Annotated in this window: 60 protein-coding genes (1 of these 60 cut by a window edge); 19 read left to right on the top strand and 41 right to left on the bottom strand. The window is 54.5% G+C overall.

The features are described 5' to 3' along the window. The 6 genes in view from nagZ to BH714_RS04580 are tightly spaced (at most 11 nt apart) and all read right to left on the bottom strand, a layout consistent with a single transcriptional unit that may run on beyond the window. On the bottom strand, nucleotides 1-187 hold the beginning of the coding sequence (gene nagZ / locus BH714_RS04605; RefSeq protein WP_040017151.1) for a beta-N-acetylhexosaminidase. It extends 839 nt beyond the left edge of the window; only the first 187 of its 1,026 coding nucleotides appear in the window; it begins with the start codon at nucleotides 185-187; its stop codon lies beyond the left edge, outside the window. An 11-nt stretch (nucleotides 188-198) separates the two neighbouring features. Further along, nucleotides 199-1,023, bottom strand: a complete 825-nt coding sequence (gene thiK / locus BH714_RS04600) for a thiamine kinase (protein ID WP_040017150.1) — start codon at nucleotides 1,021-1,023, stop codon at nucleotides 199-201. Beyond that, nucleotides 1,004-1,651, bottom strand: coding sequence for a penicillin-binding protein activator LpoB (gene lpoB / locus BH714_RS04595; RefSeq protein ID WP_014169586.1), 648 nt, complete (start codon nucleotides 1,649-1,651; stop codon nucleotides 1,004-1,006). The genes thiK and lpoB overlap by 20 nt, the downstream gene beginning before the upstream one ends. A gap of 10 nt (nucleotides 1,652-1,661) precedes the next feature. After that, a complete protein-coding gene (locus BH714_RS04590) occupies nucleotides 1,662-2,036 on the bottom strand; it encodes a YcfL family putative periplasmic lipoprotein (RefSeq protein ID WP_014169585.1) in 375 nt (124 codons plus the stop codon). Nucleotide 2,037: 1 nt separating this feature from the next. Further along, nucleotides 2,038-2,397, bottom strand: coding sequence for a purine nucleoside phosphoramidase (gene hinT, locus BH714_RS04585; RefSeq protein WP_014169584.1), 360 nt, complete (start codon nucleotides 2,395-2,397; stop codon nucleotides 2,038-2,040). Beyond that, a complete protein-coding gene (locus BH714_RS04580; RefSeq protein ID WP_040017149.1) occupies nucleotides 2,390-2,758 on the bottom strand; it encodes a hypothetical protein in 369 nt (122 codons plus the stop codon). The genes hinT and BH714_RS04580 overlap by 8 nt, the downstream gene beginning before the upstream one ends. On the opposite strand from BH714_RS04580, the gene fhuE reads away from it, so the two are divergent. Beyond that, entirely contained in the window at nucleotides 2,748-4,937 is a 2,190-nt protein-coding gene (fhuE, locus tag BH714_RS04575; RefSeq protein WP_040017147.1) for a ferric-rhodotorulic acid/ferric-coprogen receptor FhuE, read from the top strand. The genes BH714_RS04580 and fhuE overlap by 11 nt on opposite strands. Before the next feature lie 57 nt (nucleotides 4,938-4,994). On the opposite strand, the gene ptsG is transcribed toward fhuE, so the two are convergent. From ptsG to yceD, 14 genes are all read right to left on the bottom strand, one after another. After that, nucleotides 4,995-6,428, bottom strand: coding sequence for a PTS glucose transporter subunit IIBC (gene ptsG / locus BH714_RS04570; protein WP_014169582.1), 1,434 nt, complete (start codon nucleotides 6,426-6,428; stop codon nucleotides 4,995-4,997). Nucleotides 6,429-6,724: 296 nt separating this feature from the next. Then, nucleotides 6,725-7,519 carry a metal-dependent hydrolase gene (locus BH714_RS04565; protein ID WP_014169581.1) on the bottom strand — a complete coding sequence of 265 codons (795 nt, stop codon included), beginning with the start codon at nucleotides 7,517-7,519 and terminating at the stop codon, nucleotides 6,725-6,727. A 10-nt stretch (nucleotides 7,520-7,529) separates the two neighbouring features. After that, nucleotides 7,530-8,534, bottom strand: coding sequence for a DNA polymerase III subunit delta' (gene holB, locus BH714_RS04560; protein ID WP_040017145.1), 1,005 nt, complete (start codon nucleotides 8,532-8,534; stop codon nucleotides 7,530-7,532). Further along, complete coding sequence (tmk, locus tag BH714_RS04555; protein ID WP_040017144.1) at nucleotides 8,531-9,172, bottom strand: dTMP kinase; 642 nt, start codon at nucleotides 9,170-9,172, stop codon at nucleotides 8,531-8,533. Before tmk ends, holB begins: the two co-directional genes overlap by 4 nt. Continuing rightward, nucleotides 9,162-10,184, bottom strand: a complete 1,023-nt coding sequence (gene yceG / locus BH714_RS04550) for a cell division protein YceG (RefSeq protein WP_040017143.1) — start codon at nucleotides 10,182-10,184, stop codon at nucleotides 9,162-9,164. Before yceG ends, tmk begins: the two co-directional genes overlap by 11 nt. A 2-nt stretch (nucleotides 10,185-10,186) precedes the next feature. Then, a complete protein-coding gene (gene pabC / locus BH714_RS04545; protein ID WP_040017142.1) occupies nucleotides 10,187-10,996 on the bottom strand; it encodes an aminodeoxychorismate lyase in 810 nt (269 codons plus the stop codon). 121 nt (nucleotides 10,997-11,117) lie between these two features. Beyond that, nucleotides 11,118-12,359 carry a beta-ketoacyl-ACP synthase II gene (gene fabF, locus BH714_RS04540; protein WP_014169576.1) on the bottom strand — a complete coding sequence of 414 codons (1,242 nt, stop codon included), beginning with the start codon at nucleotides 12,357-12,359 and terminating at the stop codon, nucleotides 11,118-11,120. Nucleotides 12,360-12,448: 89 nt separating this feature from the next. Next, nucleotides 12,449-12,685 carry an acyl carrier protein gene (acpP, locus tag BH714_RS04535; RefSeq protein ID WP_003857954.1) on the bottom strand — a complete coding sequence of 79 codons (237 nt, stop codon included), beginning with the start codon at nucleotides 12,683-12,685 and terminating at the stop codon, nucleotides 12,449-12,451. 154 nt (nucleotides 12,686-12,839) lie between these two features. Further along, nucleotides 12,840-13,574 (bottom strand): 3-oxoacyl-ACP reductase FabG, encoded by a 735-nt coding sequence (gene fabG, locus BH714_RS04530; RefSeq protein ID WP_014169575.1) that lies wholly within the window; start codon nucleotides 13,572-13,574, stop codon nucleotides 12,840-12,842. A 12-nt stretch (nucleotides 13,575-13,586) separates the two neighbouring features. Next, nucleotides 13,587-14,516 (bottom strand): ACP S-malonyltransferase, encoded by a 930-nt coding sequence (gene fabD / locus BH714_RS04525; protein WP_014169574.1) that lies wholly within the window; start codon nucleotides 14,514-14,516, stop codon nucleotides 13,587-13,589. 15 nt (nucleotides 14,517-14,531) lie between these two features. Continuing rightward, entirely contained in the window at nucleotides 14,532-15,485 is a 954-nt protein-coding gene (locus tag BH714_RS04520; protein WP_014169572.1) for a beta-ketoacyl-ACP synthase III, read from the bottom strand. A 6-nt stretch (nucleotides 15,486-15,491) separates the two neighbouring features. Then, nucleotides 15,492-16,526, bottom strand: a complete 1,035-nt coding sequence (gene plsX / locus BH714_RS04515; protein ID WP_014169571.1) for a phosphate acyltransferase PlsX — start codon at nucleotides 16,524-16,526, stop codon at nucleotides 15,492-15,494. 80 nt (nucleotides 16,527-16,606) lie between these two features. Next, nucleotides 16,607-16,780, bottom strand: coding sequence for a 50S ribosomal protein L32 (gene rpmF / locus BH714_RS04510; RefSeq protein WP_003857964.1), 174 nt, complete (start codon nucleotides 16,778-16,780; stop codon nucleotides 16,607-16,609). A 16-nt stretch (nucleotides 16,781-16,796) separates the two neighbouring features. After that, entirely contained in the window at nucleotides 16,797-17,318 is a 522-nt protein-coding gene (yceD, locus tag BH714_RS04505; protein ID WP_014169570.1) for a 23S rRNA accumulation protein YceD, read from the bottom strand. 140 nt (nucleotides 17,319-17,458) lie between these two features. Between yceD and BH714_RS04500 the strand changes: the two genes are divergently transcribed. Next, nucleotides 17,459-18,043 (top strand): Maf family protein, encoded by a 585-nt coding sequence (locus BH714_RS04500; protein ID WP_032677877.1) that lies wholly within the window; start codon nucleotides 17,459-17,461, stop codon nucleotides 18,041-18,043. Nucleotides 18,044-18,106: 63 nt separating this feature from the next. Here the strand turns inward: BH714_RS04500 and rluC are convergent, their stop codons facing one another. Then, a complete protein-coding gene (gene rluC / locus BH714_RS04495; RefSeq protein WP_014169568.1) occupies nucleotides 18,107-19,054 on the bottom strand; it encodes a 23S rRNA pseudouridine(955/2504/2580) synthase RluC in 948 nt (315 codons plus the stop codon). Nucleotides 19,055-19,626: 572 nt separating this feature from the next. Here rluC and rne point away from each other — a divergent pair. Then, nucleotides 19,627-22,737 (top strand): ribonuclease E, encoded by a 3,111-nt coding sequence (rne, locus tag BH714_RS04490; RefSeq protein ID WP_040017141.1) that lies wholly within the window; start codon nucleotides 19,627-19,629, stop codon nucleotides 22,735-22,737. A gap of 40 nt (nucleotides 22,738-22,777) precedes the next feature. On the opposite strand, the gene BH714_RS04485 is transcribed toward rne, so the two are convergent. Further along, a complete protein-coding gene (locus tag BH714_RS04485; protein ID WP_080765195.1) occupies nucleotides 22,778-23,803 on the bottom strand; it encodes a LysR family transcriptional regulator in 1,026 nt (341 codons plus the stop codon). Between the two features lie 19 nt (nucleotides 23,804-23,822). Between BH714_RS04485 and BH714_RS04480 the strand changes: the two genes are divergently transcribed. Next, nucleotides 23,823-25,037 (top strand): MFS transporter, encoded by a 1,215-nt coding sequence (locus BH714_RS04480; RefSeq protein ID WP_032681257.1) that lies wholly within the window; start codon nucleotides 23,823-23,825, stop codon nucleotides 25,035-25,037. Nucleotides 25,038-25,111: 74 nt separating this feature from the next. Here the strand turns inward: BH714_RS04480 and flgL are convergent, their stop codons facing one another. The 11 genes from flgL to flgB all read right to left on the bottom strand — a co-directional run bounded on the left by flgL (nucleotide 25,112) and on the right by flgB (nucleotide 34,966). Then, nucleotides 25,112-26,065 (bottom strand): flagellar hook-associated protein FlgL, encoded by a 954-nt coding sequence (flgL, locus tag BH714_RS04475; RefSeq protein WP_014169564.1) that lies wholly within the window; start codon nucleotides 26,063-26,065, stop codon nucleotides 25,112-25,114. A gap of 14 nt (nucleotides 26,066-26,079) precedes the next feature. Beyond that, entirely contained in the window at nucleotides 26,080-27,720 is a 1,641-nt protein-coding gene (gene flgK / locus BH714_RS04470; RefSeq protein ID WP_020884676.1) for a flagellar hook-associated protein FlgK, read from the bottom strand. 75 nt (nucleotides 27,721-27,795) lie between these two features. Continuing rightward, nucleotides 27,796-28,749: a flagellar assembly peptidoglycan hydrolase FlgJ gene (gene flgJ / locus BH714_RS04465; protein WP_040017139.1), complete on the bottom strand. Its 954-nt coding sequence runs from the start codon at nucleotides 28,747-28,749 to the stop codon at nucleotides 27,796-27,798. Further along, nucleotides 28,749-29,846, bottom strand: a complete 1,098-nt coding sequence (locus BH714_RS04460; protein WP_014169561.1) for a flagellar basal body P-ring protein FlgI — start codon at nucleotides 29,844-29,846, stop codon at nucleotides 28,749-28,751. Before BH714_RS04460 ends, flgJ begins: the two co-directional genes overlap by 1 nt. Nucleotides 29,847-29,858: 12 nt before the next feature. Beyond that, the gene (gene flgH / locus BH714_RS04455) at nucleotides 29,859-30,557 is read right to left on the bottom strand and encodes a flagellar basal body L-ring protein FlgH (RefSeq protein WP_023311139.1); all 699 of its coding nucleotides are present in this window, start codon (nucleotides 30,555-30,557) and stop codon (nucleotides 29,859-29,861) included. A 57-nt stretch (nucleotides 30,558-30,614) separates the two neighbouring features. Beyond that, entirely contained in the window at nucleotides 30,615-31,397 is a 783-nt protein-coding gene (flgG, locus tag BH714_RS04450; RefSeq protein WP_008500810.1) for a flagellar basal-body rod protein FlgG, read from the bottom strand. 11 nt (nucleotides 31,398-31,408) lie between these two features. Next, complete coding sequence (locus BH714_RS04445) at nucleotides 31,409-32,164, bottom strand: flagellar basal body rod protein FlgF (RefSeq protein WP_014169559.1); 756 nt, start codon at nucleotides 32,162-32,164, stop codon at nucleotides 31,409-31,411. Between the two features lie 20 nt (nucleotides 32,165-32,184). After that, entirely contained in the window at nucleotides 32,185-33,393 is a 1,209-nt protein-coding gene (gene flgE / locus BH714_RS04440) for a flagellar hook protein FlgE (RefSeq protein ID WP_014169558.1), read from the bottom strand. Between the two features lie 26 nt (nucleotides 33,394-33,419). Further along, nucleotides 33,420-34,130 carry a flagellar hook assembly protein FlgD gene (gene flgD, locus BH714_RS04435; protein ID WP_020884678.1) on the bottom strand — a complete coding sequence of 237 codons (711 nt, stop codon included), beginning with the start codon at nucleotides 34,128-34,130 and terminating at the stop codon, nucleotides 33,420-33,422. Nucleotides 34,131-34,141: 11 nt separating this feature from the next. Further along, nucleotides 34,142-34,546 carry a flagellar basal body rod protein FlgC gene (flgC, locus tag BH714_RS04430; RefSeq protein WP_013097138.1) on the bottom strand — a complete coding sequence of 135 codons (405 nt, stop codon included), beginning with the start codon at nucleotides 34,544-34,546 and terminating at the stop codon, nucleotides 34,142-34,144. Nucleotides 34,547-34,549: 3 nt separating this feature from the next. Beyond that, nucleotides 34,550-34,966 carry a flagellar basal body rod protein FlgB gene (gene flgB, locus BH714_RS04425; protein ID WP_014169556.1) on the bottom strand — a complete coding sequence of 139 codons (417 nt, stop codon included), beginning with the start codon at nucleotides 34,964-34,966 and terminating at the stop codon, nucleotides 34,550-34,552. A 157-nt stretch (nucleotides 34,967-35,123) separates the two neighbouring features. Between flgB and flgA the strand changes: the two genes are divergently transcribed. From flgA to flgN, 3 genes are all read left to right on the top strand, one after another. After that, nucleotides 35,124-35,783 carry a flagellar basal body P-ring formation chaperone FlgA gene (flgA, locus tag BH714_RS04420; RefSeq protein ID WP_040017138.1) on the top strand — a complete coding sequence of 220 codons (660 nt, stop codon included), beginning with the start codon at nucleotides 35,124-35,126 and terminating at the stop codon, nucleotides 35,781-35,783. Between the two features lie 93 nt (nucleotides 35,784-35,876). Continuing rightward, a complete protein-coding gene (gene flgM, locus BH714_RS04415) occupies nucleotides 35,877-36,170 on the top strand; it encodes a flagellar biosynthesis anti-sigma factor FlgM (RefSeq protein WP_014169554.1) in 294 nt (97 codons plus the stop codon). A gap of 4 nt (nucleotides 36,171-36,174) precedes the next feature. After that, on the top strand, nucleotides 36,175-36,600 hold the full coding sequence (gene flgN, locus BH714_RS04410; protein ID WP_025204463.1) for a flagella biosynthesis chaperone FlgN: 426 nt from the start codon (nucleotides 36,175-36,177) through the stop codon (nucleotides 36,598-36,600). Between the two features lie 59 nt (nucleotides 36,601-36,659). Here the strand turns inward: flgN and murJ are convergent, their stop codons facing one another. The 4 genes from murJ to rimJ all read right to left on the bottom strand — a co-directional run bounded on the left by murJ (nucleotide 36,660) and on the right by rimJ (nucleotide 40,557). Next, nucleotides 36,660-38,195, bottom strand: coding sequence for a murein biosynthesis integral membrane protein MurJ (gene murJ, locus BH714_RS04405; protein WP_020884681.1), 1,536 nt, complete (start codon nucleotides 38,193-38,195; stop codon nucleotides 36,660-36,662). A gap of 191 nt (nucleotides 38,196-38,386) precedes the next feature. Then, nucleotides 38,387-39,310, bottom strand: coding sequence for a Gfo/Idh/MocA family protein (locus BH714_RS04400; protein WP_040017137.1), 924 nt, complete (start codon nucleotides 39,308-39,310; stop codon nucleotides 38,387-38,389). A gap of 2 nt (nucleotides 39,311-39,312) precedes the next feature. After that, nucleotides 39,313-39,963 (bottom strand): YceH family protein, encoded by a 651-nt coding sequence (locus BH714_RS04395; RefSeq protein WP_040017136.1) that lies wholly within the window; start codon nucleotides 39,961-39,963, stop codon nucleotides 39,313-39,315. Between the two features lie 9 nt (nucleotides 39,964-39,972). Then, nucleotides 39,973-40,557, bottom strand: coding sequence for a ribosomal protein S5-alanine N-acetyltransferase (rimJ, locus tag BH714_RS04390; RefSeq protein WP_013097146.1), 585 nt, complete (start codon nucleotides 40,555-40,557; stop codon nucleotides 39,973-39,975). A 236-nt stretch (nucleotides 40,558-40,793) separates the two neighbouring features. On the opposite strand from rimJ, the gene mdtH reads away from it, so the two are divergent. From mdtH to BH714_RS04340, 9 genes are all read left to right on the top strand, one after another. Continuing rightward, a complete protein-coding gene (mdtH, locus tag BH714_RS04385; protein ID WP_014169547.1) occupies nucleotides 40,794-42,002 on the top strand; it encodes a multidrug efflux MFS transporter MdtH in 1,209 nt (402 codons plus the stop codon). 124 nt (nucleotides 42,003-42,126) lie between these two features. After that, nucleotides 42,127-42,687, top strand: coding sequence for a lipoprotein (locus BH714_RS04380; RefSeq protein WP_020884685.1), 561 nt, complete (start codon nucleotides 42,127-42,129; stop codon nucleotides 42,685-42,687). Between the two features lie 126 nt (nucleotides 42,688-42,813). Beyond that, a complete protein-coding gene (gene pyrC / locus BH714_RS04375) occupies nucleotides 42,814-43,860 on the top strand; it encodes a dihydroorotase (protein ID WP_032677867.1) in 1,047 nt (348 codons plus the stop codon). Nucleotides 43,861-43,934: 74 nt separating this feature from the next. Continuing rightward, nucleotides 43,935-44,180: a DNA damage-inducible protein I gene (dinI, locus tag BH714_RS04370; RefSeq protein WP_040017132.1), complete on the top strand. Its 246-nt coding sequence runs from the start codon at nucleotides 43,935-43,937 to the stop codon at nucleotides 44,178-44,180. 273 nt (nucleotides 44,181-44,453) lie between these two features. Then, nucleotides 44,454-44,708: a biofilm formation regulator BssS gene (gene bssS, locus BH714_RS04365; protein WP_008500827.1), complete on the top strand. Its 255-nt coding sequence runs from the start codon at nucleotides 44,454-44,456 to the stop codon at nucleotides 44,706-44,708. A gap of 116 nt (nucleotides 44,709-44,824) precedes the next feature. After that, a complete protein-coding gene (gene solA / locus BH714_RS04360) occupies nucleotides 44,825-45,943 on the top strand; it encodes an N-methyl-L-tryptophan oxidase (protein WP_040017131.1) in 1,119 nt (372 codons plus the stop codon). Nucleotides 45,944-46,002: 59 nt separating this feature from the next. Continuing rightward, a complete protein-coding gene (locus BH714_RS04355) occupies nucleotides 46,003-46,116 on the top strand; it encodes a DUF2770 family protein (protein WP_032670549.1) in 114 nt (37 codons plus the stop codon). 228 nt (nucleotides 46,117-46,344) lie between these two features. Further along, entirely contained in the window at nucleotides 46,345-46,911 is a 567-nt protein-coding gene (locus BH714_RS04345; RefSeq protein ID WP_032670551.1) for a cytochrome b, read from the top strand. Between the two features lies 1 nt (nucleotide 46,912). Next, nucleotides 46,913-47,491: a YceI family protein gene (locus BH714_RS04340; protein ID WP_020884691.1), complete on the top strand. Its 579-nt coding sequence runs from the start codon at nucleotides 46,913-46,915 to the stop codon at nucleotides 47,489-47,491. 41 nt (nucleotides 47,492-47,532) lie between these two features. Here BH714_RS04340 and trhO read toward each other — a convergent pair whose 3' ends face one another. Then, a complete protein-coding gene (trhO, locus tag BH714_RS04335; RefSeq protein ID WP_020884692.1) occupies nucleotides 47,533-48,582 on the bottom strand; it encodes an oxygen-dependent tRNA uridine(34) hydroxylase TrhO in 1,050 nt (349 codons plus the stop codon). Between the two features lie 222 nt (nucleotides 48,583-48,804). Between trhO and BH714_RS04330 the strand changes: the two genes are divergently transcribed. From BH714_RS04330 to BH714_RS04320, 3 genes are all read left to right on the top strand, one after another. Then, nucleotides 48,805-49,731, top strand: a complete 927-nt coding sequence (locus BH714_RS04330) for a Kdo(2)-lipid IV(A) acyltransferase (RefSeq protein ID WP_014169534.1) — start codon at nucleotides 48,805-48,807, stop codon at nucleotides 49,729-49,731. A gap of 141 nt (nucleotides 49,732-49,872) precedes the next feature. Next, a complete protein-coding gene (mdtG, locus tag BH714_RS04325; RefSeq protein ID WP_040017130.1) occupies nucleotides 49,873-51,102 on the top strand; it encodes a multidrug efflux MFS transporter MdtG in 1,230 nt (409 codons plus the stop codon). Nucleotides 51,103-51,186: 84 nt separating this feature from the next. Then, on the top strand, nucleotides 51,187-51,561 hold the full coding sequence (locus BH714_RS04320) for a MysB family protein (RefSeq protein ID WP_020884694.1): 375 nt from the start codon (nucleotides 51,187-51,189) through the stop codon (nucleotides 51,559-51,561). A 6-nt stretch (nucleotides 51,562-51,567) separates the two neighbouring features. On the opposite strand, the gene BH714_RS04315 is transcribed toward BH714_RS04320, so the two are convergent. From BH714_RS04315 to mdoG, 3 genes are all read right to left on the bottom strand, one after another. Beyond that, nucleotides 51,568-51,795, bottom strand: coding sequence for a YceK/YidQ family lipoprotein (locus tag BH714_RS04315; RefSeq protein WP_020884695.1), 228 nt, complete (start codon nucleotides 51,793-51,795; stop codon nucleotides 51,568-51,570). Between the two features lie 80 nt (nucleotides 51,796-51,875). Beyond that, nucleotides 51,876-54,404 carry a glucans biosynthesis glucosyltransferase MdoH gene (gene mdoH / locus BH714_RS04310; RefSeq protein WP_020884696.1) on the bottom strand — a complete coding sequence of 843 codons (2,529 nt, stop codon included), beginning with the start codon at nucleotides 54,402-54,404 and terminating at the stop codon, nucleotides 51,876-51,878. Further along, nucleotides 54,397-55,950 (bottom strand): glucans biosynthesis protein MdoG, encoded by a 1,554-nt coding sequence (gene mdoG, locus BH714_RS04305; RefSeq protein ID WP_025204472.1) that lies wholly within the window; start codon nucleotides 55,948-55,950, stop codon nucleotides 54,397-54,399. Before mdoG ends, mdoH begins: the two co-directional genes overlap by 8 nt. Nucleotides 55,951-56,093 lie beyond the last annotated feature (143 nt).

Below are 56,093 nucleotides of genomic sequence, written 5' to 3'. Positions count from 1 at the left end.
GATCGACGGCCACCACCAGATGATTGCGCGATGCAGCACGGATTTGGCGCACCAGTTCTCGCAGCTGCGCCGGATCGTGATAGTTGCGGGTGAACAGGATCAAGCCTCCCACCAGCGGGTGCGCCAGTATTTCACGCTCCTCCGCATCCAGTTCAAACCCTTCTACATCCAACATGACTGGACCCACACCAACCTCTCTTATCCTTTAGTTTGTAACTGACGCCAGGCATCATCTGCCAGCGCAATAAATTGTTTGTCTCGGGATTGCTGAAAGCGCATTTCAAACCAGCCAGCCATCAGCATGACGACCCACGGTCGCCAGCGCCTCACCTGACGCCTCAGGGCGTCGACATTCATGTGCGCTATCCGGGCGTAGTCGGTGATGAGCCGCTGCCGCGCAGTATCATCTTCCGACCAGACGGCCGCCAGCTCCAGCGCCACGTCTCCGTCACCGGCATACTCCCAGTCGATAAGCCTCGCACCGAGGGACGTATGAACAATATTTCCGGCATGAACATCCATATGCAGCGGCGAGAGCCGAAGCGGCTGCGGTTCGCCCGTTTTACGCAGCCGTTTTAGCTGTGCCAGCCAGAATGGGGTTCGCCTGTCGGCCGAAGCCTGCTGCCAGTATTGTTCAAGCAATGGCAGCAGCGTCACCCGCCACCCCAGACGCGATTGCCGGTGCAGATGACAGAGCATAGCCGCAAGCACTGCCGTTTCCGGTAGCGTGTTGCCGATCTCCCCTGCCAGATACTCCACGGCCATCCAGCCCTGGCGGTAAAAACGGGGCTTTGGCACCAGATCCGCCGGAAGGCGTTTCAGTGCCCGAAACTGACGGCGGAAATGGGATGCAGACGCTGAGGGATCGTGATTCTGCCGCAATACCAGACGTTGCTCGCCCTGCTCTATAATGCAACTCGCGCCGCCAAGCCCGGAAGGGGCCTGCGGCGCGATAAGGCGATACTGTGGAAAATAACGCGTCAGGATCTCTTCACGCGTCCTGTCAGAGTTGCGTAACGGCACCTTTACCTGACCAGATAATCTCGCCTGTCTGAACCAGCATCAGCTGCATCTGCAGGGCTGGCGTATTCACGTTACCGGTGGCACTGGAGTAAAGCACATACTGCGCACCGACGTTACGGGCAATCCCAATCGCCTTGCTGCGTGAACCGAGGCTGTCCTGCGGTGACAGGCCCAACTGCTGCTTGGCTACCGCGAGCTGCTGTGCCGAGACCAGCGTAAACTTACCGTTATTGGCCAGGGCATTGCGCAGGGTTTCTGTCGCTTCGCCCGCGTTCAGCGAACCGTTGGTACGGTTATTCACGCTATCAACCAGCAATACGCTGCCCGCGGTCACACCCTGAGCCTGCAGCATTTTGCCGACCATCGGTTGCATCGCACCGTTCCAGTCATAATGACGAACGCGCGGCGCAGGCTGCGATGTCTGATCCGGATGTTCAATTGGACCAGGCTGCGACGGAATAGACGGCACAGTCGGTACGGTTGGCGGCGGCTGCGTTGGCTGTGTCGGCTGCTCGGTACCCGGTTTGGCCTCTTCCACAGGCGCAGGCTCTTCAGTTCGGGTCACACACCCTGCGAGGAACAGAGCGAAAGCAGTCACGAGCGCATAACGGCTCAAATTTTTAATCAAGGTTCACCCCTTACAGATAAAGATAAAGTCTCACCTTATGTGCACCCAGATAGTTGGCGCTGCCATAGAGCGTTACCGACGATCTTGCCGGAATAGTGACGCTGCGTGGCGCTTCCAGCGGATGCATTTCAAGACCTCGTACGTCATACCAGAAAAAACGGTAGTGCACCGTCACTGGTTCTTGTCTTTCATTAAAGAGCGTAGAGGAAGCAGAAGAGTTGATTTCACTGATCGACAACGCAGGTTGTTGCGCCGTGATGCCCGCAGCAAGTACGGAGGATTCCATCACCAGCGTCTGTTCATCGCTGACGGGGATCGCCGGACGCGTGCTGCACCCTACGATCAACATCGTCATTACCAGCGCTGCAATACGCCCTTTAAGCATGTCAAAGACCTTTATGTGCCAGCATCGGCCCCAGAGGACGTCCACCCAGCAGATGCATGTGAATATGATAAACTTCCTGACCACCGTGGCGATTACAGTTCATGATGAGACGGTAACCGTCATCAGCAATCCCTTCCTGCTCAGCAATTTTTGCGGCCACTGTCAGCATACGACCTAACGCTACTTCATGCTCGGTTTTTACGTCGTTTACGGTCGGAATCAGAATATTAGGAATAATAAGGATATGTGTCGGAGCCTGAGGAGAAATGTCCCGGAAAGCCGTCACCAGCTCATCCTGATAAACGATATCCGAAGGGATTTCGCGGCGGATAATTTTACTAAAAATCGTTTCTTCAGCCATGACCTTTTCCTTTTTTGTTTAATCTGGCGTAGTGCGCCGCCATTAACACATTCTCAGTATTACTGTGTGACACAACACAAGAGTATGAGCGAGATTCTCCTGTCCTTTCAACCTTCTCCACCGATTTCTTTCCTGAATGTCCTCCAGCTGCCTGGAGAGTGAGCGCTGACGCGTCGCGATCGCCTGAAACATTATTTCTGTTCCTTTTGACACATCTGTTTACACCGTTAATCTCAATGCGTATATTTCGCATTTGCATTTTCATGCGCATTTTCAACATAGAAAACGACATCAGCCCGTACATGCGGGACTGATGCAGACCACCTTCACCATTCATTAAGGGTTTGATGATGTCTTTCATTACTCATACCAGGGATGGGCAACGCCAGCCTGTCGCAACACCTTCGTTGCTGGCAGCCTGTATTGCTATGGCATTGATGCCAATCGTCAGTTTTGCCGCCTCCACGACCGAAGATACGGTAGTTGTGGAGGGTGGCTTTGATAACGCACAGGATCCCTCCAGCGGACAGGATCAGGACTACAGCGTAAAAACCACCACCACCGGGACCAAACTGTTACTTGTTCCCCGCGATATCCCCCAGTCCGTCAGCGTGATTAGCCAGCAGCGCATGGCAGATCAGAACCTGCAGTCAGTCGGCCAGGTGTTAACCAACACCACCGGCGTAACGGCCCAGGTGCAGGACAGCGACCGCACCGTATTTTACTCGCGCGGATTCTTCGTCAGTAACTATGCGTTCGATGACCTGCCGACCTCCATCAGCGAAGTATGGAACTTTGGCGACACCGCCGCCGACACCGCCATTTATGACCGTATAGAGGTGGTTCGCGGCGCTACCGGGCTGATGTCCGGCACCGGTAACCCATCCGCCTACGTCAATATGGTGCGCAAGCACGCAGACAGTAACGTATTCAAAGGGAACGTCTCCGCCAGCTACGGCAGCTGGGACAAGCAGCGCTATGTGCTGGATTTACAGGCCCCGCTGGTAGAATCCGGCAAGGTGCGCGGTCGTCTGATCACCGGTTACCAGGACAACGACAGCGCTGTGGATAACTACCACTACCGTAAAAAATTCCTCTATGGCGTGGTGGATGCCGACGTCACCGATAGCACGACCCTCTCCGTAGGCTATGAATATCAGGAAAGTCACACCGCCGATCCTACCTGGGGCGGTCTGCCAACCTGGTATAGCGACGGAAGCAAAACCCATTACGACCGCAGCCAGACCGTTGCGCCTGACTGGGCTTACTCGGATAAAGACAACACCCGTATCTTTGCCAACCTGACCCAACGTTTTGACAACGGCTGGGAAGCGCACATCAACGGCATGCATGCGGAAACCCATTTCGACAGCAAACTGATGTATATGTCCGGCTATCCGGATAAAGAAACCGGGGCAGGCATGGTCGGCTACGGCGGCTGGAACCGCGGTGAACGTAAGCAGGATGCCATCGACGCCTTCCTGCGTGGCGATTTCAGCCTTTTTGGTCGTCAGCATGAGATGATGTTTGGCGGGAGCTTCAGCCGCCAGCGTAACCATTACGATAACAGCATGCCGGATGCGTTATACGGTATGGTGGATGTGGGTAATTTTAAAAACTGGAATGGCAATATCGCCGACCCGCAGTGGACACCGTGGAAGCTCTATAGCCAGGACGACATTCGCCAGTCATCGGCGTATACCTCGGCCCGATTCTCGCTGGCCGACCCGCTGCACCTGATCCTTGGCGCGCGTTACACCAACTATAACATTCGTTACAACCCGGCAGGCTCCCCGGATACCCGTCTGGAAAGTTCCAAAGATGACGTAACGCCTTATGCAGGACTGGTTTATGACATCAATGAAGACTGGTCGACCTATGTCAGCTACACCTCTATTTTCCAGCCACAGGACAAGCGTGACGCAAGCGGTCGTTACCTCGACCCTACGACCGGGAAAAGCTACGAAGCGGGGGTGAAAGCGGACTGGTTCAACACCCGCCTGACCACCTCACTGGCCGTTTTCCGTATTGAACAGGATAACGTGGCGAGCAATACCTACACCTATATGCCGAGCGGCGAATCTATTTATAAATCACTGGATGGCGTAGTCAGCAAAGGGATTGAATTTGAGCTAAACGGTGCACTGACCGACAACTGGCAGTTAACCTTCGGGGCGACACGGTTTATTGCAGAAGATAAGCGCGGGAATGCCGTCAGTTCCGATCAGCCACGCACGACCATGAAGCTGTTTACCCGTTATCAATTGCCTATGCTGCCGGAACTGGCGGTGGGCGGCGGGGTGAACTGGCAGAATAAAGTGTGGACGGATGTGGAGGGTGGCCCGGCAGGCCAGTCCCGTGCAGAACAGGGCAGCTATGCGCTGGTGAATCTCTTCAGCCGTTATCAGGTCACCAGGGATCTGGCCTTGCAGGCCAACGTTAACAACCTGTTTGATAAAAAATACTACGACTACGTCGGGTCATACGTTGTCTATGGCGCGCCGCTGAACGTCTCCGTCAGCGCGAATTACTCTTTTTAAGTTTCTACCCATAAAAAAGGCAGCCATTCGGCTGCCTTAGTCTCCCCAGGTCACAGCTTAGCTGTTGCGGATGTACTCATCCATTTCGGTTTTCAGGTTATCGGATTTAGTCCCGAAGATTGCCTGAACGCCCGAACCAGCAACAACAACCCCTGCTGCACCCAGTTTTTTCAGACCCGGCTGGTCTACTTTCGCGACGTCGGCAACGCTAACACGCAGACGAGTGATGCACGCGTCCAGGTTAGTGATGTTCTCTTTCCCGCCGAATGCGGCAACCAGAGCCGGAGCCATTTCGCTTGTCGCGGTGGCTTTGCTGTCTTCTGACGCATCTTCACGACCTGGTGTTTTCAGGTCCAGTGCTTTGATCAGCACGCGGAAGATGGTGTAGTAAACAACGGCATAGCACGCACCAACGATTGGGAACAGCCACAGTTTGCTGCTGTTACCGGACAGAACGATGAAGTCGATCAGGCCGTGAGAGAAGGACGTACCGTCACGCATACCCAGCAGGATACAGATTGGGAACGCCAGACCCGCCAGAACCGCGTGAATGATGTACAGGATCGGCGCAACGAACATGAAGGAGAACTCGATCGGCTCGGTGATACCGGTCAGGAACGAGGTCAACGCTGCGGAGATCATGATACCGCCCACTTTTGCACGGTTCTCTGGTTTAGCAGAGTGCCAGATAGCAATTGCCGCTGCCGGCAGACCGTACATTTTGAACAGGAAGCCACCAGACAGTTTACCTGCAGTTGGGTCACCCGCCATGTAACGTGGGATATCACCGTGGAATACCTGACCTGCTGCGTTGGTGAATTCACCAATCTGCATCTGGAATGGAACGTTCCAGATGTGGTGCAGACCAAATGGTACCAGGCAACGCTCGATGAAGCCGTAGATACCAAACGCCACAACCGGGTTCTGATAAGCAGCCCACTGAGAGAAGGTCTGGATAGCGGAACCGATTGGTGGCCAGATGAAGGACAGGATCACGCCAGTGAAAATCGCTGCCAGACCAGAAATAATCGGAACAAAACGCTTGCCCGCGAAGAAGCCCAGATACTCAGGCAGCTTGATGCGATAGAAGCGGTTGAACATGTACGCTGCAATCGCACCGGAGATGATACCGCCCAGAACACCGGTGTCTGCCAGGTGTTTCGCAGCGATCTCTTCTGCCGGTAAATGCAGAACCAGTGGCGCAACCACTGCCATGGTTTTCACCATGATGCCGTAGGCAACAACTGCAGCCAGCGCAGAAACGCCGTCGTTATTGGTGAAGCCCAGCGCCACACCGATAGCGAAGATCAGAGGCATGTTAGCAAAGACGGAACCGCCTGCTTCGGCCATCACGTGGGAAACTACGGCTGGCAGCCAGCTGAAGTTAGCAGAACCGACACCCAGCAGGATACCTGCGATAGGCAGTACGGATACTGGCAGCATCAGCGATTTACCGACCTTTTGCAGGTTAGCAAATGCATTCTTAAACATAATTGAGAGTGCTCCTGAGTATTTGTGCTTTTTTACGCTTTCACGCATTGGCCCGGGGGGAGTACCGTGCCGTGGACAGGACATCTAAGCGCCCTTTATTTATTACACAGAGTAAAATAATTCCCTCTGAGTTTGTTTGACGGCTATCACGTTTCAGCTTAAGACGGTCGAAAAACTTTCAGTTATTTACAAAAAGCGTTTCTGGATGTGTCTAAATACACCTTCACCGCCCCAAATGAGGCGGTGAACTTTACTCGTTTTATGTATTAATTACGAGCCTAAAAAAAACAGGCGTATCAAACAGATTGCAGGCGGGCGGGGTCGATATGGAACAGCGTAGAGAAGTTGTCCGTCGTGACGCGGGCCAGCTCTTCAATGCTGACGCCTTTAAGCACGGCCATGTACTCGGCTACGTCTCTCGTCATGGCTGGCTGATTTTCTTTACCGCGATGCGGCACCGGTGCCAGATACGGAGAGTCTGTTTCCACGAGGATGCGATCGAGCGGAACATAGCGCGCAGCTTCGCGGAGTTGCTCAGCGTTACGGAACGTCACGATCCCCGAAAACGAGATATAAAACCCTAAATCAAGCAGTTTACCCGCTGTTTCTCTGTCTTCTGTGAAACAGTGTAGTACGCCACCGCAATCCGTCACCTTTTCTTCCTTCAGGATCGCCAGCGTATCGGCGCGCGCATCACGGGTATGGACAATCACCGGCTTGTTGAGCTCGCGACCAATGCGAATATGATGGCGGAAGGATGCTTGCTGGCGCGGTTTCGTTTCCGGCGTGTAGTAGTAATCCAGCCCGGTTTCCCCCATCGCCACGACGCCCTCTTCTGCGGCCAGCCGGCGCAGTTCCTCAACGTCATACTCTTCATCCTGATTGAGCGGATGCACGCCACAGGAGAAAACAACGTTCTCGCGCTCGCCCACCAGCTCACGCATGGCGCGATACCCCGGTAGCGTTGTCGCCACGGCAAGGCAAAACTTCACATCACGGGCAGCGGCTTTGGCAAGCACGTCGTCCACGTTTTTATGCAGGGATTGATAATCCAGGCCATCAAGATGGCAGTGTGAGTCGACTAAAAACATAATGTCTCTCTCAGAGATGGGAAACAGGCGGTGTCACGCCTGGTTGCAGGTAATGTTCGATACGCAGCAACTGGTCGGTCAGTAAAAGCTCGCGATTAAGACCGGTCACTGTTAAAAGTTGTTCACGACTCTGACAGATATCGTGAAGGATAGCGTGTAATGATGCGCCTGACAGGCTGTTCGCCAGCGTGTTAACCAGCGGCCAGACGTCCGGGTTGGTCAGTAGCGTTGCCCCTTGCTGGAGTTTGAGCGCATCCAGAAGTAAGGAAGCCAGCCAGTGCAGACGTTCCGCGGCCTGATCGCCGTTAAGCACAGGCAATAAACTTAGCCAGTCGCGGCTGGTGATGGAAGACTCAACGGCCCGGCAGAGCGCGTCTCGCTGTGACCAGACCTCTGGCTGCAGTAATGCCAGCGCCGCCGCGGGTGCACCGCTGCTCAGGCGCAACGCAGAGAGCGCCCCTTCCTGTGACGTTGTCACCTCTCGCTCAAGCCAGCTCAGCGCCCATGATTCCTGAGGCACCGCGAGGTGATGAAGACGACAACGGCTGCGCAGCGTTGCCAGCAAACGCCCCGGGTCACGACAGGAGAGAAGGAACCACGTTTTCTCCGGCGGTTCTTCCAGCGTTTTAAGCAGCGCATTCGCCGCCGCCTCGGTAAGCTGTGCTGCGTCTTTGAGCCAGACGACTTTTGCGCCGCTGAGCCGCGCATGTTCGTACAATTTTTCACTGACTTCACGCACGGCATCAATACCGAGCGCGCTTTTGCCCTTCTCAGGCTCGAGCGTATAATAGTCAGGGTGCGTGCCCGCCTGCATTAACTGGCAGCCACGGCATTTACCACAGCTTTTATGGCCTTGCGGCTGCTGACACATCAGGAAGCGGGTGATGGCGTAAATCAATGCATCATCCCCCATTCCCGGCAGTGCCTGAATCAGTAACGCATGATGCCCCCGACCAGCCTGATAGCTTTCGATCAGCTTTTCAAAATGCGGGCGCAACCATGGGTACCATTTCATGCCTGTTGCTCCTGTAGCCACTGCGTAACCGTCTTCTGAATAGCGCGGGTGACCTCTTCCAGGGATAGCGTCGCATCAATGGTGCGAATACTGCCATCCTGATCCGCCAGTTCCAGATAGCGCGCGCGGGTACGGTTAAAGAAATCAAAAGACTCCTGCTCAATGCGGTCCAGCTCACCGCGAGCACGGGCGCGCTTGAGACCCACTTCCGGCGTCACATCCAGATAGAGCGTCAGGTCAGGGCGAAAATCACCCAGCACCGCATCGCGCAGCGTGGCCAGCATCGTCTGGTCAATACCACGCCCACCGCCCTGATAAGCCTGGGTCGACAGGTCATGACGATCGCCAATTACCCACTTGCCATTAGCCAGGGCCGGTTTAATGACCGTCTCCACCAGTTGCACGCGCGCCGCGTAGAACATCAATACTTCGGCTTTATCTGTGATGACCTCGTCACCTACGGATTTGATATCCAGCACCAGGCTTCGCAGCTTTTCGGCCAGTTGCGTACCGCCAGGCTCGCGGGTAAATACCATGTCCGCAACGCCAAGCGATTTGAGCGTATCCACCACCACGTTGCGGGCCGTGGTTTTGCCCGCCCCTTCGAGTCCCTCAATGACAATGTATTTACTGCGCATTTTTTTCCTTAAGTGCCTTCAGATAGTCCTGAACGGAGCGATTATGGCTGGCAAGGTTGGTGTTAAAGGTATGCCCCCCTTTTCCATCAGCCACAAAATAGAGATACGGTGTTTTAGCAGGATGCGCAGCCGCACGTAGGGAAGCCTCGCTCGGCGTGGCAATCGGGCCCGGCGGCAGACCGCTAATCACGTAGGTATTATACGCCGTTGGCGTCTCCAGATCTTTTCTTGAAATCTTACCGGTATAACTCTCGCCCATTCCGTAGATGACGGTGGGGTCCGTTTGCAGACGCATGCCGATACGCAGGCGGTTAATGAAGACCGATGCCACCTGATCGCGTTCGGCGGCGACGGCCGTCTCTTTCTCAATAATTGAGGCCATCGTGACAAACTGGTTTTGATCTCTGTATGGCAGACCGTCCATGCGCCCTTCCCAGGCGGAATCGACGGCTGCAACCATCTTTTTATGCGCCCGCTTGAGGATAGCCACATCGGTCGTGCCTGCGGTGTACATCCAGGTGTCTGGCCAGAACCAGCCTTCCACCCACTCAGGGTGTTCAAATTTCAGTACCTCGGCCACCGTCTGATAGCGGTCATCTTTCAGGGTATGCTTAATGTACGGAGCATCGCGCAGCTGCTCGAGATAATCGCTCAGGCGCATCCCCTCAACAAAACGCAGCGGGAACTGCGCTTCTTTACCGCTTTCCAGCAGCTGAAGCATCTCTTTGACGGTCATCCCCGGCGTAAAGCGATAGGTACCGGCTTTGAAATGAGACAGTTCAGGCTCGATACGTAACAGCCACTGAAACACGCGCGGACGGTTAATGATCTTGTCGCCATAAAGCTGTTCGCCAAGCGCCAGGCGGCCCGTCCCCGCTTTCAGGGTAAAAATCGTCTCGTCTTTAATCAGGATCTTACTGTTCGCCAGCTGACGAACTTTCCACACTCCCGCTCCGCCGGCAACACCCAGCGCAACGATAAGGAGGAGGACAAAGCGCAACATTTTCTTCATGACTATCGGGTTTGCTCACATATCGGGGCTAAAAACTGAAACAGCTCGCGCGAGGACAAGCTGTATTGACCATACGCGCGGACGGGTACAACCGGCATCAGCGCATTACAGATGATAATTTCTTCAGCCTGGTGCAGCGCCTCTTCTCTCGCGCTCACTTCGACAACGCGAAAGCCAGAGTGTGCCAGCTGCTGCAAACAAAACTGAAGCATAATCCCGTTGACGCCGGCCTGCTCGAGCGACGGCGTATAAACATCGCTCCCCTGCCGCCAGAGTAAATTAGCCGCACAGCATTCCGTAATAAACCCTTCGCTGTCAAGAACCAGCGCCTCATCAGCGTCCGTCTGTTCAAGATGAGTGCGAATCAGTACCTGTTCAAGGCGGTTGAGGTGTTTTATACCGGCAAGCATAGGGTTTCGCCCCAGACGTACCGGGCTGAGCGTTAGCGTAACGCCCTCTTCACGCCAGCGCAGATAATGAGCAGGACAGGCAGACACCGAAAGGATCCGCGTTGGGTGCTGGCAAGCTGTACCGCTGTATCCCCGGCCACCGCTGCCGCGGCTGATGATCACCTTCAAAACACCGCTTTGCTTCCCGGCCGCCAGCTGGCACATCTCCTGACGCAATGTGTCCCAGTGCGTGAAGGGGATCATCAAGGCTTCACAACCCTGCTGAAGACGACGAAGGTGCGCCTCGAGCAGGCAGACATTGCCGTCGAGAATGCGCGCTGTCGTAAAGCAGCCATCACCAAACTGAGTTGCCCTGTCACCAGCAGGCAGCGTGTTTTGCTCAAGGCCATTGATTAAAAACATGGTGGCTCCTTATGCGTGGGCATTTAGTCTGGCAGGATGCCATGCAGCCGACAAGAAGATTAGGCTTAATAAAAAAGGCCCGACAAGCGGACCTTTTTTAATCGCCATGATGCAGTCAGGCTCAGATCTTTTTGAAGATCAGTGAACCGTTAGTACCACCAAAGCCGAAGGAGTTACACAGGGTGTACTCCATACCACTTACCTGACGCGCTTCGTGAGGAACGAAGTCCAGGTCACAACCTTCATCCGGATTATCCAGGTTGATGGTTGGCGGAACAGCCTGATCGCGCAGCGCAAGGATAGAGTAGATAGACTCTACTGCACCCGCCGCACCCAACAGGTGACCGGTCATGGATTTCGTGGAGCTCACCAGCACGCGGCTGGCGTATTCGCCGAAGATAGACTTAACAGCCTGAGCTTCTGCTTTATCGCCTGCAGGCGTAGAAGTACCGTGCGCGTTAACGTAACCAATGTGCTCCGGGGTAAGACCCGCGTCGCGAATCGCGTTGGCCATTGCCTGCGCGGCGCCCGCACCATTTTCTGGTGGTGACGTCATGTGGTATGCATCGCTGCTCATCCCGAAGCCGACAACTTCAGCATAAATCTTCGCGCCACGTTTTTTAGCATGTTCGTACTCTTCAAGTACGATCATACCCGCACCGTCACCCAGCACGAAACCGTCACGGTCTTTGTCCCACGGACGGCTTGCTGCCTGCGGGTTATCGTTGCGGGTAGACAGCGCACGCGCTGCACCAAAGCCACCCACTCCCAGCGGAGTACTGGCTTTTTCCGCACCGCCCGCAACCATAGCATCTGCATCGCCGTACGCAATCATGCGCGCGGCCTGGCCGATGTTATGCACGCCAGAGGTACATGCGGTAGCGATAGAAATGCTTGGCCCACGCAGGCCGAACATGATGGTCAGATGACCTGCCACCATATTAACAATCGTGGACGGAACGAAGAACGGGCTGATTTTACGCGGGCCGCCATTCATCAGAGATGTATGGTTTTCCTCGATCAGACCCAGACCGCCAATCCCGGAACCGATAGCGGCACCGATACGGGTTGCGTTCTCTTCCGTAATTTCAAGGCCAGAATCCTGCATGGCCTGAACGCCAGCGACAATGCCATATTGAATGAAGGCATCCATCTTGCGCTGTTCTTTGCGCGAGATGATCTCTTCACAGTTAAAATCCTTTACTAAGCCAGCAAATTTCGTTGCATAGGCGCTAGTATCGAAATGGTCGATTAGGCTGATGCCGCTCTGACCGGCAAGGAGAGCTTTCCAGGTGGACTCTACGGTATTGCCGACAGGAGACAACATGCCAAGTCCGGTCACAACTACACGACGCTTAGACACGTTTGTCCTCCAGGGAGGGATAAAAAAGGGATTCGTGGGACAAAAAAGATAAAACTCAGGCGGTCGAATGACCGCCTGGAGATGTTCACTTACGCCTGGTGACCGTTGATGTAATCAATGGCAGCCTGAACGGTGGTGATCTTCTCAGCTTCTTCGTCCGGAATCTCAGTATCAAACTCTTCTTCCAGAGCCATTACCAGCTCAACGGTGTCAAGAGAATCTGCGCCCAGGTCTTCAACGAAGGAAGCGGAGTTCACAACTTCTTCCTGCTTAACGCCCAGCTGTTCGCCGATAATTTTCTTAACGCGTTCTTCGATAGTGCTCATACTCTTAAATTTCCTATCAAAACTCGCTTTCGCGATGGTTTTCGTAGTGTATAAAATGTTGAAAAATTTGCAACTAAATCCCGGCAGTTCTTACCACGATTTTACGTTATTTTGAGGCCATTCGCCCTAATAACGCAAATATTTTTCATCGTGATTAAACCATGTACATCCCGCCGTTGACGTGGAGGGTCTCACCAGTGATGTAACCCGCTTCGTCAGAGGCTAAAAATGCAACCGCGCTGGCAATTTCTTTAGGGTCGCCTAAGCGGCCCGCTGGAACAGCTGCCAGCGTACCCGCACGCTGCTCATCAGTTAGCGCACGCGTCATGTCCGTTTCAATAAAGCCCGGAGCAACAACGTTTACAGTAATACCGCGGGACGCAACTTCACGTGCCAGCGACTTACTGAAACCGATCAGACCTGCTTTCGCCGCAGCGTAGTTAGCCTGACCAGCATTTCCCATGGTACCAACCACAGAACCGACAGTGATAATACGACCATGACGCTTTTTCATCATAGCGCGCATTACCGCTTTTGACAGACGGAATACAGATGACAGGTTGGTTTCGATGATATCGTTCCACTCGTCGTCTTTCATTCGCATTAACAGGTTATCACGAGTGATCCCGGCATTATTTACCAGAATATCCACTTCGCCAAATTCTGCGCGAATATTTTCCAGAACAGATTCGATAGATGCAGGTTCGGTCACATTCAGAACCAGACCTTTACCGTTCGCACCCAGATACTCGCTGATGGCCTTAGCGCCATTCTCGCTGGTTGCTGTACCAATCACTTTCGCGCCGCGCGCAACCAGTGTTTCAGCAATTGCACGCCCGATACCGCGGCTTGCGCCAGTGACCAGGGCAATTTTTCCTTCAAAACTCATGGTATTCCTCTTTTATTGCGAGAGTGCCGCTGACATCGCGTCCGGCTCGTTAATTGCCGAAGCAGTCAGGGTGTCAACAATACGTTTTGTCAGACCGGTGAGGACTTTACCTGGGCCGACTTCATACAGATGCTCAACGCCCTGAGAGGCCATAAACTCAACGGTTTTGGTCCACTGTACCGGGCTGTAGAGCTGGCGAACCAGCGCATCACGGATAGCGTCCGGCGAGGTTTCGCATTTCACATCGACGTTGTTCACAACGGAGATTGTCGGTGTGTTAAAAGTAATTTTTTCAAGCTCAACGGCCAGTTTATCGGCAGCAGGTTTCATCAGTGCGCAGTGGGACGGTACGCTGACGGGCAGCGGCAGAGCGCGTTTCGCACCTGCAGCTTTACAGGCTGCACCAGCACGTTCAACCGCGTCTTTATGACCGGCGATAACCACCTGGCCTGGCGAGTTGAAGTTAACGGGAGACACCACCTGACCTTCAGCGGATTCTTCACACGCTTTTGCAATCGCAGCGTCATCGAGGCCGATGATAGCAGACATGCCACCGGTGCCTTCAGGTACTGCTTCCTGCATGAACTTACCGCGCAGTTCAACCAGACGCACCGCGTCAGCAAACGCGATAACACCGGCACACACCAGCGCAGAGTATTCACCCAGGCTATGGCCCGCGAGCAGCGCTGGCGCTTTACCGCCCTGCTGCTGCCAGACACGCCACAGCGCAACGGACGCCGTCAACAGCGCTGGCTGAGTCTGCCAGGTTTTGTTCAGCTCTTCGGCCGGTCCCTGTTGGGTCAGCGCCCACAAATCATAACCCAGCGCAGCGGAAGCTTCACGGAAAGTCTCTTCGATAACCGGATACTTTGCTGCCATTTCAGACAACATCCCAACGGCCTGAGAACCCTGGCCCGGGAACACAAAAGCAAATTGCGTCATTATTTAATCCTTATACTAGAAACGAACCAGCGCGGAACCCCAGGTGAACCCGCCACCAAAGGCTTCAAGCAAGACCAACTGGCCCCGTTTGATTCGTCCGTCACGTACAGCTTCATCAAATGCGCACGGTACTGACGCCGCAGAGGTATTGCCGTGACGATCCAGCGTCACCACAACGTTATCCATCGACATGCCCAGCTTTTTAGCGGTCGCGCTGATGATGCGCAGGTTCGCCTGATGCGGCACCAGCCAGTCGAGTGCGGAGCGGTCAAGGTTATTCGCTTCCAGCGTTTCATCGACAATGTGCGCAAGCTCAGTCACCGCCACCTTGAACACCTCATTACCGGCCATCGTCAGGTAAATAGCGTTATCCGGATTAACGCGATCGGCGTTAGGCAGGGTCAATAATTCGCCATAGCTGCCATCGGCATGCAGATGCGTAGAGATGATTCCCGGCTCTTCGGACTGACCGAGCAGTACCGCGCCCGCACCATCACCAAAAATAATGATCGTCCCACGATCGGTTGGATCGCAGGTACGTGCCAGCACGTCAGCACCGATGACCAGCGCATATTTCACGGCACCGGATTTAACATACTGATCGGCAACGCTCAGCGCATAGGTGAACCCTGCGCACGCTGCGGCAACGTCAAATGCCGGGCAGCCTTTAATGCCGAGCATGTTTTGCACCTGGCACGCTGCGCTTGGGAAGGCATGCGTGGCAGAGGTCGTGGCAACCACGATCAAGCCAATCTGATCTTTATCAATGCCCGCCATTTCGATAGCACGCTGCGCGGCTTCGTAACCCATGGTCGAAACGGTTTCGTCTGGCGCGGCAATACGACGTTCACGGATACCTGTGCGCGTGACAATCCACTCATCAGACGTATCTACCATTTTTTCAAGATCGGCGTTGGTACGCACGTGTTTTGGCAGGTAGCTGCCGGTACCTAAAATCTTCGTATACATGTACGCTCAGTCACTTTTAGCTAATACAGATTCCAGGCGAGCGGCAATCCGCTGAGGGACTTGTCGCTGCACCGCCTGCACTGCCTGTTCAATGGCGACAGTAAATGCTCGCTGATTGGCGGCACCATGACTCTTAATCACAATGCCGCGCAATCCTAACAGACAGGCGCCATTATACTGGTCGGGGTTGAGGTGACTGAATCGCCGCGTCAGGCTTTTTTGTAACCAACGCTTTAATAAAATCAACCACCAGGCGCTTTTTTTTCCTTCTCCCTGCGATTTAAGCAGTGAGAGAAACATTCGCACGACCCCTTCCATGGTCTTCAACGTTACGTTCCCGGTGAAGCCATCACACACCAGAACATCCGTTTTCCCCGTCAGCAACTCATTGGCTTCGAGATAACCAATATAGTTGATGGAGGGAACCTGTTTGAGCAATTCGGCAGCTTCGCGAATACTGTCCAGGCCTTTGGTCTCTTCTTCACCGATGTTCAATAACGCAACACGGGGATTGTTTATCCCGACCACTTCTTCTGCCAGCACCGACCCCATCACGGCAAACTGAGCCAGCATTGTACTATCACAATCGACGTTAGCACCCAAATCGAGCACCACGGTCTTGCCCTTCTGCTGATGCGGTAATACCGTCACCAGCGCCGGACGCTCAATACCTTCAATAGGTTTGAGCAACAATTTCGATAGCCCCATCAGCGCGCCGGTATTTCCCGCACTGACGCAAGCCTCCGCGCGTCCTTCCTTCACCAGCTCCAGCGCCATTCGCATAGAACTGCCCCGGCTATTGCGAATCGCCTGCGATGGACGTGCATCACTGGCAATAACTGACTGCGCAGGAATAATCTGCAGACGCGAACGTTGTTCGAAGTCAGCTTTTGCAAGTAATGGCGTGATTGTGTCGGGATTGCCGACTAAAAGAAGTGTAAGTTGCGAATTAGAATTCAGTGCCTGCAAAGCTGCAGGCACTGTCACGGAAGGGCCAAAATCCCCTCCCATGACATCTAACGCCAGGGTTAGACGTGTCAAGGTATCGTCACAGCCTGGTTCGGTAAATTCCCCGTTTGCACGGGGAAATCCTCACTAAGCCTAATCACGCTGACGCGTGATTACTTAGTGATAACCTTGCGGCCGCGGTAGAAACCGTCAGCGGTGATGTGGTGACGCAGGTGTTTCTCACCAGAAGTCTTGTCTACAGACAGGCTGGTAACTGCAGTCAGCGCGTCATGGGAACGACGCATGCCACGTTTGGAACGGGTTGGTTTATTCTGTTGTACGGCCATGGACCTTACTCCTCAATTACTTACGCTTTAAGCTGGCTAATACGGCAAATGGGTTTGGTTTTTGCGCTTCATCAGGCAGTTCCCCAAAGACCATGTCCGCCTCGGACACTTCACAGTGTTCAGATTCATGCACCGGAACGACTGGCAAGGAGAGGATGATTTCATCTTCAACCAGAGCCAGAAGATCGATTTCACCGAATTCATTAACTTCAATCGGTTCATACGCTTCCGGGAGTGCTTCAGCCTGTTCGTCAGAACGGACCGGACTGAAACAATACGTTGTGTGAACATGCTGTACAAACGGTTTCCCGCAACGCTGACATTCGAGGGTTACCGTCACCTTTGCATCGCCGGTTAAAACGGCGAGACGCTGGTTATCGATAGCGAACGACATGGAGCATTCTACATCACTGTCCACACTGACTACGGATTCGGCGACACGCTCAGCCTGATCGGAAGTATAAATACCTTCGTAATCGAGGCGTTTTTGAGCCGTGCGAACCGGATCAAGAGTCAGGGGTAATTTTACCTTTTGCATAGGGCGCGCATATTAACTTTGTAACGTCATATAGTCAAAGAAAAAGGCAACCACAGCTGCCTTTTGCCAATTATTCGCACACATTGCGGCCTGTAGTTTAAAATGGCTGGCATCGATACGCTATATCTGGTGATAAAAATATGCCAAATCTCGTTCTTGCCTCCACCTCACCCTACCGCCGAATGTTGCTGGAAAAGCTCGGGATCCCGTTTGAATGCGCGGCGCCGGAAGTTGACGAGACGCCGCAGCCGGGCGAATCACCGCGTCACCTGGTCACCCGTCTTGCGAAGGAGAAAGCGCAATCACTTGCCGCACGCTACCCTTCGCATTTGATTATAGGCTCCGATCAGGTTTGTGTGCTGGACGGTGTTATCACCGGAAAGCCGCACACTGAAGCGAATGCCTGCCAGCAGCTTATGCAAGCGCGGGGCAATATCGTCACCTTTTATACGGGTCTGGCACTCTACAACTCCGCCTCGGGTCACCTGCAAACCGAATGCGAACCTTTCGACGTCCATTTTCGCCATCTTAGCGAGCAGGAAATCGCCGACTATGTGCGTCGGGAGCGACCGCTCAATTGCGCCGGAAGCTTCAAAAGTGAAGGTCTGGGGATTGCCCTGTTCGACAAGCTGGACGGACGTGACCCGAACACGCTGGTCGGGTTGCCGCTGATAGCATTGTGCCAGATGCTCAGACGCGAGGAGTGTAATCCGCTGAAGATGTGAGTGTTACGGGTGATGCATCACTTACCGGTCTGGGAGACCTCAGGCCGGTAAGTGCCAGCCAAATCAGCCGCGCAGCACCTTCAGGCAGCGTTTTAACTGCTCATCAAGGGGGGCTTCAATGCGGATTGTTTCGCCGGTATTCGGGTGAGTGAACGTCAGTGCCGCCGCATGAAGGAACAGGCGTGACAACCCGGTGCCCGCCAGTTGCTTATCAAACTCCCTGTCGCCATAGCGGTCATCAAATGCGATCGGATGACCGGCATACTGCGTATGTACGCGGATCTGGTGGGTACGGCCGGTTACCGGGCTGCAGCGCACCAGCGTGGCGAACGCATAGCGCTCTTCCACTTTGAAACGCGTCTCAGACGGCTTCCCTTCCTGATTCACACGGACAATGCGCTCACCGCTTTGCAAAATATTCTTCAGCAAAGGTGCCTGCACCGCCTTAACGTGGGACTGCCAGTGGCCGCGAACCAGCGCCAGATAATCCTTCTGCATCCCTTTTTCACGCAGCTGCTCATGCAGGGAACGCAGGGCAGAACGTTTTTTTGCGACCAGTAGCACGCCGGAGGTATCGCGATCGAGACGGTGAACCAGTTCAAGGAAACGGGCTTCAGGGCGCAGCGCACGCAGGCCTTCAATCACGCCAAAGCTGAGACCACTCCCGCCATGGACAGCGGTACCTGACGGTTTATTCAGCACCAGGATATGATCATCCTCATAAAGGATAACGTCACTCAGGGCGGCCACTTTCTGCAACCTGGGTGAAACGACCTCTTCTTCGCGTTCCGCAACACGGACCGGCGGGATACGCACTTCATCACCGGCTTCGAGTTTGTACTCAGGCTTCACGCGTTTTTTGTTAACCCGCACTTCACCCTTGCGCAGGATGCGGTAAATCATGCTCTTTGGCACGCCTTTGAGTTGGGTACGCAAAAAGTTATCGATACGTTGCCCCGCGTCGTCTTCCGCGATGGCAACCATTTTTACGGCTGGAGTCTCTGTTTTCATGGTTGGCGATTCTAAATATCGTCAGCCATTAGCGCCACTCATTTTTCTATGCTTATATTTACTTTTATCCGGCCTGTCCCCTGTTTCACGCAATCGATTTGGTGGTTATTAAACCAATCACCACCTTGAAGTGAAGAAACTGTGAGTAACCGGGTGATAATTGGTAAAAGTCATCTTGCTATAACCCGGCGAGCAGTGGAATAATGAACTCGTTTTCCGTGTTAAATCCTGGTTAAGTAAGGATCTCGACGGAATGACCAATTTTGTCTGACCGATCATCCACGCAGCAATGGCGTAAGACGTATTGATCTTTCAGGCAGTTAGCGGGCTGCGGGTTGCAGTACTTCCCGGTATAAGGATTGTTCTCTGGAGAGTTCTACCCAGGCAATTCCCCTGATAATTGCGCTGTGTTTCCGTATGAAATACAGGCAACCGACACTCTGCGCCTCTTAAGCGAGCGACAACCGTGAGGTTGGCGACGTGAATAGACACGAGGCCATCGGTTCATACCCCGGAAAGCGTCACCTTGCCCGCAGCTTTGTCGTCAATGTAAGAATAACGAGTAAGTTACGATGAAAAGAATGTTAATCAACGCAACTCAGCAAGAAGAGTTGCGTGTCGCCCTTGTGGATGGGCAGCGCCTGTACGATCTGGATATCGAAAGTCCTGGACACGAACAGAAAAAAGCGAACATTTACAAAGGTAAAATCACCCGCATTGAACCAAGCCTTGAAGCTGCATTTGTCGATTACGGTGCTGAGCGTCACGGTTTCCTCCCTCTGAAAGAAATCGCCCGCGAATATTTCCCTGCAAACTATAACTCCCATGGCCGCCCAAACATCAAAGATGTGTTGCGTGAAGGTCAGGAAGTCATTGTTCAGATTGATAAAGAAGAGCGTGGCAACAAAGGTGCCGCACTGACCACCTTTATCAGTCTTGCGGGAAGTTACCTGGTTCTGATGCCAAACAACCCGCGCGCCGGTGGTATCTCTCGCCGCATCGAAGGTGATGACCGTACCGAGCTGAAAGAAGCGCTGGCAAGTCTTGAGCTGCCTGACGGTATGGGACTTATCGTGCGTACCGCAGGCGTCGGCAAATCTGCCGAAGCGCTGCAGTGGGACTTAAGCTTCCGTCTGAAGCACTGGGAAGCAATCCAGAAAGCGGCAGAAAGCCGCGCAGCGCCGTTCCTGATTCACCAGGAAAGCAACGTGATTGTGCGTGCCTTCCGTGACTACCTGCGTCAGGACATCGGTGAGATTCTGATCGATAATCCGAAAGTGCTTGAGCTGGCGCGCCAGCACATTGCTGCGCTGGGTCGTCCGGATTTCACCAGCAAAATCAAACTGTACACCGGTGAAATCCCGCTGTTCAGCCATTATCAGATCGAATCGCAGATTGAATCCGCTTTCCAGCGTGAAGTGCGTCTGCCATCCGGTGGTTCTATCGTTATTGATACGACCGAAGCGCTCACCGCCATCGACATCAACTCCGCACGTGCTACGCGCGGCGGTGATATCGAAGAGACCGCCTTCAACACCAACCTTGAAGCCGCTGATGAAATCGCCCGCCAGCTCCGCCTGCGTGACCTGGGTGGTCTGATTGTTATCGACTTTATCGACATGACCCCGGTGCGCCACCAGCGTGCGGTTGAAAACCGTCTGCGCGAAGCGGTACGTCAGGATCGTGCTCGTATCCAGATTAGCCATATCTCACGCTTCGGCTTGCTGGAGATGTCCCGTCAGCGTCTGAGCCCTTCACTCGGTGAATCCAGCCATCACGTCTGTCCGCGCTGCTCCGGTACCGGTACCGTTCGTGATAACGAATCTCTGTCCCTCTCTATTCTGCGTCTGATTGAAGAAGAAGCGCTGAAAGAGAACACCAAAGAGGTTCATGCCATTGTTCCCGTGCCAATTGCGTCCTACCTGCTGAACGAAAAACGTGCAGCCGTCAGCGCAATTGAATCACGCCAGGGCGATGTTCGCTGCATCATCGTACCTAACGATCAGATGGAAACTCCGCACTACCACGTGCTGCGTGTCCGTAAGGGTGAAGAGACCAGCACGCTCAGCTATCTGCTGCCTAAGCTGCATGAAGAAGAGATGGCGCTGCCTTCCGATGAAGAACCTGCCGAGCGCAAACTGCCAGAGCAGCCAGCCTTAGCGACCTTCATCATGCCTGAAGCTCCGCCAGAAACGGCGCTGGAAAAACCTGTGACCAAACCGGTTGCGCAAAAACCAGAAGCCGTTGCGGTCAAAGCCCAGCCAGAACAACCGGGTCTGCTGAGCCGCCTCTTCGGTGCGCTGAAGAAGATGTTTGCAGGCGAAGAAGTCCAGCAGCCTGAGCAACCGAAAGAAGCACCGAAAGAAGCGAAACCTGAACGTCAGCAGGACCGTCGTAAACGTCAGAACAACCGCCGTGACCGTAACGATCGTAATGACCGTAACGAACGCCGTGACAACCGTTCGGACAATAATGAGGGTCGTGAGCAACGCGAAGACAACCGTCGCAACCGTCGCGAGAAGCAACCGCAGAATGTTGAAGATCGTGAAATTCGCCAGCAGGCGGGCGATGAGTCTGAGAAGAGCAAACAGCGCGACGAGCAGCAGCCACGCCGTGAGCGTAGCCGTCGTCGTAACGACGAGAAGCGCCAGGCGCAGCAGGAAGTCAAAAACCTGAACCGCGAAGAGCCTGTTGAACAACAGGAAAGCGAGCAGGAAGAACGTACTCAGGTTATGCCGCGTCGTAAGCAGCGCCAGCTGTCACAGAAAGTGCGTGTAGGCGCCCTGCCGGTGGAAGAGACCGTCATCATCCCTGCAGAAGCAAGTGACACTGCACCAGGCACTCAACTGGCGAAAGTGGATCTGCCGGCCGTCGTCGAAAGCAACGCTGAGCAAGACGATAACGGTGAAGGCCGTGATAACGCGGGTATGCCACGTCGTTCACGCCGCTCTCCGCGTCACCTGCGCGTCAGCGGTCAACGTCGTCGTCGTTATCGCGATGAGCGTTACCCGACACAGTCGCCAATGCCATTAACCGTGGCGTGCGCGTCTCCTGAAATGGCATCCGGTAAAGTCTGGATCCGCTACCCGGTTGCTCGTCAGGAGCAGGTTGTGGAAGAACAGGCTGTCACCGAAGAGGTGATTGCCCCGGTAGCCGCAACTGAAGAAGCGGTAAATGAAGCCGCTATCGTGGTTGAGCCACAGGCCGTTGAGTCAGAAGCGCCTCATGCAGTAGACGTTGAAACCACGCACCCTGAAGTGATTGCCGCGCCGGTTGACGCCGCACCGCAGCTTATTGCTGAGGAAGACACCGTGGTCGCTGAAGACGTTGTTGCTGAGGTTCAGCCAGCAGCAGCGGTAGAAGAGACCCCGGACGTGGTTGTCGAAACCGTGACTGAAGACGTGGTTCAGGACGTTGAAATTGACGTCGAACCGGTGCGTGAAGCCGCGAAAGCAGAAGAGCCAGAAGTGAAAGCCGAGCCGGTAATCACAGCTCCGGCCCCTGCTCACGTTGCGACAGCCCCGATGACTCGCGCACCAGCGCCGGAATATGTGCCGGAAGCGCCGCGTCACAGTGACTGGGTCCGCCCTGCGTTCAACTTTGACGGTAAAGGCTCTGCCGGTGGCCACAGTGCAACGCATCAGGCGACAGCACCGGCTACCCGTCCGCAGTCTGTTGAGTAACGACACATAGCGTAAAAAGCCGACCTTCGGGTCGGCTTTTTTATTGCTCGCGTGCCGGCTTTCTCATACCCGCAATGTCCGGCATCACCCTCTTCATCATCTCCAGAAAACGGCGTAAACGCGCCGGATAATAACGCGACCACGGATAAACCAGATGAACCGGGAGCGCGGCGGGCTGCCACTGTGGAAGCAAATGCACTAAGCGCCCTTCCTGGATATCCTGCTTGACCGTCCAGCTTGAAACCATCGCCACCCCTAACCCTGTCAGGGCGGTATTGCGCGCAACATGCAGGCTATCCGTGCTTAGCCGTGGCGCAATGGAGATGCGTTTTACTTGTGAAAGATCATCCCACAACTCCACATGTCGCTGATAGAACGTGCTGATGGCAATCCAGGGCAGCGCCTGCAGATCCTCCGGTGTGTGAACCGGCGCAAACTGGTCCAGCAGCGCAGGCGAAGCCACCACACAGCGTGGCACTTCCGCCAGCAGCACGGAGACGGTTGCCGGATCCACCTCTGCGCCAACTCGAATAGCACAATCCAGATTGTCGCTCAGAAAATCCACCGACTTATCGTTGAGCACCCACTCCACCGACAGCTGAGGATAACGCTGCAAAAACTCCGTTAACGGTCTCAGGAGCTGATCCTGCCCAAAGGCGTGCGGTGCACGTACCCGTAACACCCCAACCGGCTCGTCCTCCGTCTGGCCGATTTCATCTTCCAGTGCCAGCCAGCTATCAATGACCCGCCGGGCATGTTGATAGCAGCGCTCGCCGTCATCGGTAAGTTTTGTTGCATGGGTGGTTCGCAATAAAAGCCGTACCCCCAGCAGCGTTTCCAGAGACTGAAGGCGGCGGCTCACCGTGGCCTGGCTCGTCGCAAGCAGTCTTGCCGCCCCAGATAGCGATCCGCTTTCCACAATACGAACAAATGTGCGCATGAGTTCCACCCTGTCTATACGCTCAACTCGCTTCATCATTTTCCCTGCTATACGCCAAACGTATAAGCGTTTTACCACCAGGCCCTCTACCGTCGCAAGGCGTAGTGATAAAAAATAGCGGCACATTATGAGTGAGGAACGTCTTATGAACACAACAACTGCTCCCCATGCCGCCAGTCGCTGGGTGATTTTTATGCTGGCTCTGGGGGCTGGCTTTAGCGTCGCATCCATTTACTACGCGCAACCGCTGCTGCCGCTGATAGGCGCCGACCTTCATCTTAGTATTGAAGGGATGGGGCTGGTCCCGACACTAACCCAGGCAGGCTACGCGCTCGGTATTCTTTTTCTGTTGCCGCTTGGCGATCGTCACGACCGCAGGACGTTAATCCTGATAAAAAGCGCCGCCCTGGCACTGTTTCTGCTGGGCTGCAGCCTGACCGGGCAGCAGCACTCACTGCTGCTGGCAAGCCTGCTGATTGGCATGGCCGCGACCATGGCACAGGATATCGTTCCCGCAGCGGCTATCCTCGCCCCCGAAGGGAAACAGGGAAAAACCGTGGGAACCGTGATGACAGGGTTGCTGATGGGTATCTTGCTGTCGCGAACCGTCAGCGGTGTGGTGGGTGAAGCTTTTGGCTGGCGCGTCATGTATCAGTTGGCCGCTGTAAGCATCGCATTTATTGGGGCGGTGATGTGGCGGGTACTCCCGCGTTTTGCCATTCACTCCACGCTGAGTTATCCCGCCCTGATGCGCTCAATGGAACATCTGTGGCGTCGTTATCCGGCTCTGCGTCGTGCAGCACTGGCACAAGGTTTTCTCTCGATTGCCTTTAGCGCCTTTTGGTCAACGCTGGCGGTCATGCTGCTGGAGCGCTATCACCTGGGGAGCGCCGTCGCGGGTGGTTTTGGTATTGCCGGGGCCGCGGGGGCCTTAGCCGCCCCGCTGGCGGGAGGTCTGGCGGACAAGCTGGGCGCCGGAAAAGTCACGCAGCTTGGCGCAGCACTGGTTACCGTCTCGTTTGCCCTGATGTTCCTGATGCCCGCGCTGGGTCTTCATGGACAACTGATTCTGATTGCTGTCTCAGCCATCGGGTTTGATCTGGGCCTGCAGTCCAGTCTGGTGGCGCACCAGAATCTGGTCTATAGCCTTGAGCCTCAGGCCAGGGGGCGTCTTAATGCCCTGCTCTTTACGGTGGTCTTTATCGGCATGGCGCTGGGTTCGGCTGCGGGGAGTAAAATCTACACGCTGGCTGGCTGGACGGGCGTGGTTGCCCTGGCAACGGTATGCGGTGTCATTGCGCTGGCAATACGTCTGATTGAAAGTGCACGCGTCGCCTCCGCACCGGCAGAAATCGCCTAAAAAAATGCCCAATCCACACGGATTGGGCAGTAAAACATGCCCAGTTTCAAGACATGTTCCAAGAGGTCAAGATGTTATCTGTTCAGCTGGAACAGGGACATGCCCTGCATATCGCTAAACGCTTTATAAGATGCCTGCAGCGCGGCCTGCTGCATGGTATAAGAGGAGATCGCTGCGTTCCAGTCCACATCAACCAGGTCGCTCATCTGCTTAGTCTGGCCCAGTGCACGATCGTCACCAAGGTTATCCAGCTTTTCAAGCTCGTTCATCTTGGTACCTACATCAGCAGCGACAGTAAGAATGTTGTTCTGGGTATTTGTGATGCCGGTTTGAGCATCAGAAATGATTTTCCCCTGTGCTTCAGCTGCAGCAGAGTCGGTATCGACGGGAACCTTAAGCGCGGTAATCGCCGTATCGAGGATCTTGAACATGTTCGTCTCGCCATATCCGCCACCAGGCAGTTCTTTGGCGTTACTGGTGATGCTTTCGAAGATCTGCTGACCCGTGTGGCTAATGACCATATTACGCGCGGTATCAACCTGCTGCGAAATAGCCTCAGTACCGCCTTTGTAATCACCGGTAACGGAATCAAACGGTGGCACTTCAGTCTTAAAGCCGGCAAAAATAAACCGACCATTACCATCCGCGGTGTTTGCAAGGTTCATCAATTGGTCGCGAATACCTTGCAAATCGCTCGCCAGCGACAGGCGATCGTCATCACTTAAGGTTGCGTTTCCGGCATAGACTAATTTCTCTTTAGCACTGGTGATAGCGGCAGTGACCTGGTTAAGCACATTATCTTCGAGAGAAACTTTTTGTGATGCGAACGATCTTGCCAACGCAAACTGGCTATTTTGTGACTGTGATTGTGACAGAACAATAGCCTGCGACGCCGCGATGGGATCGTCCGACGGACGATTGACACGCTTGCCGGTGGACATTTGTTCACCATAACTCAACCACTTGCTCTGGGAATCGGTGATCCCGCGCATGTTTTGGTCGTACATCATCTGGGTGCTAATACGCATGTTTCACCTCAGCCTTAGCGAATATTAATGATTGCATCAAAGAGCGAGCTGGCAGTTTGTAGAACCTGCGCATTAGCGAGGTAATACTGCTGATAGCGCTGCAAATTGCCGTACTCTTCGTCAAGGTTTACCCCTGAGATCGACTGCTGCTGTTTGGTTAACTGCGTCGCCACATTCGCTTTCGTTTCGCTGCTGGTTTTCAGTGCCGCTGTTGAGCTACCAACGGTACTGACGAGGGAAGCATAAGCATCATTGAAAGACTTATTCCCGCCGACAAGCTTGCTATTTTGCAGATCCAGCAATTTTTGACCGTTGCGGTTGTCACTTTCGCCACCGGCGCTTGTCGATGCCATCGCCAGTTTGGACTCATCATTAAACTTGAGTTCCATGTTTACGATGACATCAGAAACGGGCTTCACAACAAAACTGTCTTTGTTATTCGCGGTACCGCTCACGTTGACATTCAGGCCGTCGAAAGACAGATTGCCGCTCGCATCCGGACTCATCGTGAAACTGGTCTTATCCGACGTACGCGTAATGGTCCAGTCGGTTCCGTTGAACTGCAGCTTATAATCCGTTGCCTGGACTTTAGTACTGTCAGCCACGGAGGCTGTCAGCGCGGCGGTACCTGAATTCTTGCTGTTGGACACAACCGCAGGCGAGCCAAAGTCAAAGAGCTTGCCGCCAGCATCGCCGTTAGCATCAAAACCCGCTTCATGCTGCTTGTTCATCGCGTCAGCAAAGGCCAGCGCCATCTGGTTAAGGCTATTACGCGCTTTATCCAGATCTTCAGAGCGGAAGGTGAGTAAACCGCCAAGGGTGCCGGTAGTAATCAGCTTCTCAGGAATTTCGATATTGCCGGAAACGTCATCGGTATAGGCCAGCGTTGTACGGGTTGGGTCTGCGCTGGAATTCACCGCAGCCAGCTGGTTCGCTTTGCTCCCCTGTACCAGGCTGTAACCGGTGCCAAATGAGACGTTATACGTGCCGCCATCCTGCACAGAAACTTCAACACCGACAATTTTATTCAGTTCGCTCACCAGCTGATCGCGTTGATCGAGCAGGTCATTTGGTGATGAGCCAGCACCCACGCCGGTCAGACGGGAAATCTGATCGTTCAGGTTCGCAATCTGTTTGGCGTAGTTATTAATTTGATCGACGCTGGCAGAAATCGCGGTATTCACCTGAGAATCCTGATCGCGAAGATACTGATCGTTGGTTTTAAACTGATTGACCAGGCCATCCGCTTTGCCCAGCACCGTCTGGCGCGCAGCCGGATCTTCCGCGTTGCTCACCAGCGTCTGCAGACTTTTGAAGAAGTCCTGCAGCGTGGTAGAGAGTGAGTTGGTGGTATCCGAGAGCACATCGTCGATCTTTGACATCTGCTGATAGCGCGTAGTCAGGCCGCTGCTCTGGGTCTGCGCGGCGCGCAGCTGGTTGGTAATGAATGCATCATACTCACGCTGGACACCGGAGACATAAACCCCGTTACCTACCCAGCCACCGCCGGTCAGCGTGCTGTTTGACGCGCCCAGCACTGTCGTCTGGCGGGTATAACCTGCCACGTTATAGCTTGAAATATTATTACTGACGGTATTGAGTGCCGACTGCGCAGCACTGAGGCCACTCATGGCACTGTTAATCAAACTGGACATGGGGGTTCCTTTTATACGTTCAGACACGAGTCCTGATGAAGGTTATCGGCAGCCTCCACCGGGACTTGAGAACTTTCAGAACAGATTTTCGATATCTGTGCTATAGGCTTTGCTGACCTTCTCGCCCATCGATTTCAGCTGCTGAATCATACTGGTGAGCTTACGCGCATAGTTCGGATCGGTGGCGTAGCCCGCATTCTGCAGTGCCTGAGCGCCCTGCTCCGCGGTTGCCGCCTGTGTAACGGCGGTGTAACGCGGATTTCGGCTCAACAGGCCCACATAGTCGGATAAGGCTTCCAGATAGGAGCTATAGACACGGAATTTGGCTTTAACCTTCACCGCCGCACCGTTTTCATATTCAGTGGTGGTGATCTCGGTGGTCGGCCCCTTCCAGCTCGACGTGGCCTTCACGCCGAAGATGTTAAAGCTCGGATCGCCGTTTTCTTTACGGATCTGCCGCTGACCCCAGCCGGACTCCAGCGCCGCCTGCGCGAGGATCAGGTGGTGAGGCACGCCGCTCTGTTCACTGGCAAGACGTGCCGGCAGCGAGAGCTGCGCCAGGAAGTCTTTGCTGTCGCCAGAAAGTGGCTCATCGCTGGTGCTCGTGGCCTTCGGTACGGCTTTGCGCACCATCTGCGTCAGGGCCTGATTCTGATAACTGGTCACCGTTTGCAGGTCGAACTTCATCGGCACCTGCTGTGGCTTATCATCCGGCTGGATGCCCTGCGCGGTTTCGGTCTGTTTGACAATCATATCAGCCAGACCGAGGCCTTTCCCGGCGGTCATCTGCTGCGCAATCTGCTGGTCATACATGCTGGTGTAAAGACGGGTTGAATCACTGCTGAACATCCCGTCTTTCGGCAGGGTTTCACGCATGCTTTTCAGCATCATCTGTACAAACATCCCTTCCACCTGGCGGGCGACCGGGCGGATATTCGCCGCCGGATCCTTACCTGCTTTGGTTTTCAGTTCGTTGAGCGACTGGGCATCCCAGGCAGCACCGGTCAACAGCTTGCTATCGGTCAGCATCAGATGATTTCCAGTTTGGCGCGCAGACAGCCCGCGCTTTGCATAGATTGCAGAATCGACATCAGATCCATCGGCGTCGCCCCCAGGGCATTCAGGGCCCGAACCACGCTATTGAGGTTCGCGCTGGAGCGTACGCTCTGCAGCGATCCACCGCTCTGGCGCAAATCAATCTGCGTTTGTGGCGTCACCACGGTCTGGCCACCCCCGAACGGGGTATCAGGCTGACTGACGTTGGCAGAGCGGTTAACCGTCACGGAGAGGTTACCCTGCGCCACGGCACAGCTGTCGAGCGACACTTCGCGGTTCATCACGACCGAACCGGTGCGCGAGTTGATAATCACTTTGGCATCCTGAACCGGAACGTTCACTTCCATATTCTGGATATCAGCCAGCATACGGACCTGGTTGCTGCTGCCGGTAGAAGTGCGGATTTGCACGGTACGGGCATCCAGCGCCGTGGCGCTGCCGTAGCCGCGGCTACGGTTGATGGTATCGGCAATCTGCTGCGCCATCGTGAAGTCTTCATTATTCAGCTGCAGGTTAATGGTGTTGCCTGCGCCAAACTGGGTCGGCAGTTCACGCTCAATGATCGCACCATTGGTGATACGCCCGCCGTTCAGCTGGTTCACCTGCACACTGCTGCCGCCCGCAGACGCGCCGGCACCGCCGACCAGAATGTTCCCCTGCGCCAGCGCATAAACCTGGCTGTCGACCCCTTTCAGCGGAGTCATCAGCAGCGTGCCGCCACGCAGGCTTTTGGCGTTACCCATTGACGAGACCACGACATCAATCGTCTGCCCCTGGCGCGCGAACGCCGGATAGGAGGCGGTGACCATGACCGCGGCCACGTTTTTCAGCTGCATGTTGGTTCCCGCCGGGACGGTAATACCGAGCTGGGAAAGCATGTTGTTCAAACTTTGAGTCGTGAATGGCGTCTGGGTGGTCTGGTCGCCCGTTCCGTCCAGCCCCACCACCAGGCCATAGCCAATCAGCGAGTTTTCGCGTACGCCCTGAACGCTGGTGAGATCGCGAATACGGTCAGCCTGGGCAAACGTTGCCACCAGCGCCAGCGCCACGGCGAAGATCGATTTAAACATGGGTCACCTCGCTTACATCGGCGATAAGTTAAGGAAGAAACGCTGCAGCCAACCCATATTTTGCGCTTCATTGATGTAGCCGTTACCGACGTACTCGATGCGCGCATCCGCCACCTGGGTGGACGGAACGGTGTTGGTGCCGCTGATGGTGCGAGGATTAACCACGCCCGAGAAACGAATGAACTCAGTGCCCTGATTGATGGCGATCTGTTTTTCACCCACAACGTGTAAATTGCCGTTAACCAGCACCTGGTCAACCGTCACCGTCAGCGTGCCGCTAAAGGTATTGCTGGCATTCGCGCCACCTTTACCGTTAAAGGTATTGCCGCCAGAGGCCTCGACATCAGCACGCGCATTGCCGAACAGGCCCTGCAGATAGCGTGGAACGGTATCGAAACCGAAATTGGTTTTGCCATCGCGGCTGGCATTCGCCGACGAGCTCTTGCTCGCGCTGACGTTTTCCTGCAGCACAATGGTCAACGTATCGCCGACATTACGCGGGCGGCGATCTTCAAACAGCGGTTGATAGCCATAATTGATTGGCTGCGCGGTCTGGAAAATGGAGCCGTTCACCACTGGCGCCGGGCCAGGAACGGGTTGGGCGGTAGTCGCACCCTGCACTAAAGGTTTAGACGGGATCAAGGCACACCCGCTGAGGGTGACAGCCAGAACAGTCAGTATCGGATAACGAAACGCCGCGTTTTTTTGCATTGCCTTCATCTTCGAAAACAGGGAGCCGGCGCGGCGTTGACCGCACCGGGCTACACCTTAGAGTTGCGTCAGTTTCTGCAGCATCTGGTCGGTCGTCGACACTGCTTTACTGTTAATTTCATACGCGCGCTGGACCTGGATCATATTCACCAGCTCTTCCGCAACGTTCACATTCGAGGTTTCCACATAACCCTGATACAACAGACCCGCACCGTTGAGGCCCGGGGTGCTTTCATTTGGCGTACCGGAGGATTGCGTTTCGGTGTAGAGGTTCTCACCAATGCTTTCCAGACCGGTGTCGTTCATGAAGGTGGTCAGGTTCAGCTGTCCAACCTGAACAGGTGCGGCCTGCCCCTGCTGCGTCACACTCACCACGCCGTCACGCCCGATAGTGATACTCAGGGCATTCGCCGGGATGGTAATCGCAGGCTGAACCTGGAAACCACCCGCCGTCACCAGCTGGCCATTCTGATCGACCTGGAACGATCCGTCGCGGGTATAGGCAGAAGTACCGTCAGGTAACTGCACCTGGAAGAACCCCTGGCCTTTGATTGCCACGTCTTTGCTGTTGTTGGTCTGAGACAGGTTGCCCTGGCTGTGCAGACGCTCGGTGGCTACCGGACGAACACCGGTACCAATCTGCAGGCCGGATGGCAGCGTCGTTTGTTCAGAAGACTGCGCTCCCGGCTGGCGGATGGTTTGATAAAGCAAATCTTCGAAAACGGCACGCTGACGCTTGAAACCATTGGTGCTGACGTTTGCCAGGTTGTTGGCAATCACATCCATGTTGGTTTGCTGCGCGTCCAGGCCAGTTTTCGCGATCCATAAAGAACTGATCATAAGGAGTCCTGTTAACTCATAGCCAGAAGTTGGTTAGCCTTGCCCGCGTTTTCATCAACGCTGCTGATAATCTTCATCTGCATTTCAAAACGACGGGCACTGGCGATCATGTCGGTCATCGCTTCGACCGGCTTGACGTTACTGCCTTCCAGAACGCCGGACATCACGCGGATGCTCGGATCGGCCTGTAACGTGGCACCCCGAGTGGCCTGGGTCGCCTGGGTCAGACGGAACATCCCGTCATCACCACGCTGCACCTCTTTGCCTTCCGCCTTCACCAGCTTCAGACGCCCGACGGGCGCAACGGTATTGGCCGGATCGCCCGGGTTCAATGCCGAAATGGTCCCGTCGGCCGCGATAGTCAGCTCAGACCCTTCCGGCACCGTCAGCGGACCCGCTTCACCCATTACCGGATGACCCTGAATCGTCAGCTGGCCCGTGGCACTCACCTGGATGTTACCGTTACGGGTATATCCTTCACCGCCGTCAGCGGTCTGCACCGCCAGCCAGCCGTCCTGTTGCAGGGCAACGTCCAGCGGGCGTGAGGTATAATCCATCTGCCCTGGCGTCATATCCGCACCCGGCGTAGAGGCCGTGACCAGCGTACGCGTCGGCAGGGAGAGCCCTTCCACCGGGACCGCACGCAGCGCATTAAGCTGCGCACGAAAGCCCGGTGTAGAGGCGTTTGCCAGGTTGCTGGCAGTAACAGCCTGCTGATTGAGCGTCTGGCTTGCCGCGCCCATCGCGGTATATATTGCGTGATCCATTGCGCTTTCCTGTCAGCCGCTTAACGCAGGTTAACCAGCGTGTTGAGGATCTGATCCTGGGTTTTGATGGTCTGCGCGTTCGACTGATAGTTACGTTGCGCGACGATCATGTTCACCAGTTCTTTACTCAGATCCACGTTAGACGCCTCCAGCGCACCGTTGGTCAGCGTACCGAAGTTACCGGAGCCCGCGGTACCCAGCAGCGCCACGCCAGAAGACTGGGTGGCAGACCAGACGTTATCGCCTTCAGACTTCAGACCTTCGTTGTTGGCGAAGTTAGCCAGCACGATCTGGCCCAGGGCCTGGGTCTGTTCGTTGGAGTAGTTACCCACCACGGTGCCGTCGTCGTTGATCTGGTAGCTCACCAGGTCACCCGGTTTGTAACCGTTCTGGTTGGTTGCCACGATGTTATTGGCGCCGGTGTTCTGCTGCATGGAATTGGCGAAGCTCATCGCAAACGTGGCTGGCGTTGCACCTGGAACGGTGCCGGTAGTGATATTGATGCTGCCGCCGCCGGTCAGTACGCCGCTGGTATTGAAGGTCAGCGTAGTCGCCAGGGATGGCGTGCTTCCTGCAACGCTGCCGTCCTGGGCATAGACTTTCCAGGAGTTTGCCGGAGTCGCGTCTTTAACGTAAAACAGGTTCATGTTGTGCGCATTACCCTGGCTGTCAAAGACCGTCACCGTCCCTTTTTTGTTGTAGCTATCAGGGTTGGTCGGATCAAAGGCCGTGGTTGGCGCGGTGTCAGTGGAGTTCAGGTTGATCTGCTGGGACGCGGTGGTGGTGGATTTCGCCGCCATCAAGGTCGTTGGGATATTGATCGCCTGCGGGTTAGCGCCGGTCTGAACCGTTGGCGGGGTACCCGCAACAGGATAACCGGTTAATTGCAGACCCTGCATGTTCACCAGGTTACGGTTTTCGTCCAGTTTGAACTGACCGTTACGGCTGTAGAACACAGAGCCGTTGGAATCGACCATACGGAAGAAACCGTTCTGGCTGATGGCGACGTCCAGACCACGACCGGTGTTGGTCGTCGTACCGTCGGTAAAGTCCTGAGTGATGCCCGCAACTTTCACGCCCAGACCCACTTTGGAACCGGCAAACATATCTGCAAATGAGGCAGAACCGGATTTAAAACCATAGGTCGCGGAGTTGGCGATGTTGTTGCCAATGACATCCAGGTTGGTGGCCGCAGCATTCAGGCCGCTGACCGCTTGAGAAAAGGCCATGACTTACTCCTGATAAGTGTTAAGGCTTAGATAATCTGCCGAACTTCGTCGAGCGTGGTGGTACCTGAGGTACCCAAATCCAGTTTGTTACCGCCAGCGCCTTTAATCACGCCCTGAACCAGCGCGAACTGCAGCGGCTGTGCCACCAGTTGGGTGGTTCCGTTGCTGGCGCTGATCGCCACTTTGTAAGAACCGTTTGGTGCTTTCGTGCCGTCGGTCAGGCTGCCGTCCCAGGTAAAGGTGTGTACGCCTGCCTTCAGCTCACCAATGTCAATGGTGCGTACCACTGCCCCGCTCGCATCGCTGATCGTCGCAGTCACTTTGTCAGCCGGCTGCTGCAGCTCAACGCCAAACGGCGTGGTGGTCGTGGTTGACGTCCCCTCGGTAGTGCTGGTGCCGGCAAGGATCGTGGTCCCCGGGATCATCACCCCATGACCAATCAGATTCGCAGCCTGCAGAGACTGGCTGTTGTCAATCTGACCGGAAACGGAGCCAAGGGTGGTGTTGAGTTTTTCAATGCCGCTGACGGTACTGATCTGTGCCAGTTGCGTGGTCAGCTCGTTGTTCTGCATCGGATTGGTGGGATCCTGGTTCTTCAGCTGCGCCACCAGCAGCGTCAGAAAGCTGCTCTGCAGATCGGACGCGTTACTGCCCGTCAGGGCGTTGGAACCCGTCGAACTTTTGGCGCCATTAACACCTGAGTTCGTGGGATCATTCACATTTACGGCGATGGACATGCATGTCTCCTTTACTGGCCGAGAGTGAGTGTTTTGAGCATCATGCTCTTCACGGTATTAAGCACTTCGACGTTTGCCTGGTAACTGCGTGACGCCGACATGGAGTTCACCATCTCACCCACCACATCCACGTTAGGCATTTTTACGTAACCGTTCGCATCCGCCAGCGGGTTGCCAGGCTCATACACCAGCTTGTCCGGTGCCTGGCTCTCAACCACATCAGAGACTTTCACACCGCCGGTGGCCGCACCTGGCGCCGCATCGACCTGAAAGACGACCTGTTTCGCACGATAAGGCTGACCGTCTGGTCCGGTCACGCTGTCGGCGTTCGCCAGGTTACTGGCGGCTACGTTCAGACGTTTGGACTGAGCGGTAAGTGCCGAGCCGGCGATATCAAAAATATTCAGCAAGGCCATTTATCAGTTGCCCCCCTGCAGGACGTTCATCATGCCTTTGATTTGTCCGCCGAGAACGGTCAGGCCTGTCTGGTACTTCAGGCTGTTATCGGCAAACTGTGTACGCTCCCGGTCCATGTCCACGGTGTTACCGTCGAGTGAAGGCTGGTCGGGAATGCGATAAAGCAAATCGGTCGTTGGTGCGGTCATCGTCTGAGCGGGAATATGGCGTGAGGAGGTCAGCGCGAGCGCGACACCGCTCCCTTCTGCGCGTCCACGCTCCATCACTTTTTTAAGCTCACTGGAAAAATCAATATCGCGCGCCTGATACCCTGGCGTATCGGCGTTAGCGATATTGGCGGCTAAAATTTCCTGCCGCTGGGCACGTAAATTGAGCGCTTCCTGCTGAAAACGTAACGCGGCGTCGAGTTTATCGAGCATGTCTCCTCCGCTGATGGCAAAATTTCAGTTCACAGCTTAAATCTCAACCCATCCGCCTTATCGACGGAATAAGCGCAAAATGCGTCGCTATTTATTGCGTTGATGAAAAACCACTGCAGGTAGAATTCACTCAATTCTGGAAACGGTGGAACTTGCGATGCAAACGTTAAAACGTGGCCTGATGGCAACTTTCTTGCTTTTTAGCCCCCTGGTGCAGGCGGATGGTTTACAGGATCAGCTAAACACCTTTTTTGCCCAGAAGCTGGCGGGCTTTAGCGATGAAGTTGTCGTCACGGTACGCACGCCACCCAATCTTTATCCATCCTGTGAGCAGCCGTCATTTACCGTGACCGGCACCACCAGACTGTGGGGAAACGTGAACGTGCTGGCACGCTGCGCCAACGAAAAACGGTATTTACAGGTTGCAGTCCAGGCGACAGGCAATTATGTTGTCGCCGCTGTCCCCATTGCCCGGGGTACCGCACTGCAGGCCAATAGCGTGACGTTGAAACGTGGCCGTCTGGATCAGCTGCCGCCACGGGCAATGCTTGAAATTAACCAGGCGCAGGACGCCGTCAGCCTGCGTGATGTCGCACCAGGCCAGCCGATACAGCTGTCTATGCTGCGCCAGGCGTGGCGCGTCAAGGCGGGTCAGCAGGTGATGGTGGTGGCCAATGGAGATGGCTTCAGTATCAACAGTGAAGGGAAAGCGTTAAACAATGCCGCGGTAGCGCAAAATGCCCGCGTCAGAATGTCTTCAGGGCAGGTGGTTAGCGGAACCGTCGATTCTGATGGGAATATTCTGATTAACCTATAATCTTTTTAAAGATTTCGCTGCAGCTGCCGATAAATATTCAACTATTGATGATGTCAGGCGCCAACGCCGCGAACCCTCGATGAGGACAACACTATGAGCATTGATCGTACATCAGCCCTGAAGCCGGTAAGCGCTGTACAACCTCGCGAAACGAATGACGCTACGCCGCAGAAAACGCGTCTGGAAAAACCGTCAACGTCTAACAGCACCAGCGTAACCCTGAGCGATGCCCAGGCAAAACTGATGCAGCCAGGCGGCAACGATATCAACATGGAACGCGTTGAAGCGCTGAAAACGGCTATTCGTAACGGCGAGCTGAAAATGGACACCAGCAAAATTGCTGACGCCCTGATTCAGGAAGCGCAGAGTTTCTTACAGAGTAACTAACCGTATGAGTCGACTGTCAGAAATACTGGATCAAATGACGGTTGTCCTGAACGACCTGAAAACGGTAATGGACGCTGAGCAACAGCACCTCTCTTCCGGTCACATCAACGGCAGCGCGTTGCAGCGTATTACTGAAGACAAAAGCTCGCTTCTGGCGACGCTGGATTACCTTGAGCAGCAACGTCGCGCTGAGCAGGATCCTAAGCGCAGTGCTAACGACGATATCGTTGAGCGCTGGCAGACTATTACAGAAAAAACCCAGCACCTTCGCGATCTCAACCAGCATAACGGCTGGCTGCTTGAAGGTCAGATAGAGCGTAATCAGCAAGCGCTTGAGGTGTTAAAACCGCATAAAGAAACCGGGCTGTACGGTGCGGATGGCCAGACAGCGACGGCACGTATTACGGGCGGGAAAAAGATTTCGATTTGAAGCATAAGCGACAAATCAAGCAGTGGGGAGCACCATAAGGTGAACTCCCCTTTTGGCGTTTATGCCGTACGGCGGGCAAACTCTTTCACTTTGAAGCCCAACACGGCGAGGGTGGCAAAGTAAGCCACAACCCCAACACCCACCACGGCCATCAGTCGCAGCAGACGATAAGGCATGGTGCCGAGCGACCACTCCGGCATCACGTGCATCATGCCGAGCAACGCCGCTGCCATCACCAGCACCGCGATAACCAGTCGCACAAGGAAACTCGCCCAGCCCGGCTGCGGCGTGAAGATATCCTGCTTACGCAGCTGCCAGTACAACAGCCCGGCATTCAGACAGGCCGCCAGACCAATAGACAGAGCCAGACCCGCGTGCTTCAGCGGGCCAATAAACGCCAGGTTCATCAACTGGGTCATCACCAGCGTCACCAGGGCAATCTTCACCGGGGTTTTAATGTTCTGACGGGAGTAGAACCCTGGTGCCAGCACTTTAACAACAATCAGCCCCATCAATCCCACCGAGTACGCCACCAGCGCCTGCTGAGTCATGGACGCATCATGGGCTGAAAATTTACCGTACTGGAATAGCGAGACGGTCAGCGGTTTCGCGAGGATCCCCAGCGCCACCGCGCTTGGCAGTGCCAGCAGGAAACAGAGGCGTAAGCCCCAGTCCATCAGGCGGCAATACTCATCATGGTTGCCGCTGGCAAAGCTTTTAGAGAGCGACGGCAGCAGAATCGTCCCCAGCGCGACGCCCAGTACGCCAGAAGGAAACTCCATCAGACGGTCAGCGTAGTACATCCAGGAGACCGAACCGGACACCAGGAAAGACGCAAAGATGGTATTGATGATAAGTGAGATCTGGCTGACAGAAACCCCGAGGATTGCAGGTCCCATCTGCTTCATGACGCGCATTGCGCCGGCATCACGGAAATTAATGCGCGGCAGAACCAGCATGCCAATTTTCTTCAGATGCGGCAGCTGATATGCCAGCTGCAGGACGCCACCCACGGTCACCGCCCAGGCCAGCGCCAGTACCGGCGGGTTGAAATGCGGTGCGGCAAACAGGGCAAAGCCAATCATGCTGACATTCAAAAACGTCGGCGCAAACGCCGGAACGGAGAAGCGGTTCCAGGTATTGAGGATTGCCCCCACCAGCGAGGCCAGTGAGATCAACAGGATATAAGGAAAGGTAATGCGCAGCAGCTGGGTGGTGAGCGCAAATTTATCAGCGGTGTCGGCAAACCCCGGCGCGGTCACCATAATCACCCAGGGCGCAGCCAGCATCCCCAGAACTGTCACAATAGCCAGCGCCAGCGTCAGCAGCCCGGAGACGTAGGCGACAAACACCCGCGTAGCATCTTCGCCCTGCTTGCTTTTATATTCCGCCAGAATTGGAACGAAGGCCTGCGAGAAAGCCCCCTCAGCAAAAATACGGCGCAATAAATTCGGCAGTTTGAACGCGACGAAAAAGGCGTCCGTTGCCATCCCAGCACCAAAAACCCTTGCCACAATGGCATCGCGCGCAAAACCCAGTACGCGAGAAAACATGGTCATCGAGCTGACGGCTGCCAGCGATTTTAATAAGTTCATTAATGTGAATTTCCACAACCATACGGCAAAACGCCTGCAGAGCAGGCGTAATGAATGCCCGACGGCGTTGCGCTTGCGCAGGCCTTCGGATTTGCAGGCCGGGTAGGCGAAAAGCCTCCCGGCGAAACCAACAATCGGCGCTTAGTCTACCCGGATTTAAGGGAATTACTATCGGCAGATGTTACAGAGGGTTATTCACTCATGGCCTCTCGCCAGAGTCGTTCCACGATGCGTTGCGCCATGATGGCCTGTTCACCGGCGGTTTCCGGAACCGTCTGATTTTGCACGCAGCTAATGAAGTGACGGGCGCATCCCGCGAAGCCGCGTTGCTCCAGAGTGCTCTGCCAGCCCGGCGCCGGAAGCGTGACCACACCGTTGCCCTTCTCTTCACGCCACTCCCGCATGTCGGTGATGTCATACAGCGCACCGTCAGTGACGGCCTGGACGAACTCCCGCTGACTGCCCGCACGACGATGCATGGTGGTGGTCACCTGCAGATGTTCCAGCGCAAAGTGGTGCTCGGCGTAGACCATCTCGCCCAGATCGTTGGTCATCAGGGTCCCGCTTTTCAGCTGAGCCTGGCCGTTTGTCAGCCAGAGCGCCGTGTCCACCACGTGCAGATAATCATCGAGAAGCGTAAAGCGCAGATCGTTTGGCCCGACGCTGTCGGTACGGTGTTTATCCATCCTCAGAGAGGCCAGCGCGCCCGGCTGTGCCTTCAGTTGCTGATAAAGCGGAGCGAAGCGGCGGTTAAAGCCCACCATCAGCGTCAGGTTCTTGCGTGCCGCCAGCTCTATCAGTCGCTCGGCATCCTGAACGTTCTCCGCCAGGGGCTTATCCACACAGACGTGAACACCGGCATTCAGCAGTTCGCTGACCACCTGATAGTGCGTTGCCGTTGAGGTATGCACAAATACCGCATCGCACTCGCGGGCAAGATCAGACAGCGAAGCGGCGTATGGTATCCGCCAGGTTGCGCAGATGCGTTCAGCCTTCTCGCGGGTAGGTGACCACGCGCCCTGAAGCGTCCAGTCCGTTGCCGCGCCTAATACCGGTAACCAGGCTTTCTGCGCAATACCGCCAAGCCCCACCACGCCTACACGTAATTTTTTCACTGTTAATCTCCCAAATGTGCCAGCAGTGCGTCCAGGCGCTGCTTCAGCCCAGCGACCTCCTCTTCCAGCGCATCCACGCGCGCCGTCAGGTTGCCGCTGACAACAGTGGACTCTTGTTCCGTTGCCAGCGTCGCGGTATCCACCTCGCCACTGAAGAGATGCATATAGCGGCTCTCACGCTTGCCCGGTTCGCGTGCCAGACGCACCACGTAAGGGCCATCCTCGCGGGTTGCAAGCCCTTCCAGGGTTTGTTCCACTTCCTGCATATCCGCAAACTCATGCATACGGGAAGCCCGTGTGCGCAGCTCGCCGGGAGTTTGTGCCCCGCGCAGTAAAAGGGTCGTGATCACCGCCACTTCCGCGGCGCTCAACTTCAGGTCGCCGAATTCGGAATTACAAAAACGTTGTTCGTACTTGGTGACGCGGTTTCCGAAGCCGCTGACGGTGCGCAGATAATGGCGTTTCACCAGTTCATCCAGCACATCCTGAACGTCATGCTCGCTGAGGTTCATTACCGGCTCGCGGTTGGTCTTTTGGTTGCAGGCCATCATGACGGCGTTGACAGAGAGCGGATATTGCTCCGGCGTCGTGACCTGTTTTTCCAGCAGGCATCCGACGACGCGCGCTTCTGCACCGCTTAACTGATATTTCATCTCTTCTCCTTAGCGACCCGCTGTCCAGTCCCGGGTGGTTAATGCAGTGAGGACATGGTCGCGCCATTCTCCATCTATCAGCAGATAGTCTTTGGCGTAACCCTCTTTCTCAAACCCTAAACGCGCCAGCAAATTACCGCTGCGCTGATTATGCGGCATATAGTTCGCCATAATACGATGGATATGTTGCGTGCGTTGCATATAACGGATCGCCACCGTTAATGCTTCATACATCAGCCCCTGCCCCTGCCATTTCTGACCGATGGAGTAGCCGAGGTAGCAGGCGTGAAACGATCCGCGCACGACGTTTGAAAAGTTGGCGATGCCGATAATCTCTTTTTCTTCGGGATCCAGCAGCGCAAAATAAAACGCACTTCCCTGCTTATGAAATTCCGCAATCATACTGAGGCGCGCCTGCCAGCCGGATGGGTAACAATGGCTCTCATCCCGAACGGGTTCCCAGGGTTTTAAAAACTGGCGATTCTCGGCGTAATAATCCGCCAGACGCCAGGCATCACGCTCATGCACCAGACGAACGACCAGCCTGTCCGTTGTCAGACGCACTTTTGGCACATTACTGCGATAGCCAAACATCGATACCACTCCTTCCCGTCACTTCTGCTGACCCATTAGCTTTACTATACCTGTGCCTGCGCCGTCTGTGAAAACAGTGACATACCATTTTGACCTCTTTTCACATTTTTCGATGAGAACTCTCTATCAAAGCGCTCTTTTGATAAAAAAATATTGTCACGCCCAGGGGTGGGAAAACGCGCAGTAACCCCGCAGAATGTTAGCGTGCTCACCATCCTGTTTTCCCTGGAGGGAAAATGTCCCGCGTATCACAGGCGAGGAGCCTGGGTAAATATTTCCTGCTAGTCGATAACATGCTGGTCGTGCTCGGCTTTTTTGTCGTGTTTCCTCTTATCTCGATCCGCTTTGTCGATCAAATGGGCTGGGCGGCGCTGATGGTTGGCATCGCGCTGGGTTTACGCCAGTTTGTCCAGCAAGGCCTTGGGGTGTTTGGCGGTGCCATTGCTGACCGCTTTGGCGCGAAACCGATGATTGTGACCGGTATGCTGCTTCGTGCGGCAGGCTTTGCCACGATGGCGGTTGCCCATGAGCCCTGGCTTCTGTGGTTCTCCTGCTTTCTCTCCGGGATCGGCGGAACCCTGTTTGACCCGCCGCGCACCGCGCTGGTGGTGAAGTTAATTCGCCCGCAGCACCGCGGACGTTTCTTCTCGATTTTGATGATGCAGGACAGCGCGGGCGCGGTAATTGGCGCGCTTCTGGGGAGCTGGTTGCTGCAGTACGATTTCCGTCTGGTCTGCGCGGCTGGCGCGGTGCTCTTTATTCTGTGCGCCCTCTTTAATGGCCTGTATCTGCCAGCATGGAAATTGTCAACGGTGAAAGCGCCGGTACGCGAAGGGCTGGGCCGCGTCCTGCACGACAAACGTTTTGTCACCTACGTATTGACCCTGACGGGTTACTACATGCTTGCCGTGCAGGTGATGCTGATGCTGCCTATCATGGTCAATGATATTGCGGGAACCCCGGCCGCCGTGAAATGGATGTACGCCATCGAAGCCGCGCTTTCGCTGACGCTGCTCTATCCGATTGCCCGCTGGAGTGAACGGCGTTTTCGCCTGGAGCATCGTCTGATGGCCGGGCTGTTTTTAATGACGCTGAGCATGATGCCCATCGGTCTGGTGAATTCTCTCCAGCAGCTGTTTACGCTGATTTGCACCTTCTATATCGGCTCTATCATCGCCGAGCCGGCTCGTGAGACGCTGAGCGCCTCGCTTGCAGATGCGCGTGCCCGCGGCAGCTATATGGGGTTCAGCCGACTCGGTCTGGCCTTTGGTGGGGCTTTGGGTTACGCCGGCGGCGGCTGGCTGTTTGATGCAGGCAAAGCGCTGAATCAACCGGAACTGCCGTGGATGATGCTCGGCGCGGTGGGCTTTATGACGCTGCTGGCCCTCTGGTGGCAGTTCAGCCAGAAGCGCAGCGCAAGCGGCATGCTCGAACCGGGCGCGTAGCCCTTCCCTCTGGCGGGAGGTCCCTCCCGCCTCACTTCTCAGTTTTTTCTGCTGGTTTCTGCCATTTCACACTGACATACTGACGTAACAGGACAGAAGCGCCGATTTTTCGTTGAGGAACACTATGAAGAAAATTGTCATTGCCGCTGCATTCATTGTCAGCGGTCTGCTGGTGGGCTGTAACCAGCTTACGCAATACACCGTCAGTGAACAGGAAATTAATCAGGCGCTGGAAAAACATAACAACTTTTCAAAAGACATCGGCGTGCCCGGGCTTGCAGATGCGCATATCGTCCTCAGTAACCTGACCAGCCAGATAGGACGTGAAGAGCCAAACAAAGTGACGCTGAACGGGGATGCAAACCTCGATATGACCTCCCTCTTCGGCAACCAGAAAGCCAATATCAAGCTGAAGCTGAAAGCGCTGCCGGTCTTTAACAAAGAGAAAGGGGCTATTTACCTGCAGGAGATGGAAGTTGTCGATGCGGAAGTCACGCCGGACAAGATGAAATCTGTGCTGCAAACCCTGATGCCTTATCTGAATCAGTCTCTGCGTAACTATTTTAATCAGCAGCCAGCCTATGTCTTAAGTGAAGACAAGAGCAAGGGTGAAGCGCTTGCGAAAAAGTATGCTAAAGGGATAGAGGTGAAACCGGGAGAAATCATTATTCCCTTTACTGATTAATCCGTAGGGCGCCGAGGCGCCCTTTTTTTTACGGAAAAGTGTGCAAACGAAAACGTTTCCGCTTATGATTTGTGTCCGGCATAAACAGCCATCCGAATGACTGATTCCTGACAAGCCGGAGCTTCCATGACTGCACAACCCCAGGTTCTTAAAATCCGCCGCCCTGACGACTGGCATATCCATCTGCGCGATGGCGATATGCTCAAAACCGTCGTGCCTTATACCAGCGAAATTTATGGCCGCGCGATTGTCATGCCTAACCTGGTGCCACCAGTCACCACCGTCGATGCCGCAATGGCGTATCGCCAGCGCATTCTGGATGCCGTCCCGGCGGGCCATGATTTCACCCCGCTGATGACCTGCTACCTGACCGATTCCCTGGATCCAAACGAAGTGGAGCGCGGGTTTAACGAAGGCGTATTCACCGCTGCGAAACTTTACCCGGCCAATGCCACCACCAACTCCAGCCACGGCGTTACCAGCATTGATGCCATCATGCCGGTGCTGGAGCGCATGCAGAAACTGGGTATGCCGCTGCTGGTTCACGGTGAAGTCACGCATGCCGAGATCGACATCTTTGACCGTGAAGCCCGTTTTATCGACACCGTGATGGAGCCCCTGCGTCAGCGCCTTCCCGCGCTCAAAGTGGTCTTCGAGCACATCACCACCAAAGATGCCGCTGAGTATGTCCGCGACGGTAACGAGCTTATCGCCGCCACCATCACGCCACAGCATTTGATGTTTAACCGTAACCACATGCTGGTTGGCGGTGTACGTCCACATCTGTACTGCCTGCCGATCCTCAAGCGTAACATTCACCAGCAGGCGCTGCGCGAACTGGTTGCCAGCGGTTTCTCCCGCGCGTTTCTGGGCACGGATTCCGCACCTCATGCGCGTCATCGCAAAGAAGCAAGCTGCGGCTGTGCGGGCTGCTTTAATGCCCCAACCGCTCTCGCCAGCTATGCAACCGTGTTTGAAGAGATGAATGCCCTGCCGCATTTCGAGGCGTTCTGCTCACTCAATGGCCCCCGTTTTTATGGGTTGCCGGTCAATGAGACCTTCATTGAGCTGGAACGTAAAGAGAGCCAGGTTGAGGAAGCCATTCCACTGACCGATGACACGCTGATCCCATTCCTGGCAGGTGAAACCGTTCGCTGGACGGTAAAACGCTAAAAAATCAGTGCCCCTTGTTGTCAAACCGATAATATACCTGTATAAATAAACAGTATATTACACAGGGGGCATTTATGCGTATTGAAGTCACCATAGCCAAAACTACCGTTCTGCCTGCCGGCGCGCTTGATGCGCTTGCAGGCGAATTATCCCGTCGTATTAACAACACCTTTCCCGAAAACGACGGTGCCGTAACGGTGCGTTACGCGGCCGCAAACAACCTCTCCGTCATTGGCGGCGCGAAAGAAGATAAAGCGCGTATCACCCAAATCCTGCAGGAAACGTGGGAAAGCGCCGACGACTGGTTCATCACAGATTAACACTGCTCCCTCATTGTGTTTTTTTGCCGGGTCGCCCCGGCTTTTTTTTCGCCTGAAAATCCAGAAAGTTCAAATTAATTCGGCAACTTCTTTAAAAATCGTGAACAACATGGTGTTTTATTGTTCGAACAATCCTAAAAAGCAGAAAAATGTGTTGCTAGCTGTTTATTTTTCCCTTAGGAACCCTTATTACTTGTATACTGAAGTTGCTTCAGAAAAACATGCATTGAACCTCGAAGTCGTTGTCTTCTAACACGCATTATGGGGGTTATAATGGAAAAGAATAGCGAAGTCATCCAGACCCACCCACTCGTTGGCTGGGATATCAGTACCGTAGACAGCTACGATGCACTGATGCTGCGTTTGCACTACCAGACCCCAAATCAGCTGAACCGTGAAGAAGCGGAAGTTGGACAGACGCTGTGGCTTACGACAGACGTCGCCCGTCAGTTTATTTCTATTTTGGAAGCAGGCATCGCAAAAATAGAATCTGGCGACTACCAGGAAAATGAGTATAAACGGCATTAGCGTTTAGCCCACTTTTCACTCTACAGGCACCCTCGGGGTGCCTTATTTATTTCTCCCTTGTATAAGCCCCCGATGTTAATTACTCTGCTAACAAAGCGTTAGTTTAAGAGATGCCCATGAAATATGATCTGATTATTATTGGTAGCGGCTCCGTTGGTTCTGCCGCCGGATATTATGCCACTCAGGCTGGCCTCAAGGTTCTGATGATAGATGCCCATCTTCCCCCTCATTCAGAGGGAAGCCATCATGGCGATACTCGCCTCATTCGTCATGCCTATGGTGAAGGCGAGCGCTATGTCCCGCTGGTACTTCGCGCGCAAGCGCTCTGGGACGAACTGGCTAAACAGACTGAGGAACGCATTTTCGAACGCACGGGCATCATTAACCTTGGTCCTGCCCGCTCTGATTTTCTCGCCAGCGTCGAACGCAGCGCGAAGACATTTAACCTGGACGTTGAGAAGCTCGACGCGGCGGGGATCATGTCACGCTGGCCGGAAATCACCGTCCCGGACGATTATGTTGGTCTCTTTGAAGCCCATTCTGGGGTGTTGCATTGCGAAACAGCAATAAAAACCTGGATAGCGCTGGCCGCGAAAGCAGGCTGCGCCCAGCTTTTCAATTGCCCGGTCGAGGCCATTAAACATGATGCTGACGGTGTCACGGTGACAACCCTGGACGGAGAGTACACGGCCTCCCGATTGCTCATCAGTGCCGGTACCTGGGTAACCCGTCTGCTGCCAGACCTGCCCGTACAGCCGGTGCGCAAGGTCTTCTCCTGGTTCCAGTCTGATGGCCGTTACAGTACGCAGAATAAATTCCCGGCGTTCACCGGCGAGTTACCCAACGGCGATCAGTTCTACGGCTTCCCTTCGGATAAAGACGCGCTCAAAATCGGGAAACACAATGGAGGACAAATTATCTCCTCTCCTGAAGAACGTAAACCGTTTGGCGCCTACCCACAGGATGGCTCTGAAGCTTTCTCGTTCCTGCGAAATATTCTGCCGGGCGTCGGTGGCTTACTCTATGGCGCGGCATGTACCTACGACAACACGCCGGACGAAGACTTTATTATCGATACGCTGCCCGGGCATGAGAACACATTGCTCATCACCGGTCTGAGCGGTCATGGCTTTAAGTACGCGTCGGTGCTGGGTGAAATTGCCGCGCAGTTTGCCCAGGGTATTACACCGCAGTTTGATCTGACGCCCTTCTCTCTTTCACGTTTTAACGGATAATCCACCACGGGCTTCGGACGTTCCGGAGCCCGTCTTTTTGTTACGGTTTGCGGGGCGCTATGCGCAAAGTTGTGGGTTTTCTCATCAATAATATTCGTGAGCATTTGATGCTCTATATCTTATTGTGGGCGCTGCTGGCCATCATTGATTTTATTTACATTGTATTTTACTGAAAGCCTGCCTGACATTTATTGACATTACTTTATATTTACTTAAGTTAGAACAATTCCTCAATTAGCCCTTTGTTAAATCTTGCACGAAGACATTGAATTACCTTTGCGGATCATTTTCAAAACCGCTGAAATAAATAAAATAAAAATCAATATCGACTTATTTCAGTTGCAATATCATTCCTTCCCGTTCATTTTTACTGCTCTGTTTATTTGATAATGGTAATCCTGATGCAATTGCGTAACACCTCCCGGCGCTATGGAATAATATCCATAAGCTTGCACTGGATATTTGCTATTGCGGTCTATGCCATGTTCGGACTTGGCCTCTGGATGGTGACGCTCAGCTATTACGATGGCTGGTATCACCAGGCCCCGGAGCTGCATAAGAGCATCGGCGTGCTGCTGATGATGGGGCTGGTTATTCGCGTGATCTGGCGACACATTTCACCGCCGCCTGCCGCGCCAAAGACCCACAGTAAATTTACCCGTATCAGCGCTGTTGCCGCGCATATTACGCTTTATGCGCTGCTCTTCGCTCTTCTGATCAGCGGCTATCTCATCTCGACAGCAGAGGGTAAACCGATAAGCGTTTTTGGCATTTTTGATGTCCCGGCAACGCTTGCCGATGCGGGATCACAGGCCGATATTGCCGGGGTGATTCACCTCTGGCTGGCATGGAGCGTGGTTATCCTGTCCGTGCTGCACGGGCTTGCCGCCCTTAAACATCATTTCATCGATAAAGACGATACGCTAAAGCGCATGCTTGGCCGCTCGTCAGTTGACTCTGGAGCTTAAAATGAAAAAACACCTGCTGGGTATCGCACTGGGTTCTCTGTTATTTACCACCGGCTCAGCCGTTGCTGCTGACTATAAAATTGATAAAGAGGGCCAACATGCTTTCGTCAATTTCCGTATTCAGCATCTCGGGTATAGCTGGCTGTATGGCACCTTTAATGATTTTGACGGCACATTCAGCTTTGACGAAAAAAATCCTGCCGCCGATAAAGTCAACGTGACCATTAATACCAACAGCGTCGACACCAATCATGCAGAACGCGATAAACATTTGCGCAGTGCGGAATTCCTGAACGTGTCTAAATTCCCGCAGGCCACCTTCACCTCCACGGAAGTGAAAAAAGATGGCGATAAGCTGGATATTACCGGCAACCTGACGCTCAACGGCGTGACAAAACCGGTTACGCTGAATGCAAAATTAATGGGCCAGGGTGACGATCCGTGGGGGGGTAAACGTGCCGGATTTGAAGCCGCAGGTAAAATTCACCTGAAAGACTTTAATATTACTACCGATTTGGGCCCTGCTTCTCAGGATGTCGAACTGATTATTTCCGTTGAAGGCGTTCAGCAGAAGTCATAATAACGACGCCCGGCAGGCTTTCACGCTGCCGGGCATCAGCCTTATTCAGGGTCGGGAATACCCAGTTTGGTGTTCAGACGTCCACGGGATTTATTAAAAATCTTGTTACCATTTTCCCGTCCTGCACGACGACGGCGTTGCTCCTCTTCCGGCAGCATGCTCTCTTCACTGCACAGTTCGCTGCAGCATCCGTTAAATTTCTCGGCACAGGCCGGACACTGAATAAACAGCAAATGACATCCGTCATTTTTGCAGTTGGTATGGGTATCACACGGCGTACCGCACTGGTGACAGTGGGCAATCACATCCTCTGAAATACGCTCGCCCATTCGTTCGTCAAAGACAAAGTTCTTACCGATAAAACGCACCGGTAAACCCTGCTCACGGGCACGGCGGGCGTACTCAATAATGCCGCCTTCAATGTGCCAGACCTTATTAAACCCGTTGTGCTTCATCCAGGCGCTGGCCTTCTCACAGCGGATCCCGCCGGTGCAGTACATCACGATCTTTTTATCTTTATGTTCCTGCATCATCTCAACCGCTTTTGGCAGTTGCTCGCGGAAGGTATCAGCCGGAATTTCCATCGCGTTTTCGAAATGCCCCACTTCATACTCATAATGGTTACGCATATCGATGAACACCGCATCCGGATCGTCCAGCATCGCATTCACTTCCGCCGCTTTCAGGTATTCCCCGACATCAGCGGCGTTAAACGCCGGATCGTCAATACCATCCGCGACAATGCGTTCACGCACTTTCATGCGCAGTACCCAGAATGATTTACCGTCATCATCCAGGGCAATGTTCAGGCGTACACCGTTGAGAGCCGGATCGAACCCGTAAAGCAGGTCGCGGAAGGCGTTCACTTTGCTTTCCGGTACGCTGATCTGGGCATTGATGCCTTCACGGGCAAGATAGACGCGCCCGAAAACATTCAGCGTCGTGAAGGCCTGATAAAGCGCATCGCGGGTCGCTTGTGGATCGTTGATGGTGAAGTATTTGTAGAATGAGATTGTCGTGCGCGGTTCGGTTTCAGCCAACATACGCGCCTTTAACATCTCATTCGAAACGCGGTTGTGTAACACTGGCATGGTGTACAAGTCCTGCAATCGTTAGAGAGAATGAAAAATCGGTCGGCATCATATAGCAAACAATGACAATTTACATCCACACAATTTACGCTACATTTCACACACCCTAGTTAGTCAGACTTAACAATTGCTGCATTCGTACACGTTTCGAAGACAGACATTTTGGCTACGCCTCAAAAAATGAGACAATAGCTAAACAGGACGTTAGAACACAGGAAAGACATGACCCAGTTACCGAAATTTACTGTCGCCCTTTTGCATCCCCGCTATTGGTTGACCTGGCTTGGCATTGGTTTTTTATGGCTGATGGTCCAACTCCCTTACCCTGTGATTTTCCGTGTGGGCAAATGTGTGGGCCGTATTGGTCAAAAATTCATGAAACGCCGCGCCAGGATTGCCTACCGCAACCTTGAGCTGTGCTTCCCGCAGATGAGCGAGGCGGAACGTCATGAGATGGTGACCAGGAATTTCGAATCCGTTGGCATGGGGCTGATGGAAACCGGTATGGCGTGGTTCTGGCCAGACAAACGGATGGCCCGCTGGAGTGAAGTCACCGGGACGGGTATGGAGCCTGTGCATACGCTTCAGGCCAATAAGACAGGCGTACTGCTGATTGGCGTGCATTTTCTGACGCTGGAGATCGGTGCGCGTATGTTTGGCATGCAGGCACCCGGTATTGGTGTTTATCGCCCTAACGATAACCCGGTGATCGATTTAATCCAGACCAATGGTCGTATGCGCTCCAACAAAAGTATGATCGACCGTAAAGACCTGAAGGGGATGATCCGCGCGCTGAAATCAGGTGAAGTGATCTGGTATGCCCCTGACCACGATTATGGCCCACAATCCAGCGTATTTGTCCCGTTCTTCGCCGTTGAAGAGGCGGCCACAACCACCGGTACCTGGATGCTGGCGAAAATGTCCAAAGCCGCGATCGTCCCGTTTGTCCCGCGTCGCAAGCCGGATGGCTCAGGCTACGAGTTAATGATGCTCGAGCCGGAACTCGCGCCGCCGCTGGACGATGCGGAAACGACCGCTCGCTGGATGAACAGAGTGGTTGAGAAATGCATCATGCTCGCGCCGGAGCAGTATATGTGGCTCCATCGTCGCTTCAAAACGCGGCCAGAGGGTATGCCGTCGCGCTATTAATTTTCCGTGCGGCCATCAGGGCCGCACGCTCATTTAGCTTTAAAAGCTCCTCCGCATTGCAGCGATCATAACCCAGGCGCATACTTAGCAGGCTTATTACTTCAGGCCTATGGTGCTTTGCACCTCATTATGCGGATTGTTATGTCACCCTCAGATGCCCCCATAAACTGGAAGCGTAACCTCACGGTTGCGTGGCTTGGCTGTTTTCTCACCGGTGCGGCGTTTAGCCTGGTGATGCCCTTCCTGCCGCTTTACGTTGAACAACTTGGCGTCACCGGTCACAGTGCGCTCAATATGTGGTCTGGCCTGGTCTTCAGTATCACCTTTCTCTTTTCCGCGATTGCTTCGCCCTTCTGGGGTGGCCTTGCCGATCGCAAAGGACGAAAGATCATGCTGCTGCGTTCAGCACTAGGGATGGCCATCATCATGGCGCTGATGGGCCTTGCGCAGAACGTCTGGCAATTTCTGATTTTGCGCGCGTTACTGGGCCTGCTGGGGGGCTTTATTCCTAACGCAAATGCGCTCATCGCCACCCAAATTCCGCGACACAAAAGCGGCTGGGCGCTCGGAACGCTCTCCACCGGAGGCGTGAGCGGCGCATTGCTGGGACCGCTGGCAGGCGGGCTGCTGGCGGATAACTACGGCCTGCGTCCGGTCTTTTTCATTACTGCCAGCGTCCTTTTTCTCTGCTTTATCGTCACGCTGCTCTGTATCCGTGAACGTTTCACCCCGGTCACTCGAAAAGAGATGCTCCACGCACGGGATGTGCTGACCTCGCTTAAAAACCCCAGGCTGGTGCTAAGCCTGTTCGTAACGACCCTGATTATTCAGGTAGCAACCGGGTCGATTGCCCCTATTCTGACGCTCTACGTTCGCGATCTGGCCGGTGACGTCAGTAATATTGCGTTTATCAGCGGGCTTATCGCGTCGGTGCCCGGCGTGGCGGCGCTGCTCAGCGCCCCGAGGCTGGGAAAACTGGGGGACCGCGTGGGCCCGGAAAAAATCCTGATATGCGCCCTGGTGATTTCCGTTCTGCTCCTTATTCCGATGTCGATGGTACAAGCACCGTGGCAGCTTGGCCTGCTGCGCTTCTTACTGGGAGCGGCAGACGGCGCGTTACTGCCTGCGGTTCAGACCCTGCTGGTTTACAACTCAACGAACCAGATAGCCGGCCGCATTTTTAGCTATAACCAGTCATTTCGCGATATCGGCAACGTCACCGGACCGCTTGTCGGAGCCGGGATTTCCGCCAGTTTTGGTTTCCGCGCCGTGTTTATCGTCACCGCGGGCGTGGTGTTGTTTAATGCGGTTTATTCGTGGTTCAGTTTATCGAGGGCTTTACGACCGGTCGTTAATAAGACGAACGCGTGACAGCTTATTTTTGCATTCATACTTGCAGAACCCGATATTCAGCTATTCTTTCCCTGAAACCTTCAGGAAAACAGGGAGACACCAATGACCATGTACGCCACACTGGAAGAAGCTATTGATGCCGCTCGTGAAGAGTTCCTCGCCGATAATCCTGGCGTTGAGGAAGAAAATGCTGACGTGCAACAACTTAATATCCAGAAATACGTTCTGCAGGACGGGGATATTATGTGGCAGGCCGAATTCTTTGCTGATGATGGCGAGGAAGGAGAATGTTTGCCGGTCCTGAGCGGAGAAGGTGCGCAGGCCGTCTTTGATGGCGACTATGACGAAATCGAACTACGGCAGGAATGGCTTGAAGAAAACACCCTGCACGAGTGGGATGAGGGCGAATTTCAGCTCGAGCCACCGCTGGATACGGAAGAAGGACAGACCGCAGCCGATGAGTGGGATGAGCGTTAATTTCCCCTATTCATAAGGGCCGTGCTGAGCGTCGATCGGCAACAATAGCGTATCGAATACCAGTGAAAACGGTAAATCGAGCACGGTGAGATAGCGCCACGCTGAGTCACGTACATCCCATTTTACCCCGGGGTAGTACTGATTACCGTGGCCTTGCCCTGGAATGGTGCGGCTGATGATGCTGCCACAGCCGCTGAGTAAACACGCCATCATCACGGCGAGGATTATTTTCATCAATGACCTCTAAAAAAATACCGGCTTTTCAGCCGGTATTTTATTTGCCGGGTAGCGTAACGCCGCCGGGCACAGAAGGCTTACTTCGCCTTCAGCGCGAGTGGATTAATTTTAATCTCTTTATAGTGGCTGACCCACGAAGAGTATTTTTCCGGCGCAGACCACACACGGTAGTGAAGGCGTGCCATCGTAACCGGATCGCTCAATAGCACCAGACGACGGTCGCGGTTGAGTTTTTCCGGCGTATCGTTCAGCGCCTGCTCAACGTGACGATCGCGGGCAATCTCCAGTACCTGGCTTGCACGGTGACGCGCTGTCGCCATGGCCGTCGCCAGAGCGTTAAATGACGGGTTAAACACCGCGTGCATAAAACCATCTTCCAACGAACGTTTGCGGTTCTGCTCAAGATACGTGTCGGTATCCACCAGCACCTGTGGCGGCGAATACTCTTCCGGGATCAGGAACAGTTTCCAGCGTTTGGTACGCAGCCCCACCGTTGAGCGGCTCGAAATCACTGACACAAACGGTGACAGGATCAGCGAGAAGACAATCGGTGCCAGCCAGAACAGGAAGCGCAGATCCAGCCAGGCCATACCTGCCGCCCATACCAGACCCAGCAGCAGCTGCGAGCCATGACGCATGAAGGCTTCCCCCCACGGCGTGGAGTCATCATCACGCTGCGGTGAATTCCAGACCACTTCCCAGCCGAGGAACGCGCTGACCACAAACACGGTATGGAACAGCATACGCACCGGCGCCAGCAGCACGGAGAACAGCACTTCCAGCAGAAGCGAGAGCGTCACGCGGCAGAAACCACCGTACTCTTTCGAGCCTTTGCACCAGATCAGAATGATACTGAGCAGCTTAGGCAGGAACAGCAGTACCATGGTGGAGGCAAACAGCGCAATCGCCAGCTCCGGACGCCACTGCGGCCACACCGGGAACAGCTGGCGCGGTTGCAGGAAGTATTGCGGTTCCGTCAGAGCATGCACCACCTGTAGCGCAGTAGAGAGCGCAAGGAACATAAACCACAGCGGTGCGGAGAGATAAGACATTACGCCAGTCAGGAACACAGCACGGTGAACCGGGTGCATCCCTTTTACGAGGAACAGGCGGAAGTTCATCAGGTTACCGTGACACCAGCGGCGGTCACGCTTGAGCTCATCCAGCAGGTTCGGCGGCAGCTCTTCGTAAGATCCCGGCAGGTCGTAGGCAATCCAGACGCCCCAGCCAGCACGACGCATCAACGCCGCTTCCACGAAGTCGTGCGACAGAATAGACCCCGCAAACGAACCTTCCCCCGGCAGCGGAGCCAGCGCACAGTGCTCAATGAACGGCTTCACGCGGATAATGGCGTTGTGACCCCAGTAGTGAGACTCACCCAGTTGCCAGAAGTGCAGACCAGCGGTAAAGAGCGGCCCGTAGACGCGGGTTGCAAACTGCTGGCAGCGCGCATAAAGCGTGTCCATACCGGACGCTTTTGGCGAAGACTGGATGATCCCCGCGTTCGGGTTGGCTTCCATCAGACGCACCAGACCGCTCAGGCAGTCGCCGCTCATTACGGAGTCAGCATCCAGCACGACCATGTAGCTGTACTGATTCCCCCAGCGACGGCAGAAGTCATCGATGTTTCCGCTTTTACGCTTCACGCGACGACGACGACGGCGGTAGAAGATCTGGCCTTCACCCTGCACTTCCGCGATCAGTTCCATCCAGGCTTTTTGCTCGGCAACGCAGATGTCCGGGTTGTAGCTGTCACTCAGGATATAGACGTCAAAATGCGCCGCGTTACCGGTTGCCTTTACGGACTCCCAGGTCGCACGCAGACCCGCAAATACGCGGTCAACGTCTTCGTTACAGATAGGCATGATCAGCGCCGTACGGTGCTCAGGATTAAGGGGTTCATCCCCGACCGTTGAGGCTGAAATGCTGTATTTGTCCCGCCCCATCAGCAGCTGCAGGAAGCCCATCAGCGCGGTCCAGAAACCGGCTGACACCCAGCAGAAGAGAACGGCAAACAGCAGAAGAATACCGCTCTGCAGGATATACGGCAGCAGCTGCATGAAGGAGACCCAGATATCCTGGCCCATCATGTCTGCAGGGTTGATAAGTGCCCAGCCCTGGTAAGGCAGAATGGTTTTCATGTACCAGGTAGCGACCACGGTCTGCGCCAGCGTCAGTAACAGCAGAATGTAACGACGAATGGTCCCCACGGTACGCCATTTCTGTTCGGAGGCCTGCTCTTCTTTCGTCAGGCGCGACAGATAGCGCGGCGTAACATCACGCCCACGCAGGCGATCCCAGAAGCGGCCAACCGGGTTGGTGCGCCACGGGTCAGGGAACATTGAAGAACGCGTGGCTTTCGGCATTGCCTGAAGCTGATCGCGTCCTTCATCGTCTTTAATCAACTGCCCTTCTGCCAGCGAGTCTGGCCATGCCTGCGCCAGACGCGCCTTTACTGACCCCAGCGGCGTATCATCGTCACGGGAAAACGGACGATGTTCGCCATCCAGCGCGGTATGCACCGCGCGGATGTCGCTTTTAGGCAGCGCCGCTTTTTCAATGTCCGTCAGCGGCATGGCATCAATATATTCAGATGTATTATTCATTGGCAGGTAGCTGATAGCTCCAGGTTTCACTCAGCGGCTGATCGTTACTGACCAGCGCAGCACGCATTTCAGTGGTCTGTTTCGGATCTTTCACTTTCACGCGCAGCGTCAGACGCCAGCCTTTCGTTACCGGGTTATAGCGTACGGTGTTCTCAACGATTTCACCGTTATCACCGATGCTGGCCTGAGCGGCAACGGCGGTATCCGGGGACAGTTTTTTCATATCCTGACCCGCGAAGTCCACAACAAAGGCCACGGTGCCATCAGGCTGACGGATCAGGTTAGACTGCTTCACATCACCCGTAGAACGGCGAGTCTGCATGACGTACGCGTTATCCGGCGCATGCAGTTTGTCTTCGTCGCGGCTAAAGGTAATGGTGTATTTGAAGTTCATCTCTTTACCGGCTTCCGGCAGCTGATCCGGCGTCCAGTAAGCAACGATGTTATCGTTGGTTTCGTCATTGGTTGGAATTTCAACCAGCTCAACCTTACCTTTACCCCAGTCACCTTTCGGCGTGACCCAGGCGCTTGGGCGCAGGTCATAGCGGTCATCCAGATCTTCAAATCGGGAGAACTGACGGCCACGCTGCAGGAGGCCGAAACCTTGCGGGTTTTCCATCGCAAAACTGCTAACAGCCAGATGTTTCGGGTTATTCAGCGGACGCCAGATCCACTCACCATTACCTGCATGAATAGAAAGACCGTTGGAATCGTGCAGTTCCGGGCGGAAGTTCGTCGCCGGTGACGGCTGATTCGGCCCAAACAGGAACATACTGGTCAGCGGTGCAACGCCCAGTTTGCCGACTTTATCGCGCAGGTAAACTTTGGACTGCACGTCAACGACCGTGTCACGGCCAGGCATAATCACAAAGCGATAAGCACCGGTCGCACGCGGGGAATCCAGCAGTGCATAAATAGTCAGGCGTTTGTCGGTTGGTTTTGGACGTTCAATCCAGAACTCGCGGAAACGCGGGAACTCTTCACCTGATGGCAGCGCGGTATCAATGGCGAGGCCACGCGCAGAAAGCCCGTACACCTGCCCTGCCCCGATCACGCGGAAGTAGCTGGCACCGAGCATGCTGACGATTTCGTCGTTTTTATCTTTGCTGTTGATCGGGTAAAGCACCTTGAAGCCAGCGAAGCCCAGGTCTTTAACCGTATCTTTATCGTGCTGAACATTGCCAAAATTGAAGTAATCCGGGCTGTACTTGATTTTACGTACCGCGGTCGCCGTCACTTCATTAATGGCAACAGGCGTGTCGAAGTACATTCCCTGATGATAAAACTCAAGCTTGAACGGGGTTTTAATGTTGTTCCAGTACGCTTTGTCATGGTTGAACTGGATCTGCTGATAGTCCGCATACTTCATGTCGCGGAAAACGGAGGGCAAGTTACTTTTTGGCGCTTCGTAGCTCTTGCCTGCCATCGATTTTGCCTGTTTTGCGACATCGTCGATGTTAAAGGCCAGTGCCGATGAGGTATACAGAGATAACACCACTGCAGCACCCAACCAACGCATTTTCATCATCTGTGGTTTATGTTTCATAATAAGTAAGCACTTCCCCCTTTGTGTGCTTATATCGATCCGATCCATTTTAATGGAAACTCAGGCAATCCGACAACATTATCACTGCTTTGTTCAGCTCGCTGGCTCATGGATTAAGCAAATGAAAGAACCCGCTTTTCACT

The sequence above is a fragment of the Enterobacter ludwigii genome, assembly GCF_001750725.1.
Lineage (GTDB): Bacteria > Pseudomonadota > Gammaproteobacteria > Enterobacterales > Enterobacteriaceae > Enterobacter > Enterobacter ludwigii.
This window is presented reverse-complemented; position numbering and strand designations above follow the sequence as displayed.

What these genes read in the sequence shown, in the direction of transcription:
- pyrC (WP_032677867.1), top strand. Translation starts at nt 42,814, where the DNA reads ATGACTGCACAACCCCAGGTTCTTAAAATCCGCCGCCCTGACGACTGG.
- yceD (WP_014169570.1), bottom strand. Translation starts at nt 17,318, where the DNA reads ATGCAAAAGGTAAAATTACCCCTGACTCTTGATCCGGTTCGCACGGCT.
- BH714_RS04480 (WP_032681257.1), top strand. Translation starts at nt 23,823, where the DNA reads ATGAACACAACAACTGCTCCCCATGCCGCCAGTCGCTGGGTGATTTTT.
- mdtG (WP_040017130.1), top strand. Translation starts at nt 49,873, where the DNA reads ATGTCACCCTCAGATGCCCCCATAAACTGGAAGCGTAACCTCACGGTT.
- flgB (WP_014169556.1), bottom strand. Translation starts at nt 34,966, where the DNA reads ATGCTCGATAAACTCGACGCCGCGTTACGTTTTCAGCAGGAAGCGCTC.
- flgD (WP_020884678.1), bottom strand. Translation starts at nt 34,130, where the DNA reads ATGTCCATCGCCGTAAATGTGAATGATCCCACGAACTCAGGTGTTAAT.
- flgN (WP_025204463.1), top strand. Translation starts at nt 36,175, where the DNA reads ATGAGTCGACTGTCAGAAATACTGGATCAAATGACGGTTGTCCTGAAC.
- flgL (WP_014169564.1), bottom strand. Translation starts at nt 26,065, where the DNA reads ATGCGTATTAGCACCCAGATGATGTACGACCAAAACATGCGCGGGATC.
- BH714_RS04355 (WP_032670549.1), top strand. Translation starts at nt 46,003, where the DNA reads ATGCGCAAAGTTGTGGGTTTTCTCATCAATAATATTCGTGAGCATTTG.
- BH714_RS04395 (WP_040017136.1), bottom strand. Translation starts at nt 39,963, where the DNA reads ATGAAATATCAGTTAAGCGGTGCAGAAGCGCGCGTCGTCGGATGCCTG.
- ptsG (WP_014169582.1), bottom strand. Translation starts at nt 6,428, where the DNA reads ATGTTTAAGAATGCATTTGCTAACCTGCAAAAGGTCGGTAAATCGCTG.
- BH714_RS04330 (WP_014169534.1), top strand. Translation starts at nt 48,805, where the DNA reads ATGACCCAGTTACCGAAATTTACTGTCGCCCTTTTGCATCCCCGCTAT.
- solA (WP_040017131.1), top strand. Translation starts at nt 44,825, where the DNA reads ATGAAATATGATCTGATTATTATTGGTAGCGGCTCCGTTGGTTCTGCC.
- yceG (WP_040017143.1), bottom strand. Translation starts at nt 10,184, where the DNA reads ATGAAGAAAATGTTGCGCTTTGTCCTCCTCCTTATCGTTGCGCTGGGT.
- BH714_RS04320 (WP_020884694.1), top strand. Translation starts at nt 51,187, where the DNA reads ATGACCATGTACGCCACACTGGAAGAAGCTATTGATGCCGCTCGTGAA.
- rpmF (WP_003857964.1), bottom strand. Translation starts at nt 16,780, where the DNA reads ATGGCCGTACAACAGAATAAACCAACCCGTTCCAAACGTGGCATGCGT.
- fhuE (WP_040017147.1), top strand. Translation starts at nt 2,748, where the DNA reads ATGTCTTTCATTACTCATACCAGGGATGGGCAACGCCAGCCTGTCGCA.
- mdoG (WP_025204472.1), bottom strand. Translation starts at nt 55,950, where the DNA reads ATGAAACATAAACCACAGATGATGAAAATGCGTTGGTTGGGTGCTGCA.
- rne (WP_040017141.1), top strand. Translation starts at nt 19,627, where the DNA reads ATGAAAAGAATGTTAATCAACGCAACTCAGCAAGAAGAGTTGCGTGTC.
- BH714_RS04485 (WP_080765195.1), bottom strand. Translation starts at nt 23,803, where the DNA reads ATGTGCCGCTATTTTTTATCACTACGCCTTGCGACGGTAGAGGGCCTG.
- bssS (WP_008500827.1), top strand. Translation starts at nt 44,454, where the DNA reads ATGGAAAAGAATAGCGAAGTCATCCAGACCCACCCACTCGTTGGCTGG.
- BH714_RS04580 (WP_040017149.1), bottom strand. Translation starts at nt 2,758, where the DNA reads ATGAAAGACATCATCAAACCCTTAATGAATGGTGAAGGTGGTCTGCAT.
- mdoH (WP_020884696.1), bottom strand. Translation starts at nt 54,404, where the DNA reads ATGAATAATACATCTGAATATATTGATGCCATGCCGCTGACGGACATT.
- BH714_RS04460 (WP_014169561.1), bottom strand. Translation starts at nt 29,846, where the DNA reads ATGTTTAAATCGATCTTCGCCGTGGCGCTGGCGCTGGTGGCAACGTTT.
- BH714_RS04520 (WP_014169572.1), bottom strand. Translation starts at nt 15,485, where the DNA reads ATGTATACGAAGATTTTAGGTACCGGCAGCTACCTGCCAAAACACGTG.
- BH714_RS04345 (WP_032670551.1), top strand. Translation starts at nt 46,345, where the DNA reads ATGCAATTGCGTAACACCTCCCGGCGCTATGGAATAATATCCATAAGC.
- fabG (WP_014169575.1), bottom strand. Translation starts at nt 13,574, where the DNA reads ATGAGTTTTGAAGGAAAAATTGCCCTGGTCACTGGCGCAAGCCGCGGT.
- BH714_RS04565 (WP_014169581.1), bottom strand. Translation starts at nt 7,519, where the DNA reads ATGTTTTTAGTCGACTCACACTGCCATCTTGATGGCCTGGATTATCAA.
- BH714_RS04590 (WP_014169585.1), bottom strand. Translation starts at nt 2,036, where the DNA reads ATGCTTAAAGGGCGTATTGCAGCGCTGGTAATGACGATGTTGATCGTA.
- flgG (WP_008500810.1), bottom strand. Translation starts at nt 31,397, where the DNA reads ATGATCAGTTCTTTATGGATCGCGAAAACTGGCCTGGACGCGCAGCAA.
- pabC (WP_040017142.1), bottom strand. Translation starts at nt 10,996, where the DNA reads ATGTTTTTAATCAATGGCCTTGAGCAAAACACGCTGCCTGCTGGTGAC.
- flgA (WP_040017138.1), top strand. Translation starts at nt 35,124, where the DNA reads ATGCAAACGTTAAAACGTGGCCTGATGGCAACTTTCTTGCTTTTTAGC.
- BH714_RS04380 (WP_020884685.1), top strand. Translation starts at nt 42,127, where the DNA reads ATGAAGAAAATTGTCATTGCCGCTGCATTCATTGTCAGCGGTCTGCTG.
- flgK (WP_020884676.1), bottom strand. Translation starts at nt 27,720, where the DNA reads ATGTCCAGTTTGATTAACAGTGCCATGAGTGGCCTCAGTGCTGCGCAG.
- flgJ (WP_040017139.1), bottom strand. Translation starts at nt 28,749, where the DNA reads ATGCTGACCGATAGCAAGCTGTTGACCGGTGCTGCCTGGGATGCCCAG.
- tmk (WP_040017144.1), bottom strand. Translation starts at nt 9,172, where the DNA reads ATGCGCAGTAAATACATTGTCATTGAGGGACTCGAAGGGGCGGGCAAA.
- murJ (WP_020884681.1), bottom strand. Translation starts at nt 38,195, where the DNA reads ATGAACTTATTAAAATCGCTGGCAGCCGTCAGCTCGATGACCATGTTT.
- flgE (WP_014169558.1), bottom strand. Translation starts at nt 33,393, where the DNA reads ATGGCCTTTTCTCAAGCGGTCAGCGGCCTGAATGCTGCGGCCACCAAC.
- BH714_RS04500 (WP_032677877.1), top strand. Translation starts at nt 17,459, where the DNA reads ATGCCAAATCTCGTTCTTGCCTCCACCTCACCCTACCGCCGAATGTTG.
- rluC (WP_014169568.1), bottom strand. Translation starts at nt 19,054, where the DNA reads ATGAAAACAGAGACTCCAGCCGTAAAAATGGTTGCCATCGCGGAAGAC.
- flgM (WP_014169554.1), top strand. Translation starts at nt 35,877, where the DNA reads ATGAGCATTGATCGTACATCAGCCCTGAAGCCGGTAAGCGCTGTACAA.
- holB (WP_040017145.1), bottom strand. Translation starts at nt 8,534, where the DNA reads ATGAAATGGTACCCATGGTTGCGCCCGCATTTTGAAAAGCTGATCGAA.
- BH714_RS04315 (WP_020884695.1), bottom strand. Translation starts at nt 51,795, where the DNA reads ATGAAAATAATCCTCGCCGTGATGATGGCGTGTTTACTCAGCGGCTGT.
- flgC (WP_013097138.1), bottom strand. Translation starts at nt 34,546, where the DNA reads ATGGCCTTGCTGAATATTTTTGATATCGCCGGCTCGGCACTTACCGCT.
- acpP (WP_003857954.1), bottom strand. Translation starts at nt 12,685, where the DNA reads ATGAGCACTATCGAAGAACGCGTTAAGAAAATTATCGGCGAACAGCTG.
- hinT (WP_014169584.1), bottom strand. Translation starts at nt 2,397, where the DNA reads ATGGCTGAAGAAACGATTTTTAGTAAAATTATCCGCCGCGAAATCCCT.
- fabD (WP_014169574.1), bottom strand. Translation starts at nt 14,516, where the DNA reads ATGACGCAATTTGCTTTTGTGTTCCCGGGCCAGGGTTCTCAGGCCGTT.
- BH714_RS04340 (WP_020884691.1), top strand. Translation starts at nt 46,913, where the DNA reads ATGAAAAAACACCTGCTGGGTATCGCACTGGGTTCTCTGTTATTTACC.
- flgH (WP_023311139.1), bottom strand. Translation starts at nt 30,557, where the DNA reads ATGCAAAAAAACGCGGCGTTTCGTTATCCGATACTGACTGTTCTGGCT.
- mdtH (WP_014169547.1), top strand. Translation starts at nt 40,794, where the DNA reads ATGTCCCGCGTATCACAGGCGAGGAGCCTGGGTAAATATTTCCTGCTA.
- trhO (WP_020884692.1), bottom strand. Translation starts at nt 48,582, where the DNA reads ATGCCAGTGTTACACAACCGCGTTTCGAATGAGATGTTAAAGGCGCGT.
- dinI (WP_040017132.1), top strand. Translation starts at nt 43,935, where the DNA reads ATGCGTATTGAAGTCACCATAGCCAAAACTACCGTTCTGCCTGCCGGC.
- rimJ (WP_013097146.1), bottom strand. Translation starts at nt 40,557, where the DNA reads ATGTTTGGCTATCGCAGTAATGTGCCAAAAGTGCGTCTGACAACGGAC.
- BH714_RS04445 (WP_014169559.1), bottom strand. Translation starts at nt 32,164, where the DNA reads ATGGATCACGCAATATATACCGCGATGGGCGCGGCAAGCCAGACGCTC.